Origin of the sequence: Chryseobacterium carnipullorum (genome assembly GCF_003815695.1) — a bacterium.
GTDB classification, from domain to species: Bacteria; Bacteroidota; Bacteroidia; order Flavobacteriales; family Weeksellaceae; genus Chryseobacterium; species Chryseobacterium carnipullorum.
This window is the reverse complement of the sequence record NZ_CP033920.1, coordinates 2,563,332-2,621,002: the sequence shown is the minus strand read 5'-3', so window position 1 is coordinate 2,621,002 and position 57,671 is coordinate 2,563,332. Positions and strand designations below refer to the sequence as shown.

The following is a 57,671-nucleotide window of genomic DNA, read 5'->3' as shown; positions in this document are numbered from 1 at the left end:
GCTGATCTCCTTCATCTTTAAAGGCCGAATATTTTTTATAAATAATATCATTGGGAAGCTGGTCGGGTTTATCAGATATTTCTTTTGAATTTCTAAGATCAATCACCTCTTTTATTCCCAGATTTTCCAATTCCCTGAATGATTTTCTCTTGAGTTGATGAAGATGTCCGCTTCTGTAGAATATCCCTTCTTTTAAGGTCCGGCCCTCAGAATTTTTGATATTTCCTACCGTCCGAAAATTATTTACTTTTTTGATTTCAATAGGATTTCCGGTTTCACTTTTTCCATATTCAGGTTTCATAAAATCCTGTGTTTTACAGGAAGAAACACAAAATATTGCGATGAGCAGGACTGGTATTTTTATGAATTGTTTCAATATATTGAGGGATATTCTATTTCATTAATTCCTACAAAAAACAACAGATCACCTGATTCATATTGAATGGAAACCTCATCTTCAACCGCAAAATTCCTGGTTCCGATTCTTGAAGTGATGCTTAGACTTGCATGGGTTAATGGCCAGTTTAATCCTGTTGTGGTCATATTTCCGACAGAGGGAAAAGGATACAGTGAAATCATTTTATTTTTAACGCCTTTCAGCTTAAAATTGTTCGGAACAAAATAATATTCTGAAAATTCGTCATAGAATTTAAGATTCATTTTATCTTTAAAAGCATAAGCAACCGTTAGATTTCCTAAAAAATGATCCTGTTCACCTCCGCTTCCTCCAAAAACATCAACATTGGTAAAGCCTTTTTCCATGATAATTTCCAGGGCCTTATGAAAGTCTGTTTTATCCTGATCCAAAGTCAAAATAAATTTATCCTGATAAACACTTTCATCCGATCCCGAATGGGAATCAAAATCACCGGAAATAAAGTCCAGTTTGTCTAAAGGAAAACCTAACTGCTTTAAATAATGAAAAGCACCGTCAGTACAGGCAATCAAACCATATTGACCGGGATCCGGAAGGTTTTTTGGATGATCTCCATTGATGAAAAGTAATACTTTATCTCTCATTCGGATTCCAGTATTCTTCAGGTTCGTTATTGATTTTTGAAATATATCTTGCCAAAACAAAAAGGTAATCAGATAGTCTGTTCAGGTATTTGATCAGTTCAGGACGTACTTCTTCAGATTCGTTTAAGAACACCAGGGAACGTTCTGCTCTTCTGCAGATGGTTCTTGCCGCATGTAAAAATGTTGCCGGTTTTCCACCGCCTGGAAGAATAAAATATTGAAGAGGCTCCAGCTTATCTTCAAAAGCATCCATCCAATTTTCCAGTTCTTCAATCTCCGTATCTGAAATAATCAATGGAAGACGGGATTTCCCGTTGGCCAGCATTAATTTATCAACCGGTGTGGCAGCTTCTGAACCTACGGTAAACAGATCAAACTGGATTTTTTTCAACTGCTTCAAAACGTCTTCATCCTCAATATGACTTTTAGAAATACCAATGAATGAATTAAGCTCATCTATATTTCCGTAGCTGTCAACTCTGGCACTGGCTTTGGAAACTCTTGTACCACCATATAAAGCGGTCTGTCCTTTATCTCCTGTTTTAGTATAAATTTTCATCGTACTAAAATACTTTATTTTGTACAATGTAAAAAGTAAAATGTAGGAATGATTTATAGTTTTATCTCCGTACAGTTATAGCCCTATTATTGATTGAATGAGAGAATCCTTCGACTGCGCTCAGGATGACATAGCTAATACTATCTGTTTTTATTACACGTTGTCATTTCAGGTGTCAACTGAAGATTTACAAATGCAGTTCACGAAGGATATTTTTAATTTCATTTCACTACGGATTGCACAGATGTAAATTTTTAGATGTTACGACTAGGTTTTGGCCGGAGCCGAATTGATGTGACTATTTTTCTAAACGGGATTTATCCCATTCGTATTGAATTTACATAGATTTAATCAAAAAAAATGACCGGATAAATCCGGCCACTCACAAATTATTTATTTACCTCTACGTATTGTATGATGGTCTGGTTTTTGGGGTTATAGATTATCGTACTGTTGTTGGGAAACCTTTTCAGTTTATAATATTCTATATCTTTATCATTTTTAATATCTTCCACAAAGCTGGTGTCAAAAGTATTTTCAGGAAGAAATTTGGAGACAAAACTTATTTTGTCAATGATGCTTTGTCCGTCTATTTTACGGGCGGTTTTATCTGATCGGTTTTCATCGGTAGTGGGTTGCTTCTCAAGAAAAGGAAGCAATATGGCGATGTCTGATTTGTATTTAAAAATATATCCTTCGGAACCGTTCGGAAATTTAAATTTCTTTCCGGTCTCTTCTGCAACGACAGATTTTCCTCCATCAGGGAATACCTGATTAAATTTCACGTCCTGAGAATTGGTTAAAGAATTAATGGATTCACTCACCGTTTTCTTCACGGTCTCTTCCACTGCCTGTTGAGCTTTCTGCTGCACCGTTTCTGTGGTTTTCTGAACAGTCTGATCTATTTTCTCTTCAATCTTACTGCATGACATTAATAGAAAAACAGGAATAACAGGCAAAATATACTTCTTCATTTTGAGATTTTAATAACGTTGCATTCTTTTTACTGATGCAATTTAACATTTAAACGAGAAACACAGGTTTATATTTTAGCAAAGAAAAAATTTTTTTTTCACCTTCAAAAATCCTACTGACAAACTGTTGTCATCATCCCATCTTACCTTTGTATCAACAATAACCCACTAAAACAATACCATTATGACAACGACAACAACAGCCACAAAACAGTTTATGACTTCTGACCAATTATTAGAGCACTGGCAAGGGCACAGAAACCTGACAAGAAGAGTAATAGAAGCTTTCCCTGAAAAAGAATTATTTGAGTTTTCTATAGGCGGAATGAGACCTTTCGCAAAACTGGCAGGAGAACTGATCGGCATCGGAGGACCCGCTTTAAAAGGAATTGTTGAAAAGAATATGGAAGCTTACAATGAAGATGGTTTCAGCCCGAAAACAAAAGAAGATATTTTGAAAAAATGGGATGAAGAAACTGAAGTGATCAACCATTATTTCAACCAGATCACTGAAGAGCGTATGCAGGAAACTTTCAATCTATTCGGACAGTACGAATTTCCGGTGTATCAGAACATCCTTTATTTTGTAGATAATGAAATTCACCACAGAGGCCAGGGATATACCTATCTGAGAGCTTTAGGAATTGAACCGCCTTTTTTTTGGGAGAGATTTTAGGATCATTAATGCCTTTACTCAGACTGAAAATGATGATTCAATTCAGACAAAAATTGGGAACGACAGAATTACAGAACACATCATTTCCATTTTCCATTTATTAAATAGAGATACCCGGATTTTGCTGTTTTATTTTTTTTGCTAATTAGTTGAATTAAAATTTTCTTTATTCAAATGATATCAATTTCCAAAACTCCGGCTTCACATTCGTGAAGCCGGAGTTTTATTTTCTATTCCATCTTTTTGGAAATTTCTGAGGCCAGATTTCTGAGTTTCGTTTTTAAGGATTCCGGTTCTAAAACGGTTGCATAATCTGCAAAAGTAATCACCCAGCGCGGAAAACCTTCGTCTATCCATTCTGTATCAAAGATCATTTCGATCCCGTTTTCGGTTTCAGTTTCTTCAATAAACCCGTAGTATCTTCTGGAATTCACAATATGCCCTATTATTTTTTTGTCAACTAAAAGCCTTACTCTTGTTTTCTCTCCGTTGGAATATCTTCTGTAATCATTAATTTGTCCGTATTCCTGTGAAAATAAGGTCTGAGTTTTGAAGATCTGCAGTATTCTGTCGACCCGGAACTGTCTGAAATCTTTTCTCAGCGTACAGAAAGCCATGATATACCAGTAATTGAATTCAAAGAAAACACCCACTGCTTCCACTGTTCTGTTCGTTACGGTAGAATCAACGGTTTTATATTCAATAACCAGCTGCGTTTTATCGGCAATACTTTCCAGAATTGTGGGAATCACATTTTTAACCGTGTCACCAGGCTGAGTGTGATCATTAAAAACATGAATCTGTTTTTCAATATTCTGAATCAGATTTTTATCTGAATGCCGAAGTACCGACCGTACTTTTTCCATCGCGGTCTGATAATGATTTCCAAGACTTTGGTGGGAAAATTTCTGCATCAGTTTTTCGGCCGTGATAAAGCTCAGTACTTCTTCTTTTGTAAACATAATGGGTGGAAGTTTGTATCCATCCATCAGGGAATAACCGCTGCCCGCTTCGCCTATGATGGGAATTCCGGCATTTTCAAGAGTTTTCACATCACGATAGATCGTCCGGATGCTGACATCAAACTTGGCGGCAAGATCCTGTGCTCTTACGATCGGTTTTGATTGTAATTGAGTGAGAATTGCCGTTACTCTGTCCAGTTTTTTTAGATAGTGATCGTTCATATTGCCAGGACAAATCTATCAATCTTTTTTGATCTGTAAAATATAAATTTTTCTGCTTTTATGATATATACGGCTCACCATACAAAGAATAACAAAATCTCATCTTTACCTTGCTGAAAACCTTTGATTTTCTTCTCTTAAAACAGTTTAATATTTAAATCTGTGCGTCCTGGCTTCTAAAACCTTGCAAAAACAGAAAAACTAAAATTAATTATCTTTAAAAGAATTCACCAGTTTGTCAAGATTTAAACTTCTCGCAGATGCATCAAAAATCTCCCGGTAGGTGCCATTCATCTGAACTAATTCATCATGGGTTCCGTTTTCCACTACCCTTCCTTTTTTCATCACATAAATGGTGTCGGAATCCAGAATCTGGGAAAGGGAATGAGAAATAATGACTACAGTACGGCCTTCTTTAATGGCATCAAGGGAGTTTTTGATCTGTTCTGTAGCAATAGCATCCAGACTGGCTGTTGGCTCATCCAGGAAAATGATCGGTGGATTTTTAAGGAATAGCCTCGCAATGGCAATTCTTTGCTGCTGCCCTCCGGAAAGCTGGGTAGCATCATGCTGATAGCCATCCGCGAGATCCATGATCTGCTCATGGAGATAGGCTTTTCTGGACGCTTCCTGAATTTCCTCAAAACTCGCATTCATATCACCGTAACGGATATTATCTTCTATGCTTCCCTGAAAAATATGGTTTCTCTGAAGCACGAGACCAAGGTCATTTCTAAGAAAAGTATTATCAAAATCATTTAAATGAACTCCGTCCAGAAGAATTTCTCCGGAATCAGGAAGATAAAATTTGCAAAGAAGATTGATTACCGTAGATTTTCCAGCCCCACTTAATCCTACCAATGCTGTGGTTTTCCCATTTTCTATTTTCATAGAAATATCATGAAGAGCATGGGTTCCGTTCGGATAGCTAAAGTTGACATTTTTCAGTTCAAAATTACCTTTGATCTGTTTTTCCACATAGGTTCCGTTCTGCTCTTTTTCGTCATCTGCATTCAGGATTTCAAAGTATCCTTCAGCATAAATCATCGCGTCATTCATATCATCATAGATTCTGTGCAACTGACGGATAGGAGCCGAAATATTGTTGAAAAGCATAATGTGAAGCATGATTGCCCCTATGGTCATCTTCTGATCCAATACAAGGTAAACGGTCAAAAGAATAATTAAAACCACTCCAAACTGCTCAATAAATGTTTTTAAACCGTCATAAATAAAGTTGGTTTTTCTTGTGAACATCTGGCTTTCCATCAGCTCCATCTGTAGATCATACTGCTTTTTACCTTCAAATTTTTCCCGTACAAAACTCTTGATCACCATGATGGAATTGATCAGATTCAGCAATCCCGAAGTTTTTCGTTCCCTCTGATTTCTGAGCTGGCGACGAACTCCTCCCAATTTTTTTGCCTGAAGAGAACTGATATAAAAATAAATCGGAACAATGATCGTAGAAACCAATCCCACATATACATTCTGCATGTACATAATGATCAGAGCAATAATCGCATTGGAAAAAAGAGGCAAAATATCAATAAAAAAGTTTTGTACCAGCTTCGTTAAACTTTCAATACCCCGATCTATCCGGATCTGCAATTTTCCGGATTCGTGATTCTCATCATTGAAATAGGCGACTCTATACGACAGAATCTTGTCGATGGCAGACTGTGCCAGAACAGAACTTACATTGATCCTTATTTTTTCACCATAAAATTTCTGTCCGAAGTTGATGAAAATATTGAGCAGCTCTTTTCCCAGTAAAATAATCGAGATCACCACCAAAATATGAATACCTTCCGACATCGGATGCGGAAGATGGGTAAGATTGGTTACCTCATCTACCGTATATTTTAATACAAGAGGGTTAACCTGTGCTGCAAGAGCTCCTAAAAAAGTAAGAAACAACGTCCAGTAGATCATGGGACGGTAAGGTCTGATAAATGGAACCAGCTGTTTATACACTCCAAATAAAGTGACTGTTCTGTTAAAAGGTTTTGCCATAGAAGTTATTTAAACTAAAAAACGTACCGTTTCTGAGAGAAAAGGTACGCTTAATTCTATTTTTCAGCAAATACTTTTAGAGTATCTGTGGTTTTTATCCTTCGTAAAAATAAGTGGTAAGATAATGCAGTTCAGGTTGGCTTACCGCTTTAGATTCTGCTTCAGCCTGTTCCAGAGTATACTGAGAGGTCAGTTCTTTTCTTTGGAAAACAAAAGAATTATTAGCATTCTTGTCTACCACTTCATTGAAAATATGTTCAATTTCAGAATTGGCAAGTGATGCGAAACTGGAATCCTCGATACCGTACATCAGTCTAAGATCGTCAAACTGCCCGAAGTTTTCATCTACAAATCCCTGAAGCTGTGCTTTTGAGTCAAAATTACCTGCCCAGATATTATAAATATATTTCTTCTTTTTCGGTTTGTCTAAAATACTCTGATAAACAAAGTTTTCTCCAAGATAGGCCTCTCTTACCTGAGGATCGTTGGCGAGATCTTCCGGAAGTCCTTCTTTCAGGATATTCCCTTCAAACATGATGTAGGTTTTATTGGTAATAGCTAACGTCTGCTGAACGTTGTGGTCGGTGATCAGGATCCCGATATTTTTGTCGACCAGACTTCTTACAATCTTCTGAATATCCTCTACCGCAATCGGGTCTACCCCTGCGAAAGGTTCATCCAGGAGAATAAAGTTCGGGCTGGTAGCCAGACAGCGTGCAATTTCCGTTCTACGTCTTTCCCCACCGGAAAGAAGATCACCACGGTTTTTACGCACGTGCTGCAATGAAAATTCTTCGATCAGCTCATCACATTTGATCTGCTGTTCACGTCTCGAAAGTTTGGTGAGCTGTAAAACACCCATGATATTTTCTTCTACCGACAACTTTCTGAAAATAGAAGCTTCCTGCGCCAGATAACCGATTCCCTTTTGAGCACGACGATACATCGCATCGGTAGTGATTTCCTGTTTATCAAGAAAGATTTTCCCTGAAGTAGGCTTAACCAATCCCACAATCATATAAAAGGAAGTAGTCTTTCCTGCTCCGTTTGGACCAAGCAAACCAACAATTTCTCCCTGTTCAACCTGTACAGAAACTCCTTTTACTACTTTTTTAGGACCGTATTCTTTGATTAAGTTTTCTCCTCGTAAAATCATAGGAGCAAAGATAAAGTTTTTTTGAATTCAAATTTTAGATTATACATTCTATCCAATGTTTTTTGAATGAATGACTTTTATTTTTAGTATTGATTGATAAAACAGGCTTCGCAATGTTGAAAACGGATCAACCTCTTTTCACTGAAAAAAGCCGAAAATTTAGACCTCTATTCTGTAACTCCCATTCATTTTTTACGACCTATCAGAAAATTATTTTACTCATCACAAACAAATTAGCAATGGAAAATTACGGGTATACCAAAACAGAAAATGGCCAGAATCAGCAAAACAATGGTCCTTACCGTTCAGAAAAGAGAATTCCAGCCGCTTTATTAGGAATTCTTGTGGGTTGGCTGGCTTTAAATAAATTTTATCTCGGGTATAAAAAGGAGGCTCTTATTCAGCTGGGTCTGAATATTATTACTTGTGGTGCCGCTTCTGTTATTCCTTTTATTGAGGGTATTTTATATCTTTTTATGAGTGACAAGCAGTTTGATGATACGTATGTGTACGGAAAAAAAGGATGGTTGTAAACCTTTATTATTTTATTTCCTACTTTTATTCCATCAAATCAAGAATTAAGTTATTATGGAAAATAATCAAGACCTGACCGATCTTCTTGCACTGGACCTGAGTGTCAATATTGTGAACAGAAGGCCTTATGCCAAGGAAGTTTTCAAATGGCAGGATATGGATCTTCTTCCCCACTCATCCGCAGACACCTTGCTCTGTGAGATTTTTGAATGGAACGGACGAAACTGGAGAACTACCGAAAACAACCTCATCGGATTTCTGTTTTCCGGAGATCTCCTCAATACCGTAAAGCAGCAGCTGATGAATACCCCAAAACATCCTGCTCTCATCCCGGATTTTGAATTTACAAAAGACAGCATGGAGGAATACGGCCTGTCGCTTCCTTCTTTATTCAACATTGGAGTGAATGGGAATATCAACAATGCAAAAAGCTTTTCTGTACGGGTTAACGGCGTTACAAAATCGCGGGTGACGAACATTGACTCTCCGGGAATTGAAATTCTGAGAAGCTATTCTCAGTTTACTCAGGACCAATCTAAACCGTACCGAAAGAATATCAAGTTCAATTATCTGAGTACTTCGCTGTTTTATGCAGAAAGTGTAGAAATCTTTCTTGAAAAAGAATCAGGTGTAGGACTGGATGTCAGTTTCCAAACGACCAATGTGGAGGTGGATGCCAAAATAGATACGGATACGAAGAAACATTTTGTATTAAAATATTCTGGAAATCAGGCTCCTTTTGCTGCGAAATTTACGAAAGGAAAAGATTTCAACATCATGTAATCCATATTTATTATCCTTTTATTAATAAAATATTTTGCCAAAAAAAACACCTCAATTACAATGAGGTGCTTTATGTTTTATGATGGTATGATCTTTATTTATTTAAAATCATGGCTGCTTCCTTGGCAAAATAGGTAAAGATCAGATCTGCTCCGGCTCTCTTGAAGCAGGTAAGACTTTCAATAATGGTTTTATCATTATCCAGCCAACCGTTCTGTGCAGCTGCTTTTACCATGGCATATTCTCCGCTTACGTTGTAAACTGCTATCGGAAGATCAATCGCTTCACGGATCTTGGAAACAATATCCAGATAAGGAAGTCCCGGTTTGATCATAATAATATCAGCACCTTCATCAATATCTTTATACACTTCATTTAAAGCTTCACGGGAATTGTGGAAATCCATCTGATACGTTTTTTTATCTTTAGGAATTTCCATATTGTCTTTCGGTGCACTGTCCAGAGCACTTCTGAACGGACCGTAGAAAGAACTCGCATATTTTGCGGAATAGCTCAAAATTCCCACGTCTGTAAATCCGCTTTCTTCCAACGCTTCACGGATCGCCAATACTCTTCCGTCCATCATATCACTGGGTGCCACAATGTCAGCTCCTGCTTCGGCATGGGATACAGACATTCTTGCCAAAGCATCATTGGTCGCATCATTCATGATTTTTCCGTTTTCGATGATTCCGTCGTGTCCGTAAATGGAATAAGGGTCTAAAGCGACATCAGGCATGACAATCATTGCCGGAACTGCATCCTTGATTGCTTTGATGGTCTGCTGCATCAATCCGTCTTTGTTCCAGGCTTCTTTTCCGGTATTGTCTTTCAAATGTTCTGACACTTTCATGTACAGATTGACCGATTTTACTCCTAAAGAAAATAATTCTTTACATTCCTTCACCGTCAGATCTATACTCCTCCTGAAGATCCCCGGCATAGACGGGATTGCTTCCTGTTGGTTTTCGCCCTCCATTACGAAGATCGGCATTACAAAATCATCAGTTGTAAGGATATTTTCTCTTACTAAACTTCTGATAGATTCATTAACTCTAAGCCTTCTATTTCTTGAATGTATCATTTTGGAATACTTTTTGAATAAGTTTCCACAAATTTACTACAACTTATATAAAAAACTATTGTATAGAATTGTAGAATTGTTTATTTTTGTTTTAATACATTCGAGAAATTATAATTTGATGAAAAAACTTTTACTTTTATTTCTATTTACAGGCGCTTTCGTTGGGTTTTCCAACAATATTCAAGCACAGCTGAGAGAGCCGGGTTCCATCACACAGAAGTCTGATGACGGTGTATTGGTGGCTTATCCAAATCCAGCAAAAGATTTCCTTCTGATCAAGGCCAAAGATGCTGCTTTAAAGATCAAAAGTGTAACCTTTTATTCAATTCTGGGAACACAGGTAGCCAATTATTCTGTCAACATGAATTCCGGAGAGATTAATATTGAAAAATTAAAACCCGGGAAATATCTGATTCGCTATATTTTAAGCGATAATACCCAAAAGGTGACTCAAATTGTAAAACAATAAATATTTAATCCTGATAATCATCAGGATTTTTTCTTTTACAGCAGTTCTACCCTATTATTTATGTAACTTTAAGGACTTTTTTATACTCATTGTAAAAACAATTTAATGCTTAAAGCTGAACATATCAGAAAGACCTATAGTGCCGGGAATAAAGTAGCATTGGATGATTTCAGCATCCATGTACCTCAAGGCAGTATTTATGGTCTTCTTGGCCCGAACGGAGCCGGAAAAACTTCTTTTATCCGTATCATCAACCAAATTACACAGGCTGATTCCGGAGATGTCTTCATCAATGGGAACAAGCTGAATCCAAGCCACATCAGAGATATAGGTTATATGCCTGAAGAAAGGGGTTTATACAAAAATATGACCGTGGGGGATCAGATCCTTTATTTCGGGGAACTGAAAGGAATGACCAAAAGCGATGCTTTACAGGAAGCCAAAAAATGGTTTGAAAAGCTGAATATCGATCAATGGTGGAAAAAGAAACTTTCAGAGCTTTCAAAAGGGATGGCACAAAAGATCCAGTTTGTAGTTACTGTCCTTCACCGTCCGCATCTTCTGATTCTTGATGAGCCTTTTTCAGGTTTTGACCCTGTGAATGCGAACTTAATTAAAGATCAGATTATCGATCTTAAAAATAACGGAACCACCATCATCCTTTCTACTCACCGAATGGAAAGTGTAGAAGAAATGTGTGACTATGTGGCGCTGATTAACCATTCTAAAAAAATCATCGACGGAAGGGTTTTTGACGTAAGAGAAAAATTCAAGAAAAATATTTTCGGCGTTACTCTTTCTGAGGTAGATGAAGCTCAGTTTAACAGTTTCAAAAGCAGGTATGATATTTTTAATTTTTCTAATGAAAATAATCTGGTTTCTTTTGATCTCAAAAATGAAAGCGGACAAAATGAAATCCTTCTGGATCTTGTCAACATAGGAAAAGTGAGATCATTCGACGAGAGAATTCCGAGCATGAATGAAGTGTTTATTAATGCCGTAAGTAATCATTCTTAATTTTATGAACAATATTTTTTTAATCACAAAAAGGGAATTTCTTACTCAGGTTAAGAAAAAATCCTTCATTATATTAACGCTGCTCGCTCCTCTGTTACTTGTTGGATTTGGAGCTGTCATTGGATTGATGTTTAAAGCTAATGAATCACACAGCATCATTGAGGTTGTTGATAAAAGCGGGCTTTTTAAAGACCATCTGAAATCTAATGACAAACTGAACTATGTATTTGTTTCGGCTGCGGATGAGAAATCAAAGATCAATAATCTGAAAGACAATGAGTCACTGGATGGCATTCTGATCCTTCCAGAACTTAAGGATCATGATTACACCGGATTGGAAAACAGCACAAGACTGATTGTCAATGCAAAGATGGGCTTTGATACGAAGCAGAAGATTGTTTCAGATATTACGGAAGTCATCAAGAAAGAAAAAATCAAACAACTTGGAATCCAGGAAGCACAGCTGAACAGTCTTGATAAAAGCTTTACTTTAAAAACGATTAATGTTTCCAATAACAATAAAGAAGATTCGGACCTTGCTTTTGGAGTAAAAAGCGGCTTGAGTATTCTTTTAATGTATGTGACCTTTATGTTCATCATTATTTACGGAGTAAGGGTGATGAGAAGTGTTCTGGAGGAGAAGAATAACCGTGTGGTAGAAATCATTATTTCTTCTGTTAAACCTTTTGAGCTGATGATGGGGAAAATATTAGGGGTAACTCTGGTAGCTTTGACGCAGTTTCTGATCTGGATCTCGATGTCGGTGGTAGGAGCATTGGTTTTAAATACGGGGTTTTCATCTTTTCAGAAGAATATTCCGGGAGGTAATGAAGAACTTGCCAGTAAGCTGGACGTCGCACAGATCGCAACTCAGATCTCGCACAGTTTATTAGAACTGAATTTTCCGTTGATTATCTTTGTTTTCATTGTATTTTTCCTTTTAGGATATATTTTCTACAGTTCAATATATGCAGCCATCGGTTCTGCGGTTGATAATGAAACAGAGACCCAGCAGTTCACTTTATTTGCGATTTTACCGCTTACTCTGGGGATGTACGGGAGTTTTTCATTAATGAACAATCCTGACGGTCCTTTGGGCTTCTGGCTGTCTATTATTCCATTTACATCACCGGTTGCCATGATTGCCAGAATACCTTTCGGTGTTCCTGCGTGGCAGATTGCTCTATCTATTGTACTGCTATTGGCTACTACTATTTTCATGATCTTCTTAGCTGGAAAAATTTACCGTGTAGGCATTCTAATGTATGGTAATAAAGCGACTTTAAAAGAGATCTGGAAGTGGATCAGAGGATAAGTCTAAAAGTTCTTTTGTCTTGAAACAAAATGAACCAAAAGTTCAAGGCTGGAATCTTCCGCTAAAAATTAAAACTTGCTCCTAAAATTCCCAAAACTCGTGCGGATTTACTGGTGCTTCTTCCACTCAATATTCTACCCGCGCTCAAACAGTGGTAATTTTTTAAAGGATCAAGATTTAATTTTTTTTAACGCTACAGCTTCCTAGGACACTATAGATAGATTTACTGACAAATTTTAGTCATATAAAACAAAAATCCCGGAAAATTCAATTTCCGGGATTTTTTATCGTTGAATAACGAGTTATTCTATTTGAAAATATAGCTTAAGCTCAAGCTCATTACCTGCTCAGACTTGCCTTTAGTGGTACCACCTTTTTCTTTAGCAAGATCAGGATAGGTATCTGAAAGACCAAGATCATATTTAAGAGCGAGTTCCAGTTGTCTCTTATAACTATAGCCTACTCCTAATCCAAGGGCGAAATTAAAGCTTGCTGCTTTACCGCTTACTGAAGGATATAAAGGATCGGTAACATCCGGATCATAATAGGGTCTTCCTACCGGTGCGTTTTTAACATTCTGATTCATCAGAAAGTTAAATCTAGGACCGATCATTCCAAAGAATTCTGATTCAGCTTCAGAAAAATATCCTTTAAAATAGACAGGTACGCTCAGATAATTGTTACCATATACAGCATCATAACCATCTTTTCCTTTAGCATCTTTATCTTTTCCGGTTTCTCCTGCACCGTAATACACGACTTCCGGTTGTATATAGAACTGGTTTGCTTTTCCTACCGGGATAAGAGCTAAAGCTCCACCCTGAAAGGCGTATCTGGGACCAGAAGGGTTATGGGCATTTCTTACTCTGGAATAGTTACCTCCTGCCGTGACACCGAATCTTGTATTAGAAAAGTCGATTTGGGCAAACGACAGAGTTGAAAGGGCCAATGCTGAGGTTAATAAAAGTTTTTTCATATGTTTTGTTTTTGTATAGCTATTATCCTAGAACTTTTGCAACAGTAACACCGATATCAGCTGGAGAATCTACAACGTTGATTCCGTTTTCTCTCATGATCTCCATTTTTGCCTGAGCTGTATCTTCATCACCTCCTACGATAGCCCCTGCGTGTCCCATTGTTCTACCTTTAGGAGCAGTTTGTCCAGCAATAAATCCTACGACTGGCTTAGTAGATCCACTAGCTTTGTACCATCTTGCCGCTTCAGCTTCCAGTCCACCACCAATTTCACCAATCATTACTACCGCTTCAGTTTCAGGGTCATTGATAAATAATTCAAGAGCTTCTCTTGTAGTTGTTCCAATGATTGGGTCACCACCGATACCGATTGCTGTAGAAACACCGTAACCGGCTTTTACTACCTGATCAGCAGCTTCGTAAGTAAGAGTACCTGATTTTGAAACGATACCTACTTTACCTTTTTTGAAAACGAATCCTGGCATAATACCAATTTTAGCTTCTTCAGAAGTAATGATTCCCGGACAGTTTGGACCGATTAGTCTGCAGTCTCTGTCAGCGATGTAAGATTTTACTTTCACCATATCCGCTACAGGAATACCTTCAGTAATACATACAATCACTTTGATCCCAGCTTCAGCAGCTTCCATGATCGCATCTGCAGCAAATGCAGGTGGTACGAAAATGATACTTACGTTTGCTCCAGCTTTTTCAACAGCGTCAGCTACTGTATTAAATACAGGCTTTCCTAAGTGCTCAGTTCCTCCTTTTCCTGGAGTTACCCCTCCTACTACGTTGGTTCCGTATTCAATCATCTGACCAGCGTGGAAAGTACCTTCGTTCCCTGTAAATCCTTGTACAATTACTTTAGAATCTTTGTTTACTAAAATTGACATTTTATTGATGTTTTAATTTATTTAAATATTTTATTAATGCTCACAAATTTACTTATTTTTCTTTGATTTTGGACAAAACCAAGAGAATAGTTTATTTGAGATTTCTCAGCTTTACTTCTTTTTTCAGATAGCCTTTAAAATCCTCTGCAAACATACCGATATAGGTCCCTTTTTTAAGATCTCTGTTCACTCCGGTTTTACCAAGAAGAACAGATCCACCCTCAATTGTATTACCGGAAGCGATGCCGACTTGTCCCCAAAGAGTCACTTCGTCACCGATGATACAGCAGCCAGCAATTCCTACCTGAGAGGCAATTAAACATTTTTTTCCGATCACCGTATCGTGTCCGATCTGAATCTGATTATCTAAAACCGACCCTTCTCCAATGACGGTAGAATCTGTAACCCCTCTATCGATGGTACAGTTATTTCCGATCTCTACATTGTTTTCAACAACCACATTTCCCACAGAAATCAGACGGTCAAAATTTCCGTTCAGTTTTCTGTAATAGAAAGCATCACCTCCCAAAACAGTTCCTGACTGAATGATGACATTATCGCCGATTTCGGTTCTGTCGCCGATCACCACATTAGGAAAGATAAGGCTGTTTTTTCCAATCTTCACATTATTTCCAATGACTGCAGAAGAGTGGATCTTGGTCCCTTCTCCTATTTCAACATCATGGAGTTCTTCCGTGAAATTATATATTCTCGTAAAGTGAGTATTGATCTTATTGAAGTCTCTGAAAGGATCATCAGAAACCAAAAGAGCTTTTCCTTCCGGACAATCTACCTTTTTGTCGATCAAAATAATGGTAGCGGCAGAATTCAGTGCTTTATCGTAATACTTCGGATGGTTGACAAAAACAATATCACCTGGTTTTACCATGTGAATCTCATTGGTTCCCAATACTTCAAAGTCTTCCGGACCAACAAATTCCGAGCTTATTAGATCGGCAATCGATTTGAGCTTTTGCGGAGAATGGAATCTCATAACAATGGATTTTTCTTATAAAAACAAAATTCGGACTGCTAATGCAAACCGAATTTATGTAAATTTTAATTATTATTTTACTCTTTCCAAGTAGCTACCGTCTTCAGTATTTACTTTGATCTTATCTCCCGGCTCGATGAACAAAGGAACATTTACTCTTGCTCCTGTTTCAACGATGGCATTTTTAAGAGCATTCGTTGCTGTATTTCCTTTGATACCCGGATCAGCTTCAATTACTTCAAGATATACAGACTGAGGAAGTTCAGCAGAAAGTGGAGTTTCGTCAACTTCTTTCAGAATGATCGTTACTTCTTCACCAGCTTTCATAAACTGAGCGTTTTCGATCATTTCTTTATCTAAGTATAGCTGAGAGAAATCATCATTATTCATGAAGTGGAACCCATTCTCATCATCATAAAGATACTGGAATTTTCTGGTGATTACTTTTACTTCATCAATTTTGTGTCCAGCAGAGAAGGTATTATCAAGTACTTTTCCGTTGGTTACTGATTTTAGTTTTGTTCTTACGAAAGCTGGTCCTTTCCCAGGCTTTACGTGCATAAATTCAACTACTTTGAAAATATCATTGCTAAATTCGATGCAAAGTCCTTTTCTTATATCGTTACTTGTTGCCATTAATTTATGTTATCTTTTTATTTTTAGTTTTTATGAGGGCGTATTTAATTTGCCTCTTTTTTTAATTGCTTTCCTTACTGGTTCCGTATCCTTTTACAATACCTCTCGGAGAGTTTTGGATAAACTGAAGGATTTCGTCTCTTTCAGCCGTTGGAAGCATCTCTTTTTCAATAAATGCCAAGGCCTGTGAAACGTTCATCTTCATCTGGAAAATAGCTCTGTATATTTTTTGAATTTCAAAGATTTTCTCGTTGGAGTATCCTCTTCTTCGTAATCCTACGGAATTGATCCCCGCATAAGAAATCGGGTCTCTAGCTACTTTTACGTAAGGTGGAATATCTTTTCTGATCAGAGATCCTCCGGAGATCATGGTATGCTTTCCGATTTTGCCAAACTGCTGTACTGCGGATAATCCTCCCATTACGGTAAAATCACCTATTTCTACATGTCCTGCAATACCACATCCGTTAGCAATGATGACATTATCTCCAATGATACAGTCATGTGCAATGTGAGAAGTTGCCATAATAAGGCAATTGCTGCCGACTCTGGTAAATCCTAACGCTTTGGTTCCTCTGTTGACCGTGACACATTCTCTCAAAGTGGTATTATCACCAATAATAGTTTGTGTGTCTTCCCCGTCAAATTTCAGATCCTGAGGGATGGCAGAGATTACGGTTCCCGGAAAAATTTTACAATCTTTTCCTATTCTTGCTCCATCCATGATGGTAACATTCGGTCCGATCCAGGTTCCTTCTCCTATTTCCACGTCCCCTGCAATTGTAGTAAAAGGTTCTACAATAACATTTTTGCTGATTTTTGCGCGTTTATCTACGGCGGCTAATTGATGAATCATTTAATCAACTTTATTTTTTGCAACTTGAGCCATTAACTCTGCTTCTACCACCACGGTACCTCCTACATATCCATAACCCTGCATATGTACAATCCCTCTTCTGATTGGTTCTATCAATTCAATTTTGAAAATAATAGTATCTCCCGGAACTACTTTTTTCTTGAATTTCACTTTATCTATTTTGATAAAATACGTAGAATAGTTTTCCGGATCCGGAACACTTGCCAATACAAGAATTCCTCCCGTCTGTGCCAAAGCTTCTACCTGAAGTACTCCAGGCATTACTGGCTCCTTAGGGAAATGTCCTACAAAGAAAGGCTCATTCATCGTTACATTTTTCAAACCTACCACATGAGAATCTGAAAGTTCAAGAATTTTGTCAATCAATAGGAACGGTGGTCTATGAGGCATAAGACGCATGATCCCGTTGATATCAAAAACAGGTTCTTTGGTAAGGTCAAAATCTGGCACGTTTTTCTTTTTCTGAAGTTTCCACTGGCGGTTCAGTTTTTTCGCAAACTGGGTATTTACATAATGCCCTGGCTTGTTTGCAATGACTTTACCTTTTATTTTTACACCAGCCAAAGCCAGATCCCCCACTACATCAAGTAGTTTATGTCTTGCAGCTTCGTTTGGATAGTTTAAGGTAAGATTGTCAAGAATACCGTTCGGTCTGATAGAAACATTATCTTTTCCGAAGGCTTTCTTTAATTTCTCAGTGGTTTCCGGAGTAAGATCCTTATCCACATATACGATTGCATTAGAGATATCTCCTCCTCTGATCAATCCGTGATCCAACAACATTTCAAGCTCATGTAAAAAGCTGAATGTTCTTGCAGAAGAAATTTCGTCCTTGAATTCTGAAATATTTTTAAGAGTGGCATTTTGGGTGCCTAAAACTTTGGTTCCAAAGTCTACCATCGTAGTCACTTCGTAAGTATCGGAAGGAATAATGGTAATCTCTGATCCTGATGCAGGATCTGAATAGCTCAACACTTCTTTGATCACCAAATATTCTCTGGCTATATTCTGCTCTACGATCCCTACACTTTCAATAGCCTCAACAAAGAATTTTGATGATCCATCTAAAATTGGAGGTTCTGAAGCATCCATTTCAAGAACAGCATTATCTACATCACAGCCTACTAATGCAGCCAACAGGTGCTCACAGGTAGTAATTTTAACGCCCAGTTTCTCTAATGTTGTTCCTCTTTCTGTTGCTACTACATAATTAACATCAGCTTCTACCTGAGGACTTCCCTCTAGATCTGTTCTTACGAACACAAAACCTGTATTTTCTTTAGCAGGTTTAATGGTAAGTTTTACTTCTTTACCTGTATGAAGGCCAATTCCGGAAAGCGTTACTTCTTTCTGGAGTGTTTTTTGCATATCACTCATTAGTTTTATCTTTTGAGGTATCCTCAAGATTATTTATTCTTCGTACGATTTCAGTAAAGTTTCTGAAATGTACATAGTTTCTAAGATAGTCGTTATAATTTATTGCCGGAGATCCGTAAAGTGTATCTCTGTCACTTACGTTTGAATTCACACCGCTCTGCGCCTGAATTTTAACCTGGTTACCAATTTTGATATGGCCTACCACGCCAACCTGACCTCCGATCTGATTCCAGTCTCCAATAGTAGTAGATCCTGCAATTCCGGCCTGAGCAGCAATAACGTTGTTTTGCCCTATTTTTACATTATGGGCAATCTGGATCAGATTATCGATCTTCGTTCCTTTTCCGATGATGGTAGAGCCAATTGTGGCTCTGTCAATGCTGCAATTTGAGCCGATTTCTACGTCGTCTTCGATAATCACGTTACCAAGCTGAGGAATTTTTTTGAACCCTTCTGCGGTATGCTGAAAACCAAATCCGTCGCCTCCCACCACCGTATTGGAGTGGATCACACAGTTGTCACCAATAATGCAGTAATCATAAATCCTTGCGCCACTGTCTATTTTACAGTTTTTACCAATTTTTACTCCTTTACCGATATACACATGTGGATAAATCTGTGATCCTTCTCCAATCTTAGCCTTCTCCGAAACATAAGTAAATGCCCCTATATAGACTTTTTCTCCGATCACCGCAGTATCATGAATAGAAGAACCGGTCTCGATTCCCTCTTTTCTGCCCTGCATTTCCTGATACAGATTCATTAAGATCTGGAAAGAAAGGTATGCATCCTTTACAACAATTAAGGTAGGATTGTAATTATCTTTATCAATAAGTTTTTCCGAAACAATAATAACGGAGCATTTAGAGGTATCTAAAAAATGAGAAAATCGATCCTGTGCTATAAAAGAAAGATGCCCTGATTCACCATTCTCAATTGGTGAAACCCCTGTAATAACCGTGCTTTCGTCGCCTATTATTTGTCCGTCAATAAAACTTGCAATTTGCGAAGCTGTAAATTCCATATTCTGCAAAGATAAGAAATTCTATAATTCGCAAACATTTTTTGCTTTTCGGAACGTGAATTTTAATATTATTTAAGAAATTATCTGGGAAATATCTCTTGGAAAGGTAAGAATATACCTGGCTGTCTTATGCACCATAAGCCCCGATAAAAGCTGGTCCTGGGACTCTTCAAGCCTGATCTTCTGACCATCTTTCTGAAGAAGATAAATGGGTTGCTTTTCGGTATCGTAAGGCAGTAATTTTCTTTTAATCTCGTGTACAAGCTCCTTTCCATTATCAATTCCGAAAAATTCGTTAGTTTTTTTTATTTTTTCTTCAACAAATTCCGGATCAAAAGGACGCGTTGAAATAACGGTTTTCGGAAGATTTCTCTGAATTACAGATTTGCACCAATAAGAAAGAATAAAGTCTTCTGAATTCTGCCAGGATTTCATCGCATGAATTATATCATTATCATCAAGCTGGTTAAACCGATAAATATCCTCATCGGTGGCTGAACTTTTGGCCCGGTGCAGAAAATACTTCAGATTCTCCCCTGCAGGCAGATCCATCCCCTGGGAAACCAGATATTTAGCTCGTTCGAGAATTTTAACCAAAAGAAATTCCGCCAATGCCGAGGTCTTATGATAATACACCTGCCAGTACATAAACATTCTTGCAGTCAGGAAATTTTCAATAGAATATACTCCTTTCGCATCAATCACAAGTTCGCCTTCACCACAAACATTCATCATCGAAATAATTCTCTGGGTATTAATATTTCCTTCGGAAACACCAGTGAAAAAGCTATCTCTGTTCAGGTAATCAAGCCTGTCCACATCCAGTTGAGATGAAATCAGCTGATTAAAGAACTTCCGGTGGTATTTACCCTGAAACATTTCGATCGCTACTGAGAGCTGGCCATCAAATTCTTCATTTAATTTATTCATCAACAAAAGAGAAAGTTTTTCGTGATGCCAGTCGTCCATGAGCATATTTTCCAGTGCGTGGGAAAACGGCCCGTGCCCGATATCGTGCATCAGAATAGCAAGCATGGCTCCTTTTTCTTCTTCTTCAGTGATCTTAATTCCTTTCTGCCGCAGAGTTTCCAATGCGGTAAACATCAGATGCATTGCTCCCAGTGCGTGGTGAAATCTCGTATGTGTGGCACCAGGAAAGATCAGATTCAGAAGCCCGGTCTGCCCGATTCTTCTGAGCCTTTGAAAATAGGGATGCTCAATAACGTCAAATAAAATTTCGTGTGGGATTCTGATGAAACCATGAACAGGGTCGTTGATGATTTTTAGCTTGTTCTGCATTTGAAAGGTAGATATTGGTAAACAAAGTTAGGGATTTTAAATTTTAGCATTATTTAATTTTCGTTCATAATCCTCTCTAAACTCAATTGAAAGAAGAAAAAACACAGAATTACACCGATTATCTCATTTAATTTGATTATATTCAATTTCACAAACCGCACAGTAATTATTGATCAATACACACCTTAATTACTTCTTGCAACCCATTAAACTATGAGTGACAAAAAATTTAATATCGCTATTCTTATTGATGGTGATAATGCCCAAGCTAAATTATTAAAAGAAACCATTGAAGAGGTTTCAAAATATGGTAAGGCTACAATCAGAAGGATTTATGGAGACTGGACCTCTCAAAGTATGAATTCGTGGAAAGATCTTGTCAATCTTTACTCTATCAATCCCATTCAGAAATTCTCTTATACCAGTGGAAAAAACTCAACGGATGGAGCCATGATTATTGATGCCATGGATATTTTGCACGGAAAAAGTGTTGAAGGTTTCTGTATTGTTTCAAGTGACAGCGATTACACCGGTTTAGCCAAAAGAATCCGTGAGGAAGGACTTTTCGTGATGGGTATAGGAGAGAAAAAAACACCAGAAGCTTTTGTAAAATCCTGCGACATCTTTACTTATACTGAAAACATCACTCCTAAAGTTAAAAAAGAATCAAAAGCTGAAAGCCACAAAATAAAGGAAAATAAAACTGAAGAAACGGTAAAAAAAGAGGCTGTAAGTCCTAAAGTTCATGAGTTTCAAAACTTCTTATCCCGGAAAGATGAAGAAACGATTTCAAAAGCATTTGAAATCTCTGCTAACGAGAACGACATGGCTTTTATCTCAACACTCGGTACCAATATCAGAAAGATCGATCCGAGTTTTGATTCAAGAACCTACGGATATTCTACTTTATCCAAATTATTTGATGATCTGCCATATTTTGAAGTAGTGAGAAATGAGACCAATCATCCGCTGCTGAAAAGAAAATAAGTTCATCAGAATTAAGACAAAATACAAAAGTGCATTTTTCTTAAAAAATAATAGGTATTCATCTTTTATGGTATTTTTTATACCCGTAATCTGAATTAAGCTTTGCGTGATATGGGTTTTACATTTACCTTTGATCGCTTTAATCAACTAGTATCCTTAATGAAAAGTTTATTCATTATCATCCTATCCTTTTTAAGTTTCAACTTTTCCGCTCAGGCTTTATCTGAAACTCAGAAACTCGAATCGCTTTGTAAAGTCTGGGGATTTTTAAAATATTACCATCCTCATGTGGCAAAAGGGGATTTTGACTGGGACAGACAACTTATCCAAAAAATTGACGAGCTTGATCAGATTGATGATAAAGTTCAACTGAATGAATTGTATTCTAAATGGATCAGCAGTCTTGGGAAAGTTGATGATTGTAAGAAATGCTTAATACCAAGCAGAGAGAAAGTCTATTTTTTGAGAAACTTTGATCTCACATGGATCAACGACAGGCGTCTATTCGATGAGAAGGTAAGCCGTGAGCTCCTTTTTATTCAAAACAACAGAAATCTTGGGAGTAATCACTACTTTGGAATTGGCGGAAAAAAGGTTTATTTCAAAAATGAAAATTCTTACGGTTCAAAATTCACATCCAAACAAACGAGTCTTCTGGAGCTTTTCAGATACTGGAATCTGGTAGAGTATTTTTTTCCATACAAATATCAGACTGATCAGAACTGGAATGATGTTTTAAAAGAAATGATCCCGAAATTCACAGAGATTGCCAATGATGAAGATTATCATCTGACTCTTGCGGAGCTGGTGACAAAAGTGGATGACTCCCATGCCTTTTTATATTCTCCTATCATTAATACCTATCAGCATGGAAGAAGAAAAGTTCCGGTGGAATATATTTATGCGGAGGGAAAACTGGTCGTAACTAAAATCATTCATCATAAATTGAATGAAGAAAGGGCCTTAAAGACCGGAGACGTAATTTATGATATCAATGGCAGGACGATTCCTCAAATGGTCAATAGTTTAGGGAAATATATTCCCGCCTCTAATTCATGGGGAAAAATCAACAAGGTAAAAAATCTTTTCCTTTTCAGTAATAATGATTCTATTGCATTAAAAATAGAGCGCGACGGGCAGAACCTGAGTATGACCGTTCCAACTTATCTTCTCAAGGATATCATCCCTGAAAAGCCGTCAGTTCGAAAAAAATGGGAGTTTCTGGATTCTGACCATAAGATAGGTTACGTCAATATGGGCATCATTGAAAGAAGTGATCTGGATGATATGTATAAAGATTTAAAATCGACCACCTCCATTATTTTTGATCTGAGAAATTACCCTAAACTGACTATTTTCCCCCTAAGCAAAATGATTCTTCCTGAAAAATCAATTTATTATCAATTTAATTTCCCGGAGACGGATTATTTGAGTAAATTTTATAGCGCTAAAAATAGTATCGGCAGAAAGAATCCGGATTACTATAAGGGAAATGTAGTAGTTTTGGTGGACGAGAATACGCAAAGTCAGGCAGAAACTACAACAATAATGTTTAAACAGCATCCTAAAGCGAAAGTCATCGGAAGTAATACTTCAGGAGCAAATGGTGATATCATCCGGTTTAAGATTGCAGATCTGGACACTTGCTTTACGGGACTTGGAGCGTACTATCCTGATGGAAGAGAAACGCAAAGGATTGGAATTATCCCTGATATTGTTATAAAGCCTACAGTAAAGGGCGTACAGAAAGGAAAAGACGAAGTTCTGGAAAGAGCTTTAGATTATATAAAGACCGGTTTTTAAAGAAATTAAATATCTGCTGTGATGAAGTGAATTTTCATTTAACTAATATTTAACTTTTATTGTCTCTAATTTGTGAGAATTTAAAAGGAATTGGTCAACATTTTGATGCTATAACCATGTAAAAAAATAAATTATGTCGGAAAAGATATTATGGATAGATGATGAAATAGATTTACTCAAACCCCATATCGTATTTTTAGAAAAAAAAGGTTACCACGTAACCCCTGTCAATAACGTCAACGAGGCTCTGGAACTAATGGATTCGGAGAAATTTGCATTGACGCTTATTGATGAAAATATGCCCGGCATTTCGGGATTGGAAGCCATTCCCATGATCAAAGAGAAAGATAATGCTCTTAAAATTGTTATGGTCACAAAAAGTGAGGAGGAACATATTATGGAAGAAGCGATCGGATCACAGATTGCTGACTACATTCTTAAACCTGTAAATCCTAACCAGATCTTATTGTCATTAAAAAAGAATCTGCAGGAGGACAATCTTGTAGAACAGAAAACAATTCTTCAGTACCAGCAGGAATTCAGAAACCTGTCTATGGAACTTTCCTATATCAGAACCTATCAGGAATGGGCAGAATATTATAAGAAAATTCTGAGCTGGGAAATTAAATTTGATAAAGTAGCGGATAATGAATTTTCGGATCTTTTGCAGTCGCAGAAAGAGGAAGCAAATATTCAGTTTGCGAAGTTCATAGAAAAAAATTACGAAGGCTGGTTGACAGATTCTGAGAAGCCTTTAATGAGCCATACTCTATTTAAAGAAAAAGTAAAACCGGAAGTAGAAAAAGAAAAAGTTCTTCTCCTTATGGTCGATAATCTTCGTTTTGATCAGTGGAAAGTCATAGAACCATTATTCACAAAATATTACAATAAGATTTCAGAGGATTATTACTACAGTATTCTTCCGACGGCTACACAGTATGCAAGAAACTCATTTTTCGCTGGTCTGATGCCATCTGAGATTGAAAAACGTTTCCCTGATAAGTGGTTCAATGATAATGAAGAAGGAAATAAAAATGAATTTGAGCGTGATTTTCTGGAAGATCAGATGAAAAGAATTGGTCTTGGATCTAAATCGATGAAGTATCTTAAGGTATTAAATGCTGATTTTGAAAGAAAAATCTACGATGATTTTAACCAGCATAAAAACAATGATCTTCTGGTAATCGTTTATAACTTCATTGATATCCTTTCGCATGCTAAAACGGATAATCATATTGTAGATCAGCTGATCCGTGATGATAAAACTTTCAGATCCCTTACTCTTAACTGGTTTGAAAATTCATCATTATTGAAAATTATCAAAGCTGCGGCAGAAAGTGGTTATAAACTTGTAATCACTACAGACCATGGAACGGTGTATGTAAAAAAGCCGAGCAAAGTTGTGGGGGATCGCGAGACCTCCACAAACATCCGATATAAAACAGGGAAAAGTTTAACCTACGACAGCGGTGATGTATGGGCTATTACGAATCCCGAGAAACTTTTTCTACCAAAAGGGAATTTAAGCTCGAAGTATATTTTTGCAAAAAACAATATTTTTCTGGCTTATCCTAAAAATTATAATCACTTTGTGAATTATTACAAAGAAACCTACCAGCACGGTGGCATCTCATTGGAGGAATGCATCATTCCTTTCAGTATTTTAGAACCCAAGTAGTTTTTCTCATAGTTTATTTAAATTTTGGGTTCAGGGGCGGCAAAAATCAAATGATTTTTGCCGCTTCTTTTTTCCCGCCTCTTTTAATAATCTCAAAGACTTCATATCTTAGCAAAAAAACAATGTTTATTATTTCTCTTACGTATAAAACTTCTCTGGAAAATGTGGAACACTTTATCCGGGAACACAATGATTTTCTTGAAAAATATTACAGCTCCGGACACCTGATCACTTCTGGCAGAAAAGAACCCAGAACTGGAGGAATTATTCTTGCTGATGCACATTCCAAAGAAGAAATTCAGGATATCATTAAAGAAGATCCTTTCTATAGTAATGACATAGCGGATTATGAAATCACTGAATTTATTCCATCAAAATATAACGAACATTTTAAATCTTTTATCAAAAACTCATGAAGTTAATCACCTATAATGTCAACGGAATCAGGGCAGCTTTCACAAAAGATTTTTTAGGCTGGCTGAAGACTGCTGATCCTGATATTGTCTGCATTCAGGAAAGCAAAGCAGGAAACGATCAGATCGATATTGAAAGTCTTGAAAAAATCGGTTATCATAGTTACTGGCACTCTGCGGTAAGAAAAGGCTACAGCGGGGTCGGAATCGCGTCTAAAATCAAGCCGAGTCATGTTGAATACGGATGTGGTATTGAAAGTTACGATAATGAAGGCAGGATTATCCGTGCAGATTTTGACGGCTACTCAGTAATTTCTGTTTATGTGCCTTCTGCGAGTAATATCGAAAGACTTGAATTTAAGATGCAGTTTTGCCATGATTTCCTAATCTATATAAAGGAACTCAGAAAAACGATTCCTAACCTTATTATTTCGGGAGATTTCAATATTTGCCATCAGGCTATCGATATTCATGATCCGGTGCGTTTAAAGAATGTTTCCGGCTTCCTGCCGATGGAACGGGAATGGATGACCAGCTTTATCGAAGAATGTGAACTGATTGACAGTTTCCGCTTTTTTAACAATGAACCGGACAATTACACCTGGTGGAGCTACCGACAGAATTCCAGAGCTAAAAATAAAGGCTGGAGACTTGATTATAACTTTGCCACATATACTTTAAAAGACAAGCTTTCAAGGGCCGTTATATTAAAGGAGGCCGTACATTCGGACCACTGCCCTGCGTTGCTAGAATTAAACGTCTAAATAAAAAAAGACTGACTAGTCCTGAAAATCTGATACAGATTAAAGGACAAAAATAATAATTAAACCAGAGCAAATTTGTTTTTGCTTTGGTTTTTGTTTTTATAAGTTTTCATTTTGATTTTCTTTTGTTGATGCATTTGATTTGGGGTTAAATAATGATTCGAAAAATGAGGTCGTAATTCATTATAAATTCCAATAGCTTCATTTACTATTTTTCTTCTGAGCGAAGTTTCAATATCATATTTATCGATATCAAATTCTTGTTTTAAAATACCATTCACTCTCTCTGCTACAGCATTTTCATAAGGATCGGAATTCTGCGTCATACTGCATTTTAATTGATATTTTTTCAAAATCCTTTGATACTCATTTGAGCAATATTGTAAGCCTCTATCAGAATGATGAATCAGTGGTTCTTTTTCAATGTTATTGTTTTTTAATGCCTTTCTCAATGCTACGAGACTGCTTTCTGTATTAAGGTTGTCTGCAACATGATACCCAACGATTTTCTTTGAATAGGCATCGGTTATCAAACTTAAATAACTCGGCTTTTTTCTGTTCCCGATATAAGTAATATCTGCCACCCAAACCTGGTTGGATTTGTTTATACTATAATCCAGAATCAGGTTTTTATGCTTTCTGAATCGATGATGAGAATTCGTTGTGATATGATAGCTCCTCTTGGGTATTATGAGCAAATTATTGGCTCTCAAAATATCAAAAAACTTATCCCTGCCTATTTTCAGGGATCTTAAAGTTCCCTTTAATAGAAAATACAGCTTCCTGCCTCCTAATTTTGGCATTTTTACGCGAATATCTTCTACGAGTTTTATCACTTTTGAAGCTTTGGTTTGTGAGTTTTCATACCGCTTGATACTTCTGTAATAGACTTGTCTATCCAATCCGAACAATTCGCAGGTAAAGATTAAGGTTTCTTTCTCTTCACTGCGGAAGCTGGTGATTGTCCGGGTGATAAGTTTTTTCTGATATCAATATCATATTCTTTCTCAGCAAGATTAATCATCATATCGAAAAATATCACCTTTTTATCCGCGATATAAGCCTGTCTCTCTAAAAATGCTTTCTGCTTTTCCAGCAGTTTAACTTCAGCTTCCAATTCCATAATACGCTGTTCCGGAGTCTTTTTCATGGTAAATGAATTTTGATTTTCCCAATCAAAGTTACCATATTTTCTAAGCCAACTAACAATCGTAGAGCGTGCTTGTATACCGTATTTTTTTCGACAGTCGGTAATTCCTGATTTTCCCGCTTCTATTTCTCTTACTATTTGAAGCTTCAAACTCAAATTGTAATCTCGCTGGGTACGCTTGACGTACTGGGTTTCTAAATGTTCTTCCATAACGATGCTTTTTTTGTGTATCGATATTTCAGGACTAGACAGACTACAAAATAAAAAGCCAGCTGAATCCAGCTGGCTTTTTTAAATTTAAATCATAAATTTAGTCGACAATTTCATATTCCACCGGAATTGTACCATGATTGATATCTCCGATTTCGTCGAACGCAGCTTTAGAAATATCTAATGCTCTTGATGCATGGAAAGGTCCTCTATCATTAATCTTCACTATCACCTGTTTTCCATTGTTCAGATTGGTAACTTTAATATTAGTTCCAAACGGAAGCGTTCTGTTGGCAGCGGTAAACTTTGAATTACTAAAGATCTCCCCGCTAGCTGTTTTTCTACCGTTAAATTTATCGTGGTAGTACGATGCATAACTTGTTTTCTTCGCATCTAAGGCATTATTTGTAAAAGAATAAATACCTAAGGTTGAAATCATCATTATGATTACGAGAATGAATCTTTTCATCATCTTGAATTTTATTGGTTTTGACGGAGCAAAAGTATAAGGAATGTTGTAAAGTCCCTACTCCGTATGTTAAAAACCGTTAACGAAAACAAAATTATATGTTAACGAAGCTTGTAAGTCCCTATTAACAGGGGTTTTAAACCACACTGTTAAAAAATGTTAAAAAAACAAGCTAAAAGTTAACATAATTAACTTATTACCGAAAAAATGCAAAAACCGAATTGTAAAACTCATTGAAAATCAATAATTTACATAAATCATAAAAATCTTATAATGCAGATGAAATGATTTAAAAAATTAAAATTTTTAAGATGCTTAAGGTAGAGAACAGGCTTGGTAAAAGTTATTTAAGGCCGTTTATATCATCACTCGTAATTATTTTAACATCACTATTTAACATTAAATTCAAATACTACCTGATATTCTTTATTTACAACTACAATAATTGATCTCTATTTCAAAAGCTATCTTCTTCATTATAATCAAATTGAATACCAAATCGATTCTGTAACCGCTAAAATATTATCCTAATTTAGCCCTGTTCTTACTTTCGGATTTGATTCCACATATTATCAAAAAAAAACCAATGATTGCTCATTGGTTTAAATTATATAAATAAGTATTGATCTTATTTTAAGTATTCAATTACATAGTCATAAGTCCCTGAAGGATATACGACTGACATGCTTGGTGAACCAGTAATAGCATTTCCTGCAGTGGTTGCTAATGTATAAGAATATAAACTTCTGTCATAAACAGTGTTTGTACCAGCCTTATAAATAGTGATACCATACAATGCAGTCATCCCTGTAGGAGCAGGAATATCAACAGCTGTAGAGCTTCCTGTAGCAGTAAACTGCCCTTTGATTGCGTATACCTGAGCATTGTTTACTAAGGTATTCGTTGCTACTTCAGAATTCGTAAAGTTTACTTTAGGGTTTCCTGCAATTGGCAACCAACGACCACCAGCCGTAGTATAATTACCAGGACCTGCGGTAGGATTAGAGAAATAGTAGAATCCAGGAGTTACCGCCTGAGCTCCGACACCAGATCCTGTACCAGGAGTATTACCAGTACCTGAATTATAAACGATCATACCGTCATATCCTGTAGGAAAGTTAAGTGCTCCTGTAGTTGGAGTTACAAATGTAAAAGTTGTAAGATTTGTTCTTGGAAATGCAAGACCTTTACCTGAATTGGTACTTCCTGAAAATCCATTAGCAGAAGCGTCAAGAAAAACTGACTGTCCTCCAACTGTTGAACTAACTGCGTTGTTAGATCTGATTTGAGCGAATGTGCTACTTGTACCTGAAACGATTGCAAGTAAAATTGTTGTTATATAGAGTTTCATAACTTTGTTCTTAAATTATTAATCTGATAATTGAAATTCACTTATTAGAAACCGTTGAAACTATACCAGTTAGTACCATCACATATATAAGTCAATGTACCTCCTTGCTGGATTGGTGAAACGGTCGCAGACGAATGTGCTCCTGTCACACTAAAACCAGTTCCATTTGGAGTAGTATCGATAAAAGAGATAGTTTTTCCGTTAGTTTTGGTTAAAATACTTAAATCAAAAGTAGTACTTGAAGTAACAAGTATAGCGTTGCCTAAATCTGCATCGGAAATAGTACCAGCAGTCTGAGCTCTAACCGTCATACCAACTGGAGCAGCGCCCCCACCAAAAGGCTTCCATTCAGGAACTACATTATCAAAATAATAAAATCCTGCACCAGTAATTTTAGCCTTTCTAGGGCCAGTACCGGTACCTGAAGTAATGTACACTATAGCACCATTTTGTGGAGCACCATAGGTACCTGACGTGTTGTCTTTAGCAGATAGCTCTGCAGCTGTCATACGAGGGACTAATAAGGCATCAGGTCTGGCATTATCAGTAGTATTGGCTACTACGTCTAACGTTGCGGAAGGTGTAGTCGTGTTAATACCTACACGTCCCTGCTGAGCCTTGGAAACTGCCGAAAGGCCAACGAGCATTGTCGCTGTTAATAAAAATTTTTTCATAAGTTTTTAAAGATTTAAATTACATTATTTCCCATCAATATTTTCCAAAATGGAAAATGCATCTCAACTTGTGCTTCTTTTTTAAACTGAACATTTTCCAGTCTAATGGATAGGCAACTGATTGAAGCATTTGATTTTAAAACATTGCTTATTGCGCAAATTTAAGACATAATTTTCGAATTTATTCATTTTATGTAAAAAAAATAATAGACTTTTATCTACAAAAACAATAAAGCATTGTAAATCAGAATTATCGATAATTTAACAACTGAACTAATTGTGTTAAATTTTATTAATATTTTTAATTATCTGCGGAAAGTATGCAAATAATACAATTTTGATAAGAGGCACATTATCAGACTAATTCCCCATATAAGTCGAACTCTTCAGCAGAAGTTATTTTCACCTCTGCAAACTCTCCGATAGAGATATAGGTTTCTTCAGCAGATACAAGAACTGTGTTGTCAACATCCGGCGAATCGTACTCTGTTCTTCCGATAAAATAATTGCCCTCTTTTCTGTCAAATACACACTTGAACGTTTTACCAATCTTCTCCTGATTCTTCTCCCAGGAAATCTGTGACTGAAGCTCCATGATTTCTTCCACTCTTGCTTCTTTCACTTCCTGTGGTACATCATCTTCCAAAACATAAGCACCGGTATTCTCTTCGTGAGAATAGGTAAAGCATCCCAATCTGTCAAACTTCTGTTCTTTTACCCAGTCTTTCAACTCCTGGAATCTCTCCTGAGTTTCTCCCGGATAACCTACGATCAAAGTAGTTCTAATTGCCATGTCCGGAACTTTTTCTCTAAACTTGGCTAATAATGCATCGGTTTTTTCATGGGTTGTTCCTCTTTTCATAGATTTCAACAAATCGGAGTTGATATGCTGAAGGGGAATGTCTATATAGTTACATACTTTGGGTTCTTCACGGATGATATCAAGAACATCTTCCGGAAAACCACTTGGGAAAGCATAATGAAGACGGATCCATTCAATACCGTCAACTTTCACCAGCTCTTTTAAAAGCTCTCCAAGGGCACGCTTTTTATAAATATCAAGACCGTAGTACGTAAGATCTTGTGCTATAAGAATAATTTCTTTAGTTCCTTTCTTGGCCAATTTTTGAGTTTCCAGGACCAATTTTTCGATAGGTGTAGAAACATGTCCTCCTCTCATTAAAGGGATTGCACAGAAAGAACAAGGTCTGTCACAGCCTTCTGAAATTTTCAGGTATGCATAATGTTTAGGAGTTGTTGTCAATCTCTCTCCTACCAGTTCGTGTTTGTAATCTGCACCAAGATGCTTCAACAGAATAGGAAGATCTCTAGTTCCAAAATACTGATCTACATCCGGTATTTCTCTGATAAGATCCGGCTTATATCTTTCTGAAAGGCAACCTGTAACAAAAACCTTCTCGACTTCACCTCTGTTTTTAGCTTCTACATAATCAAGGATGGTATTAATGGACTCTTCTTTTGCATTGTCAATAAAACCGCATGTATTGATCACTACAATATCTCCACGGTCTTCATGAACCACCTCTTTACCATTGGCTTTCAGCTGACTCATTAATACTTCAGAATCGTATACATTCTTGGAACATCCAAGTGTAACCACATTGATTTTCTTCTTCCCTACAGATTTTGTGCGCATCGTTTTGATTTTGAGTGTGCAAAGATACAAAATTATAAAAGAGTAAGGCTTAAAAAAAGAAAACCACTTTATAAAAGTGGTTTTCAATGTTTTATTTAAAAATTACGTTCAGAAAATTTTGGAAGAGATTCGTCTTTTTCGGAAAGCTTGATAACTTCTTGTGGTAATTTCCAATCAATATTAAGATCCGTATCATTCCATATAACACTTCCTTCAGAATCTTTATGATAAAAATTATCACATTTATATGAAAAAATGGCTGTCTCGCTCAAAACAGAAAAGCCATGTCCAAATCCTCGTGGAACATACAACTGGAATTTATTTTCGGGAGTAAGTTCAATTCCAAACCATTTTCCGAATGTTGGAGAATCTTCTCTAAGGTCTACTGCCACATCCCAAACTTTGCCTTCCAAACATGAAACTAATTTCGCCTGTGCATGTTCACCCTTCTGAAGATGAACACCACGCAGAACGCCGTAGAAGGATTTAGAAATATTATCTTGAACAAAGTGGCCATTCATGCCTGTTAATTCCTCAAACTTCTTTTCATTAAATTTTTCAAAGAAGTATCCTCTTTCATCTTCAATAATGTTGGGTTCTATGATATAACAATCTTTAAGTGGGGTCTCTTTTATTTTCATAGTTATGTTTTTATAAATTATATTCTTTTTTTAAACTCCATTTTAATCCTAAATAAATTCCACCTGTAGGAATAAATATAATCAAAATAACAACCCAAAGAGGAAGTTGTGAATGAATTAAAAATATATTAACTAATAATTGACAAAAAGCGAATACAGAACTTACAATCAGGTGTGAAACTTTTTTCTCATTGGCAAAAAGCTGGTACAAATGTCTTCTATGAGCCTCAAAAATATTTTCTTTTAAAAGTATTCTTTCAGTAATCGTAAGAACGACTTCCATTCCGTAAATTGAAAGTAAAAGGATATATTTGTATTCTTCTGTTCTCATGATAAGAAGCGTAATAAGCCCGATCACCCAAAACCCTATTCCCATGCTTCCAACATCCCCGGCAAAACATTTCGCTTTTTTTCTAAAATTAAAAAAGAGAAATACCATACACGCCAAAATCGGATATAAGATAAAATTTTCGTTGGTAAACTGAATGATATCTTTATTGATATATGCCAGCGAACCTAAAGTAACAAGGCTATAGACTCCCGTCATGCCATTAATACCATCCATAAAGTTATATGCATTCAATGTCCCGATAATGATCACAAAAAGGATTGGCCATACCCAGAAAGGCATTAGAGTAAAAGCGCCTGTAAAGTATAAAAGAAGAACTACGGAAATCAAGTGAACGGAAAGCCTGATCTTGTTCGATAAAGTCCGGACATCATCAACAAAGCTGATAGTACATATCGCCAAAAGTCCTAAACCGAAAGACCAATAATCCTGTATGGCTTCATTTAGATTAAACAGACAGAAAATAATAAAAGCAATAGGAAAAATAATTCCTCCTCCTCTTAAGGTAATCTGTGAATGCGCGCTTCTATGGTTCGGTTTATCGATAATATTATATTTGTCAGCTATTTTAAAATAAACCAACAACGACACAGAAAGTAAAATTATAACAATTGCAAATTCCATAAATTATAGTTGAAATTTTTCCATTACATTGGAAGGATTAAAATCTAATTCTTTTTTGATTTTTTCGTTGGAGAAAGTGAGAGACTCTGTTATTTTTTTTAGTCTTAAAGAATTAATCGGCGCTTTTTCACCTAGCAAATCTCCGATCTTAGCTAATAGAAGTGCGACAAAATAAGGGATACTTGCAGCTGGTTTTTTATTTAACATTTTTGAGATTTTATCGGAGATATCTTTAAAGCTGGGATTATGATTGTCACAAACATTATAAATCCCTCCATCTTTATTAATAATGCTTGCAGTAAGTTCTGCAAAATCTTCTACCCAAAAAATACTTTTTCTTGCTGTTCCTCCAGCAATATTAAAATATTTCCTTCTTTTTATAGCATTGATCATATCCCTTAAATTACCCGGTGGATTTGGGCCAGCAATAAGTGAGGGTCTTAAAATAAACAACTTTACATTATTTGCCTTGCACCAGTCGGCAAGAAATTTTTCAGCCAAAATTTTACTTTTAGCATATGGTGTATTCCCCTCTAATGGAAAATTTTCACTTATATTTTGTCCAAAATCTTTCCCATATACAGCTACTGTACTTATAAAAATAAAAATTTTCGGAAGATTTTTTTCTAAGGATAGACAAAGATTTTTTGTTCCTTGATAATTTACGTCATAAAATATTATTTCTTCTTCTTTTGACTTTGGAATAGAATGAGCTTTACCTGCCGCATGGAAAATCATATCAAATCTTTCTTCAAATAATGGAATCTCGTCAGTAATATTATTAACAAAATCAGCACTATGTGTTCCTAAAGTTTTAACATCAAAGGATTTCCTCCGAAGTACAGGAATAACATTTTTTCCGAGAAAACCATTTGCTCCAGTAAATAAAATCTTCATAACAATTCTTTTTTAATCATTTTCCATATTTTGGTCTGTTCAAAATTTTCAACGACAAAATCCCTTCCTCTTTGGCCAAATTCTTTACGCCTTTCAGCATTCTCCATGAAAAACTCTAAACATTTACTTATGTCTTCAGCAGTAATAGTCTTGGTAATAATTCCTGTTTCATTTTCTATAACTGCTTCATTACATCCAGTAGCATTTGTGGTTATAACAGGTAATCTCATTGATGATGCCTCTAAAACAACAGTTGGAAATCCTTCTCTGTAAGACGGCAGGACGAAAACATCCATTAAAGAATAAAATACAGACGTATCTTCCACTTCACCAACATGAATAATAGTTTTTGTATTTCGAATAATGTTGAGAGATTGATCCGATATAGCATCTCTTTTTTCTAAAGGTCCCACAAGAAGCAGTTTTGCGTTAGTATTATTTTTAGAAAATAATAACCATGCTTCAAGCAATTCATTAATTCCTTTATCAGTTACGAGTCTTCCTACAAAACCAAACACCACATTGTTTTCATCTATACTATATTGCTGTTTTAGTTTTGCAACAATGGTTTTATCGATATTATCTGGATTATATTTATTATAGCAATCCACACCGTTACATGTTCCTTTACCCAGAATAATGTTCTTGCTTTTATTATTAAGTCTATCTGTGATACTTTTTTGTTTGATTCCGTTACTGACGCATATTACTTTATTTGCTAAATTTCCAGATAATCTTTCTATATTTGTGAGTAAGATCTTCTTTATACCCTTGCTTGTTTCATAAACTAAACCATGTCTAAAATAAATTTTAGATTCCACTCCGGCCAAAGTAGCCGCTAACATTGCAATCATTCCTCCTTTTGGAGTATGGCCAACAACAGTCGTTATATTGTTTTCGATAATAAATTTACGTAATTTATAAATTGCTTTTAAATCTTCAATAGGAGTAATTGCTCTATTAATATCTAATTCGTAACTCTTAAAACCATATTTATCAGATAATTCACTTACATTACGTGCCGGAGAACAAGCAACAAAAAAATTATATTTCAGATCATTAGCATTAAAATAATTAAATTGTTCTCCAACAAAAAATGATATTGAAAATGAAACTGAAACTACATGTAAAATATTTTTATTCATTGTATTTTTTTTAATTTAAACCTGAAAGTATTTTTCAGTTTTAATTACACATTAGATAAAATCATACAAACCTTCTATATAAAGAAACACCTGAAAGAAAAATAGGATTAAAAAATATATAAAAATTCTCTTTTTTATTTTAAAACTAATCATGTTTTCCTGAAGTAAACAAATCACAAACAGAATCTTAACAAAAAAAGAAACCCGTTCGAAAAAAGTCAAATAAATAAATGTGAAGTTCATAAGTGCAGAAAGAATGAACAATATTTTCAACCAAACATCATCCTTTTTATTTTTCCATTGAAAGAATAAAAAAGCCAAAGTAAATAAATACCAGCTAAATTTATAGACGCTCACTAAAATAATCTTTATGTTATTCAACGTCAGCTTGAAATAATAATCCTTCTGAAAAGTGTAGAACTGTAGTTTGCCAATTATAGGTATTGAACTAAAGTTTGTAAATGTTTCGTTCTGAAATGGGAGATAAATAACCGGAAGAATAAATCCTACAAATGAAATCAACCATAGTAAATGGATTTTCTTTAATTTCAGTTTCAACAAAGCCAAGCAAGGCAAATAAAATATGGAACTAAAATGCACAAGCATAGAGCCTAAAAATATAAAGCCTGATTTGAAATACTTATGATTGACTAATAAATATATTGCTCCATATAATAAAGCAATACTGTGAAGATTTCTAACTCCTGATAAAAGTCCGGATACACTTATAGCGGAAGCAATAAATATTGGAACTATTATCATATTCTTACAAGTTCTATCTAATATAAGATAACTCACTTTAAGGATTATAAAAACGGTTGAATAAGTAATAGCTCCTAATAAAAAATTAACTGGAATACCTACTTTAGAAAAAACGTAAATATATATCTGTATTATGTAATCTGAAAGGTTTTTGAGGAAGTTCCAAAATTCAATAATTGTCATTCCCTGAAACTTATTATAAAAATAATAAAAACGATATAAATCATCAAAAATCGGGGGAGGATTTACGATCACAACAGAAGCCAAAGCGAAAAGCCCAGGAATGAGATACAATAATATATTATATATTTTCTTTGATTTTATATTTTCCATTTCAAATTATAAATCTGAATAAAGTTTTATCGTACTATCGACCAATTTCTTAATGTCAAATTCTCTTGATTTAGAAAGACATTTCTCTGAAATTTCTTTATAGTACTCAATATTTTCCAAAGAAATAATTTTCATCTTCAAATTTTCCTCACTTCCTTTTTTAAATAGTATTCCTCCTCCATTTACAACCTGCGCCAAACCATCTACATCTGAAGCTATTAATGGAACACCGCATGCCATTGCTTCAACTGCTGCCAAACCGAAACCTTCTATGTGAGAGCTTAAAACTGCAATATCACACATTTTTAGCAAGGAATAAACATCTGATCTTATCCCCAAAAAATTAACTCTATTTTCAACTCCAATTTCTTTCACTAAATTCTTAAGGATATCTTTTCTTTCACCATCGCCAATGAGTAACAGTTTATATTTTTCTGGTAATAAAGATAATGTTCTAATAAGGGTATCCTGATCTTTTTGTTCACGAAAGCCTGCAACCATAACCAACAATCTTTCATTTTCAAAATATCCAAAATTTGATCTATCAGCTTTCGGAGCATTTTTAATATCCTGTATCTTGATACCATTTTGTATTACTATCAGCTTTTCTTGAGGAAGATCAAGCTTTTCAACTAATTTATTTTTCACTTCCTGAGTAATGCAAATAACCTTATCATAGAAGCTATAGATAAATTTTTCAATCCTTTTGAATTTATTATTTTCTATACGCTTATTTGATGTACTGTGCTCGGTAAAAACAAGCTTAACATTTTTATTTCCAATCATTTTAGCAATAGCTGCAAAATATTGAGCTGGAAATAAGTGCACATGTACTATATTATATTTTGAGAGGTATGGAATGATTTTTACAATGTATAGTGGATTATAAAATGTCTTTCCTAAAGAGTATATATTGCCATATTTACCTGCTGCCAATTGTTTGTAAAAGGGTGTTTTGTCTCCATTCAGCAATAAAACATCAACCTGACAGCCCTCTTGTACGAGAGCTGGAACCATTTCAGTTAATAGCTTTTCTGCACCTCCAGTACCCAATCCATCAATAATATGTAAAACTTTCATTAAGATTCTTTTATAAAAAAGTATAAACTAACAGGAAACCCTATTAAGGAGAGTAATGGATTAACTTCTTTCCATTTATTTAAAAAAGTTCTCTTCGAAAATCTGGCAAACCTCCAATAATTAATATTGGCTTTTATTTTTTGAAGAAGAGGAATAGGCATTCTTGAAAAATCCGAATAAAAAAGCAATGTATATTCGGGCGAATTCTTTCTTATTTTAAAATTATTATATGTAAGTCCCCCTTCCAGATATTCCGCAATATAAATAATATCTGAAAACCAGAGAAATTTATATTTTAATGCTACATTATACCAAAGCACACCTTCTGTACAGAATCTTTCTCCATCAATACTGGGAAAAGGATATTCTCTTAATATATCTGTCCTTATAATTTCTGCCATATCCCCTTGTATCTTCATTCTGAATCTAAAATCCAGGGCATTGGCGTGAATATCCTCATAAGTGTTTTGTGATCCTATATATTGGGTTTTAGAATATCCAATTCTGCCGGATAATCCTGCATAAGATTCATTATTTTCAATAAGTTTATACTTATCGGCTATTATCGCAGTAGCATCTTCTGTTAAATAATCATCGCTATCAACAATAAAAAATAATTTACCTTCAGCGATTAGAGCTCCCTGATTAATGGCAATATGTTTTCCTGCATTGGCTTGCTTATGATAATGCATTGGAATATTTCCATGTTTCTGAAATTCTTCCACAATATTTTGGGTATCATCTGAAGAGCCGTCATCAACAATCACCCATTCAAAATTCTGTACTTTCTGCTGGCATAAACTTTCATATAAGCGTTGAAGCAAATATCCTCTATTATATGTTGGAGTAAAGATTGTTAATAGCATTATATGACAAATTTATTTTTAATGTATTCTCCTGGATTTTTGTAGTTTAAAACCTTTGCATAATTTCCTACTGCAGTTGCATTTTCAGGAATATCTTTTGTGACTACGCTTCCTGCCCCTATCGTTGAGTTTTTACCAATTTTAACATTTTCTATAATACAAACATTAGGACCAATATATACGTTGTCTCCAATTACAGCTGCATTTCCATTATTGGCTCCTATACTTGTGTATTGAGAGAGATTTACGTTATTTCCTATGATTGTGGTTGGATTTATAACTAATGGTCCCGAATGTCCCAAATAAAAACCATATCCAATTTTAGTTTTATGGCTGATATCAATTCTATACTTTATTCTTTTGACATTCAAAACAATAAAACAAATTTTATGAAAAAAGCGGTTATGGTGTTGAGATAATCTAAGCCATACACAATAATTAAATCCTCGATTAATCATATACTGTACAATAAAAGATTTTAGAGAATAGCTTGCTGTATAACGATAAAGGTCAGATTTTATATATTCAATAATTTGCTTTAGCTTCATCTTATTTTATGTATCTACCGAATATTTTCACATTCTTGTTTAAACTCTCCTTAGAAAAAGTATTTTTCCTATAGATATTTGTTGAATTATCAAATGATAATACGATTTCGCTCAGATCAAGATTATTATTAGAAATATCTATATCACTTGCGTCGTAAACATCAAGTCGTTTTCCAGACACTCTATTTGAAGTAAATATTATTCTTTTAACCCTTTGATTAGTTCCCCTGCCTTGTGCTACTGACAAAGAGAGACTTTTTGAAAGATCTGAAAAAATATTATTGGCCACATTAACATCACTGCTCGTAATTTGTAACAGGTTGTTAGGGATAAAATAATCTTTTTCTACGGTTATCTCATTATTTTTAATAATTGTTCCTGTATTTGTTTCAAAACCAAGCATTAATATTCCGGCTGAAGTATAAAGAATGGATTTGCTTTGCTTTCCAAGTCCCCTATTGGTTATAATATTAGAATCAACTATTTGCTTATTTCCGTTATTATTCCACAAAACAACACCAGAAGAATTACCTATTAAATAATTTTTGTAAATCGTTGCAGTACCATCAATAAGTTCTACATGAATAGCTCTATCGTATCCCGTAACAGTATTATTGAATATTGTCCCGTTGCCTGATCTGCTGCCTTCAATACAAATTCCAACAGTTCCAAGTCTTTGTGTTTTTAAAACATTATTGATAACTTTATTATTTTCTATTAAATAGCTGTTAACACCATTTAAATATATTCCATTCCCATGATTATCAACATAATCATACGGATTTCCGGTAACATTCTCGAAGGTATTGTTTGAGATTTCTGTAAAGGTATTAGAGTATGCTCCGATCCCCGATGTACCATATATATTTCTAATGGTCATATTAGTCACCTTAAATCCACTTAATGTCTCCGCTACAAAAGCCCAGATATCAGGGTTATTTTTAACTTTTGTTTTATAATTTTCTGCAGCGTCCACAATTCCACCATCAATTTCTACGTTGAACTTATTTATTGTTTTATCTGTAGGGTCCTGTGTTGATCTGAATCTAAAACCTTTGAAATCGTTGGTATAATGTAATACCGCTTCCTTATCCAATCTGATTTTAAAACTTTGGTTTATAATAAATATATAACTATTCTCATATACACCCTTTCTCATTCTTTTCTTATTGTCCAGGTAATAGTTTCCTTTGGGAATATACAAAATCCCTCCATTTTTGCTGATATATTCTATGGCTTTATCAAAACCTCCAGTATCGTCATTCTGATCATCCCCTTTTACATTAAATGTATTAATATTAACCATTTTTTCCTGAGCACATGACAGCAGAAAACAATTAAACAGGAAAGAAAATAAAAAAAATTGTCTATATATCATTTTAAAAATCTTTGAACAAATATGATTTATATGGAAGGTAGCCTTCCCCATTGTCAAACACTAATAATTCTCTTGTATATACAGCAAAACAATAAAATATCAAAATCAACAATATGCCTATTCCTACTGATTTTTTATTAGGAATAAATAATAGTGAGGAAAGAATAACAATATATCCTATTATAAAATATCCTTTTAAACGAGCAATGAATGCAAAATCATAGAACGCAAAAGTAATCATCATAAAGATAACATATAAATTAAAGAACAGATTAAAATATTTTATTTTGTTCTCTATTCTGTATCTATTCATTAATATTACAAACAAAATCGGAACCATTTCTATAAAATTAAGAACATTGGCACCAGCTCCTTCCTCTTCGAGGTAACCAGTAAGCTTTTCTCCACCAAAAGGTAAAAAACTGGAAATTTGCATACCTATTAAAGAACCAATTTTTAGTACCCCCATACCAATTGATATAAATAATAAAACAACTGTCCTTTTGTTACTGATTTTTACTCTATATAAAAAATAAACAACTATAAACAATATAGCACTTGTATGAAAAAATGAGGCCAGAAGGACCATTAAAAAAAATTTAAAAAACTTTCTTTCTATTACAAATTGAATGGCAAGCCAACAAATTATCATCGCAATAATCTGTCTCTGTGCGGTAAAAAAATAATATAAAAACCCCTTTGCAAAGAAAATGGTTAGTAATACTCCATATACATTAGAATAACGGGTAAATACAAAATAGAGTCCAATACTACAACAGATTCCCAAGAAAAGTAAAAAAGTATTAAAATCAACTCCTAAATAATTAAAAGCAGACATTAAAATAATGTACCCTTTCTCTGTACCTAATAATAAAAAATAATCAGGTGAAAAAACATCTGAAAAATCCTTATCGGTATTTTCGTACATTAATTCATAAACAAGGTAATCAGAGCCTCCAATATTAAATCTCGAGCCTGCAAAGATTCCAAGGATTATAAAAAAAATAAAAAAGGGAATTTTATTTGCGTTTTCTTTAAAATAAGTATAAAATGACAGGAAAATTGAAAATATGTATAGTATGATATATGCCGCCATTATTCAAGTATTTTAGAAAATTGTAAAGAATTGAAATTTTCTAATTATAGTAATATTAAAATTATTTATTTTTTAATTTGCCCATAAGCAAGGAGACTCCTTCCTGAACATATTTTTCTTTTACAATTAACAAACAAACAAATATAGATAAAAAAAACATAATAGATTCTCCTATAAATTTCCAAAAGTTAAATTCCAAATTAAAATACTTTTTGAATCCTAATAACAATAAAAATACTATTATTGAACTCGCTAAAATTTTAAACACGTTTTTATTAAAGAATAACCCTTTTGGAAGTTGTTTTCTAATAAAAGCCAACATAAATAATATAGCAACTATTTCAGCTAAAATTTGTGTAACAGCTGCACCGTTCTGCTGCCAGTGCTTTATAGCATACAGATTAACAACTACACTAAAAGCTGCTGTTAATATAACTGCGTAGGTGTAGATTTTTTCTTTCTTCTGAATAAACAGGACCAGATATCCTAAAAAATATACAATGCCTGCTATTAAACAAATAGGAGATAACAATTTCATGGTTAGCACTGAAGGATAGAAATCATCTCCAGCCATCACATTAATTATTTCTTCTGAAAATAAGAAAAAAAATAATGAAATAGGAACAGAAAAAATCAAAATTAAATTAAACGATTTGACTAATGTGTCACTATACAATTCTGTCTCACTTTCCCAGTAAGTAGATAACCTTGGGATTAAAACCAGACCAATAACTGAAATAAATGTGGTAGTAAGTCTTATTAGTTTATTGGACGCAGCATAATACCCTAAATATTTATCTCCGGCTAAATGACTGATCAGAAAACTATCTAATTGAAGATAAATATTTACAGAAATTGCCGCTACAAAAATTGTCATTATTGGTTTGAGATGTCTTTTAAAGTCTAATGTCTTAAATGAAATTTCATGAAACTGGATGTTTTTATATAAAAAATAGAAATTAAAAACATTTGACCCACATACATATAAAATTGTAATAAATACATATATAAGATAATCATCCTTGGTATGAATACATAAGTACAGAATAGCCAATGCAATTAATCGGACAAAAACAAATCTGACAGTGATGTAAAGCTGATCTTCCATACCCATAAAAAACCAATCTGCACCGGCATTATTAAGTAAGATGACAATACTGAAAAGTAAAATTAAGGTCTTATAATCAGAGAAAAAGTTGAAACCATATATTAATGTAAAAAGAGCAATGTACGAAATTAAAGTAGTAACGAAAAGTATCGACAAAAGCTCCACTAGGGTTTGAGATAGTTTTCTCTTATTGTTTCGTTGTTTAGCTATTTCACGTACTCCATACATTGGAATTCCAAGAACAGAGAACATGATAAAGTAATTAATAATTGTATTAGCATACTCTACCTTACCTATTATTTCAGCACCCAATGTTTTATTTGCATGAGACATAATAAGCAAGCCAACGATAGCCGAAGTCATAATCCTAAGTGCACTTAAAACATAGTTTAAGCCTAAGCTTTTTTTTTCCATCAATAGTATTGTGCTTTTCAAATGTAATAATGCAGTATTTGAGACACTATTTATAGTCTTGCATCTACTAAATCTCTGTTCAGACAGGCTTTTGTATCAAAAATTACGGCATTTTCTCTTTTCAATTTTCGAAGATCTATTTCAAGAAACTCATTATGAGCGACAGCAATAATAATAAAATCATATTGTCTGTCTTCTTTAAGCTGATTCAGAATTTCTACACCATATTCCTGCTTTACTTTTTCTATGCTTGCCCAAGGATCAAATATGTCAACATTAATTCCATATTCAAGTAACTCCGTATAAATATCCAAAACCTTACTATTTCTGATATCTGGACAATTTTCTTTAAAAGTAACTCCCAGAATTAATGCTTCTGAGCCTTTAATTATACCACCTTTTGCAATACGAAGTTTAATAACTTTTGATGCTATAAATTTAGCAATAGAATCATTTACACGACGCCCTGACAAAATAACATCTGGATGATACCCTAGTTGTTCTGCTTTGTGAGCCAGATAATATGGATCTACAGAAATACAATGTCCTCCAACCAGACCTGGTTTATATTTTAAAAAATTATATTTTGTGCCTGCAGCTTCCAGAACATCATTTGTGTCTATGCCTATTCTGTCAAATATTAATGCGAGTTCATTTATAAATGAAATATTAATATCTCGTTGGGCATTTTCTATGGCTTTTGACGCTTCAGCTACTTTAATACTAGGGGCTTTATGCGTTCCTGCTGTAATGATTTTACTATATAAATCGTCTATTTTGTGTGCAATTTCAGGCGTTGATCCTGAAGTAACTTTTATGACACTTGTCAGAGTATTGATCTTGTCACCGGGATTAATCCTTTCTGGAGAATAGCCAACAAAAAAATCCTTATTAAACTGAAGTTGTGAATATTTCTCCAATACAGGAACACATTCTTCTTCTGTACAACCAGGAAAAACGGTTGATTCGTAGATTACAATATCTCCTTTTTTAAGGATTTCCCCCAACATTTTTGAGGCTGATATTAATGGACTTAAATCTGGAGCATTATACTTATCGATGGGGGTAGGAACTGTCACAATGAATATATTACTTTCTGAAATCTCAGATACTTTATCCGTTGCTTTATATCCCTTTTGGCCTTTAGATTCTGTAAATTGTTCTAGACCTTCTTTCAATTTATCAACATCGGCTTCAAGAGTAATATCCTGTCCATTGTTTAACTGATCTACTCTATCCAAATTTATATCAAATCCAAGAACAGAATAATGAGAAGCAAATTCAAGTGCCAAAGGTAGTCCAACATACCCCTGCCCAATGATGGCAATCTTATAGAAATCCATTTAACTAAATATTTTTTTTATTTTTTGCACCCAGGTTTTTTCCTCTACCTTCATGTATCCGTAACCATATTTGTTACTATATCCTAAGTTTTCACTACTCACATCATTTAATACAAAAGCTACATTTTTAATTTTATCCTGGTCAATATTACTATTAGCAAATTCAATCAACGCCTTTTCAGTATAGTTAGATCTTGAAACATAAATTATTATATCTGACAATTCTGCAATTAAGAATGAATCGGTTACCAATAATAATGGTGCTGTATCAAGAATAATGTAGTCATATTTAGCCTTAAGCTGGTTCAGAAGCAACTCATATCTACCGTTTGATAATAATTCTGTAGGATTTGGAGGTATCATTCCTGAATAAATAACATCCAAATAAGGGTTAAAAGTGGATACGTGAATTATTTCTTCCAACTTTGTTTGATCTGAATAAAGGTATTCAGTAAGTCCGATTAACCCCTTTCTAGCAGGGTTATAACGTTGCAGCTGAGGATTTCTAATGTCCGAACCAATAATGATTACTTTCTTCTTTGGCCCGGCCATTGTTAAAGCTAAATTTACAGAGGCAAATGTCTTCCCTTCTCCTTTAACAGTAGACGTAACAAAAATTACTTTTGCATCATTATTCTTAGGAAGCATGAAATTCATATTTGTAATAAGAATTCTAAACGCTTCAGCCATTGGAGTGATATCGTTCATTCGTACAATATCTGATTCCCCTTTTTCTTTACTTGGCAATTCTGCAATCACAGGAGCATGCACAAGTTTCTCCAGATCGTGCTTAGTCTGCAATTTATTATTAAACAATTCTTTCAAATAGATAATTGCCAACGGTATTAGCAATCCTATAATAAGAGCTGCCATTAAAATAATTCCACTTTTCGGAGATACTGGAGCTCCGTAAGCATACGCAGCATCTATTACTCTGGCTTTAGGAGCAAAAACAGATTGTGTTATTGCAGTTTCTTCTCTTTTTTGAAGTAATAATAGATAGAGATTTTCTTTTATTTGTTGTTGCCTTTCAATACCTCTAAATATTTTTTCTATCGTTGGTAATTTGGAAATCTTACCAGATATTTTATTTTGCTCACCTAAATATTGATTCTTTGCTAGCTCTAAGCCCGTTCTATTCTTTTGTAGACTTTGTGTTATGGATGTACGCATAGAATTAATCTGCTTTGTAACATCAACAACTACAGGATTTTCAGGAGTAGCAGATTCTAATAATCTATTTCTTTGTAAAACCAACTGATTATATACTGAAATTCCTGCGATAGCATCAGGATTATTTAGTCCTACATTAGCTGGTAAAACCTGATATGCCCCTTGGTGTGATATAAAGTTCATCAATGAAGAGGTCAATTCTAACTGCGCATCAATTTCCAACTGTTTTGCTCTTGCTTCAGCAGAACTTTGCAAATCTATCTTTGCCTCAGCTTCCAGGTCCGTTAAATTATTTTGGGATTTAAAATTTTCTTTCTGATTTTCTACCTGTCCCAATTCAATAGAAAGCCTTTTAATCCTATCTTCAATAAAGTTTAATGTCTTTTGAGATTCTTGATTTTTATCTAATATTGCATCATTGTTATATGCAACAATAAGTGCATTAAGAATATCTTTAGCTTTATTAATTTCTGGATATCTTATATTTAATTTGATGATGGTGGTCTCTTTATTAATTAGCCCTGCATTAACCATCCCTTGTAAGCTATTTACCTTTGCATCAATTGATCCAATATTAAGCTCAAGATTATTATAGTCTATTTTTTTTACTAAATTTTTATTAAATTTAGTATTCTTTACGATAATAATATTAGCAAAAGGTAACGATATTGTCCTTCCAAATCCAGTGACAATATTTTTTTTAAGCTTTTCTGAGGATATAAAAAGTTGGTCACCTTTAATTTGAAGTTTTATAATATTATTTGCATTAATATCTTGTTTTTGACTAACAATCTTAACCTCAATAGGAGAAGTTTCCTTGTATAATTCGGTACTTCTAATTCTACCTTTAGCTATAATATTTGTTTGAAGATTTTGACTGTTTACTACACTATTCATTAATCTTTTAGACTTGAATATCTCAATTTCATTGGTAATACTGTTAGTCTTAAGTCCTCCAAAACCTGAAAAATCAGGCAAAATACCTAGATTACTTGCAGTAGGAGATGATGTATTTTTGGCATCTTTAATAAGTACTGTAGCTTGCGTATTATATACAGGAGTCATAAATTTAAGGGATATATACCCTAGAATAATACATAATACCGCACTTACAATAAACCATGGCCATCTTCTGATATATGGCTTAATGATTTCATTAATATCAACATTAAAATTATTTTTTACTTCAGAATTTTGTGAAGACTGTTTATCCATCAATTTTTTATTTCTTATTAAATAAACTTACGACTACTGCCACTGCCGTTACTGCAATAGAAATTCCCGTTAAGATAAGTCCTGTATTAGGGTTTTGCTTTGCCGTAATATCTTTGGTATTGTTGGAAGAAACTATAATAGCATCACCTTGTTTTAGATTATAATACGGAGAATTAATTAGGTTGGCATCGTGCAAATTTATTTTACCATGGGTAATCTGACCATTCTCGGTTCTTATAACTAAAACATCTTCTCTCTTCCCATACATAGTAAGATCACCTGCCATACCAAGTGCATTTAATATAGTCGCTCGTCCGTTCGATATTGTATAGTCTCCCTGTCTGTTTACTTCACCTAAAACTGTTACCTTAAAATTAGCCAATCTGATATTCACAGTAGGATTAACAACAAATTGAGTCATTCTGTCTCTTATCTCTTCTTTAAGGCTTGTTAAATCTTTATCCGTTGTATTTATCTTTCCTAATAACGGAAAATCTATATCTCCATTGGTATCTACGATATATGTAGGTCCTGAAATACTGATAACTCCCTGGTTGGGTGTATTTCCTCCGGCAATATTGTTTGTTTGAATAACCTCTGAGGAAGAATAATTCTGATTAAATGGTTTTACAACATCCATATCCTTTGCAGTTATCAGAATTACCAATTGATCTCCATGCTGTATTGTGGAACCAGAATTTTTAGCAGATGATTCTATAGCAACTTTTTCTATATTCTGCATATAATTCAAGTCATTTTTAACATTTTTATTGACCTTGCACGAAACAAGCAATAATGCAAAAAACACCCCTACTATTTTACTTTTCATATTTTAAAATTGTACAAATATACATTTATATTTTTCTATTTATCTAATACTTCGTAGATCGAATTGTTACTCTTAAATTCCGGAACAATGGTCTTTAAAATTTTCACTACGTCTACTTTTTCTTCCATTACAGAAGCGTTCGTAATCAAATTGATCAGGCTTTCAATTTCTGAGAATGTCATTGCTGGATCCTTAGAAATCATGATCTTTTCATTATGAGTAGGAAGTGTTTTAGCATTATCGCTCAACAGTTCTTCATACAGTTTTTCACCTGGTCTTAAACCCGTGTAGATAATTTTTATATCAATATTCGGTTCAAAGCCGGATAATTTAATCATTCTTCTTGCAAGATCGAGAATCTTCACAGGTTCTCCCATATCAAAAACAAAGATCTCTCCTCCCTTACCCATAGTTCCGGCATGAAGAACAAGTTCGCATGCCTCAGGAATTGTCATAAAATATCTTACGATATCAGGGTGAGTAATGGTCACCGGCCCTCCAGCTTCAATCTGTTTTTTAAAATGTGGAATAACGGAACCATTTGATCCTAGCACATTCCCAAACCTTGTCGTAATAAACTTGGTGGTATTTCCTTCTACATCCTGTAAAGACTGAACAAACAGCTCTGCTGCTCTTTTAGATGCCCCCATCACATTAGTAGGGTTTACAGCTTTGTCCGTAGAGATCATTACAAATCTATTTACTTTGTAACGGCTCGACAGAACAGCAATATTTTTTGATCCCAAAACATTGACACGAATGGCTTCATTAGGATTCTCTTCAACTAACGGAACGTGCTTATAGGCAGCAGCGTGATATACCATTGAGAAATTATACGTCTGAAACAGAGGCTCAACTCTATGAATATTGGAAACATCAGCTAAAACAAACTTAAATCTGATATGAGGAAATTTATCTTTTACCTCAAGTTCAATATCATATAGAGGCGTTTCAGCCTGATCTAAAACAACAATCAAAGATGGATTGAATTGTGCCACCTGTCTTACAATTTCACTACCAATAGACCCGGCACCTCCTGTTACCAGAATATTTTTATTGAAGTGTCTGCTTCTGACCTCTTCACTTTCAATTTTGATTGGTTTTCTATTCAGTAAGTCCTCAATTTGAAGATTTCTGATCGCCCCCCCTAAATCACTGTCTCTGAGTTTTTGTACGGATGGAGCTTTGAATATATTTAAATCTTTTTCAAGGAATAAATTCACCCACGAATTCATTTCATCTTTAGACATCATTTCCTTGACGATAATAACACCATCAATAATAAGATCTTCTTTTGTGGCTTCCTCTATTCTTCTCTTTTCATAAATAGGCTTTCCTAATAAAGAAGCTCTTTTGGAATCGGTTCGTTGCGTCAAAAAACCGACAACCTGATAAGGCAGGCTTGGATTATCTAAAATAGCACGTGCTATAGCAATGGACTGTTCATCAATACCCAATACTAAGATCCTCTTTTTCAAAGTACTTCTTCTATATTCTCTGACAATATGAAAAAATTCCTTCACATAGAGTCTGAAAAGAAACAGCCCCATGAAAGAAATAATAAAGTACAATATGAGAAATGCAGTGAGTATAAATTTCCCACCTGTAGACCAGAAATAAATAAGATTGACTACTCCTACTACCGTCATCGTACAAAAACATGATATCAGAAGCTTGAAAAGGTCAATAAAGGTGGAATGCCTTATAATGCCGGCATATGTTTTGAAAAAATACATAAACAATGTATTTATCAGAATAATAAAAGCAAAAACAACGCTTTTATGCTCATGATAAACAAATTCTTTTTGGGTAATTTTCTCGATAGTATAGGTAGAAAGAAATAAAGACATAGCCAAAATGATAATATCTATTACAAGTATTATCCATCTCGGAAGATATCTTACATCTGAGAGATTTACAACATTATCACCTCCGAATATCTTTTTTCTAAGAGAGCTGTACATTGTTTGTATTTGTGTTCATTTTTTAAATGGGTTGAAACCCTACTTTTATTAATACTAATTCCTAAAGTGTGGATACAAAATTAAAATAAAATCTGATCTACACTTAAATTTAAAAAAACAAATTTAGTGAATTTCATTTTGTAAAACCTCAGAAATTCTAGCTCTGCAATTATCTGTTAAATTAGTTCCGGACGGTAGGCACAGTCCTCCTTCAAAAAGTGTACCAGACAGATTATTTCCAAAAAACTTATAGTCTTTGTACAGTGGCTGCAGGTGCATAGGCTTCCATAGATATCTGGTTTCTATATTATTCTGTGAAAATTCAGCCTTTAATTTTTCTTTTAGAAGAGTATCTTTGAGAATGATCGTACTAAGCCAATAATTCGAATAAAAGTCACTGTTGGGTGCAGAAAACAGTTTAATATTACCATTATTCTTCACGGTCTGTTGATAAAAGTCATGATTTTTTCTGCGCTGACTTATTTTTTCTTCCAGTGTTTCCAACTGTCCCCTTCCTATACCTGCTGCAATATTATCCATTCTGTAATTATATCCTATTTCAGAATGACTGTAAAATTCTTCATTATCTTTAGCTTGGGTAGCCAGGAAAAGCGCTCTTCTTTTAGCATCACTATTTCTTGAAATTAAAATTCCGCCTCCTGCAGTGGTAATTATTTTGTTACCATTAAAACTTATGATAGAAAGATCACCAAACGTTCCGCACGGGCGGCCCTTATATTTACTTCCCAATGCTTCTGCACTGTCTTCTATAACCGGGATTTCATATTTTCTGGAAATCTGAAGTATATCATCCACATTAAAAGGCATTCCGTATAAAGAGACTGTAATTATAGCTTTAGGTTTTTTTCCTTGCTGAATACAATATTTTATGGCCTCTTCCAGTGCATCAGGACACATATTCCACGTCTGATTTTCACTATCTACGAATACGGGAACAGCTTTAAGATAAAGAATAGGATTAGCAGTCGCCACAAAGGTAAAAGACTGACAGATGACAAAATCTCCTTCTTCAACATTTAATAACCGCAATGCAAGATGAATAGCTGCAGTGCCGGAAGATAAGGCAGTAACATGAGAGCTGTTGCCTAAATATTCTTCAAGACTGTTCTCAAATTCATCGATATTGGAGCCATATTGGGAAATCCAGTTGGTATAAAATGCATCCTTTATATATTTAAGCTCATTTCCTCCCATATGTGGAGGCGAGAGCCAAATTTTTTCATTTTTCAATTATCTACTTATGTTTCGTCAAAAGTATCATTTATTTTCTCATATTCAAAACCTCTGCTCATCAAATATTTTATCGTTTTAGATTTTTTTTGATATTCCTGCAATCCTTTTTGCCTGGAGGAATAATCTTCAAATATCTTTTTGATCATTTTTTCATAATCACCCTCATCTATTTCATCAAAGCACTTGCTGATAAGCTTTTCAGAGATCTGTTTCATCTTCAGATGCATTTTTATTTTATTTCTGCCCCAGTGTTTGATATAAAATTTCCCTCTGATATAACTCCGTGTAAATCTTTCTTCATTAAGATAATTTTCTTTTAAAAGGTATAAAATGATTTCATCTTTAGCTTCATCAATCAGCAGAAATTCACGCATTTTCTGTTCAACTTCTGCATGGCAACGGTCCTGATAAACACAATAATTGACCAGTTTTAGTTTTATTTCATCAAAAGTGAAAGATTTTTTCTCCATAATAGATATGAAAAAGAATGGACAAGTGCCCATTCTTTATATAATGTTTTAAGTCAAATTAATAGTTGAACAGGGCTCTTCCTTCCATCAGTTCATTCACTTTCTTTCTTACAGAAGAGATTACTTCTTCATTTTTGATATTATCCACTACTTCGGAAATAAATCCGGCAATGGTATCCATATCATTTTCTTTAAGACCTCTTGTCGTGATCGCTGCAGTTCCCAGTCTGATCCCGGAAGTCGTGAATGGCGACTTGTCATCAAAAGGAACCATATTCTTGTTGCAGGTAATATCTGCCAATACCAATGCCTTTTCAGTTTCTTTTCCGTTAACATTTTTATTTCTAAGGTCTACCAGCATCAGGTGATTATCTGTTCCTCCGCTTACGATATCAAAACCTCTGCTGATCATCGCTTTGGACAATGCCTGTGCGTTGGATTTCACCTGCTTGGCATAAGTTTCAAACTGAGTATCTAAGGCTTCTGCGAACGCCACTGCTTTACCGGCAATAACGTGCTCCAGCGGACCACCTTGAATTCCAGGGAAAACGGCTCCGTCCAATACCTGGCTCATCATTTTCGTTTCTCCTTTTGGTGTTTTGTGACCGTACGTATTTTCGAAATCTTTGCCCATCATGATCATTCCGCCTCTTGGACCTCTTAAAGTCTTATGAGTAGTAGTGGTTACCACATGACAGTGTTCGAATGGTGAGTTTAATAATCCTTTAGCTACCAGACCAGCCGGGTGGGCTATATCTGCCCAAAGAGTTGCTCCGATCTCGTCTGCAACCTCTCTGAATTTAGCATAATCCAAATCTCTTGAATACGCAGAGAAACCTGCGATCAGCATTTTAGGTCTTTCTCTTAAAGCCACTTCTCTCATCTGATCGTAGTCGATAAGTCCGGTTTCTTTCTGAACACCATAAGAAACTACCTGATACTGAATTCCTGAAAAATTCACTCCTGAACCATGCGTAAGGTGCCCTCCCATTGAAAGGTCCATTCCCATAATTTTATCTCCTGCTTTCAAAACGGCAAGATAAATGGCAGCATTAGCCTGAGATCCGGAATGCGGCTGTACATTGACATAGTCAACACCGAAAAGTTCTTTTGCTCTGTTGATGGCTAATGTTTCAACCTCATCTACTACTTCACAGCCTCCGTAATATCTTTTTCCAGGATATCCTTCAGCATATTTGTTGGTCAGTACACTTCCCATTGCTTTCATCACGTTCTCAGAAACAAAGTTTTCTGACGCAATAAGCTCTAATCCATGGGCTTGTCTTTGTCTTTCTTTTTCAATCAGGTCGAAAATAATGTCCATTTTACTTTTAGTTTTTGAAATTTTTCACCCCAAATATACGGAATTTCCCGTTAGATTTCGGTATCGCCAAATATGATTTTAACCCCAAAACTAATCAGAATTTTAAAATTCTTCCTCTGCAAGTTCCTTATTGACAACAGCTCCGGTAAAATTCCCCTGAGCAATAGCATTGGCAACAGACCTCATCATAGTGACATTATCTCCGCAGGCAAAAATACCCGGGACGTTTGTTTTCTGCATACAATCAACTTTGATAAATCCCTGTTCGGTAAGTTCACAGCCAAGATCTTCAGAAGCATTGATATTCTGTTTAAAAGGTACTTTGGCATAGAGTACCTTCAATGAGATTTCTTTTCCGGTTTTAAAAATAATTTTCCGGATTTTCCCATTTTCATGCTCAATCTTTTCAACTTCATCTTCCACTAAGGTGATATTATTCTGAGCCAGTTTATCTTTCTGATCTTTGGAAAGAACTGATTTTCCATTGGTAAATAAAAAAAGATCTTTTGTCAAGTTATACACCAGTTTTGAAAAGTCAAAAGCCATATCACCATCTGAAAGGATTCCCGTCACTTCATTTTTTACTTCATAACCGTGGCAGTACGGACAATGCAGCACTGAAACTCCCCAACATTCCGCAAATCCGGGAATATCAGGCATACGATCTTTTACTCCGGATGCCAGAATGAGTTTTTTAGCGCTGAATTTGTCACCTTCCGTTGTTTCCGCCTCGAATCCTTTTTCTGTTTTTCGTAATTGAATGACAGACCCATCATGAAATTTCACGGTATCGTATGCTGCTACCTGCTTCCGGGCAAGTTCAGAGATTTCCTTTGGGGCTTTTCCATCATGGGTAATAAAGTTATGGGAATACGGAGTCTGTCTATTGCAGGGCTTCCCATTATCGATAATCAAGGTATTTCTTAATGATCTTCCCAAAGACATTCCAGCCGATAATCCCGCATAGCTTCCTCCTATAATAATAACGTCGTAGTTTTTCATTTTAACTGATGGTTTAAATAATTGATGTTTGATCAATGATGATTAATCGTAAAATGATTGGTTAAATCATCAATCCTTTGTTGAAACAAAGTTAAAACAAAAACCAATTAAAGACACAATGTTGCATTAATATTTTCTATGACTCTTAATCCTAATAAGGATATAAAAGAGAAACAGCTGATTTTAAATTTTAAAATCAGCTGTCAGTTAATCTATTTTGAGAATCTATTAGTAGATAGGATCAGTTATTTTTAAACAACCTGATCGTATAGTCCAGAAGTTCTTTTCCGCCTACCTCTCCATGTCCCGGCATTACTATTTTAACATCCGGGTACTGACCTTTGACTTTCTCAACGGTTTGAGACCAGGCATGGACATTAGCATCCCCAAGATACCCTTTCGTTGCCTCCATCTCTTTGATAAGACACCCCCCGAACATGGCCTTCTCGTCAGGAACATAAGCAACGACATTGTCTTTTGTATGTCCTTCTCCGAAGTATTTTACTAAAATTTTATGTTTTCCTGCATTGAGGGTAATCGTATCATTAAAACCGTGCCCCGGAACATTGGCACCGGCTTTTTTTGCCAATTCTATGGTTTTATTATTGGCGTAAGAAGGAATATTGTTTTTGTCGAATTCTTTCAATCCTCCCAGACAATCATCGTGAAAATGCGTTGCAACAACGGCGTTCACTTTTGAATGAAGGTTATTTTGGATCCATGAAATCAATTCTTCTGTGCTTTTGTCATTGGTAGGAGTATCCAGAATGACGGTTTCATTTCCGTCTTTTACGATCATTCCGTTGCATTCTACTTTTCCAAAGGAATCTGTACTTAAATAAGATACATGCTGATAGATATCATCAGACAGCTGAATGACGGACAGGTTATCTGTCTTGTACACTACTTTAGCTTTCTGACCTTTTTTCTGAGAGGTACAGCTAAAAAACAATAGCGCTGAGGATAAAAATAAAATTTTAGATAGTGATTTCATAGGTTCATTACATTGCAGCGAAATTAAAAAATATTTCACGCTCCTAAATAATCCCATGGAGTTAATTAACTGTTAATATCACCACTTCCTTTCATCGATTTCATTTTGAATTCTTTTTTTAATATCAATTTTCGCACCTTCAAAACTAAAGATGGTCGTTCCTTTTTCGCGGGCAAACTTATTGACAATGGAATCAGCTGCTTTAGAGTTTTCAAAATAAGGACCTGTTTCTTTCAGTTCATCCTCCTCTCTGGAAAATTCTTTGACGCGAATCAGATGGTCATATTTTTTATTAAGATCGAACCAGTTGATATAATCTGCATTGAAAGAAACTGCCTGTACTCCTTTCTTTGAATAATAATTGATCGCACCTGCCTGTCCATAATTATCACAAAGCACCAAGGTTTCTCCTGATTTAGACAATCTTGAATATTCTCTATCTACTTTTTGAGCAAGCTCTTCCCAGCCCTGCATATCAGCAAAATCCTGAGGCAGCGCATGATCTTTACCATCTTCCCAACGAAGCATTCCCATTTTTTTGTAAAATTCAGGATGATTTATAATATATTCCGGACTTTTATTGGGAAAAGCAACCTGATACAAAGGCAGAAACAGTAAAACAGGAATTAAAATAAAGACCGGTTTAAGAAACTTTTTCCAGCCATTTTCAAAAATATGAGCGAGAAAAACAGCTCCAAATGCTATAAAAACAGGATATAAACCAATGGTATAATAATCTTTAGCCTTAAAAAAAACAAACAAGGCAATAGTCAGAACATACATCCAGAAGAAAGATTTGAATTTTTCAAAGGGTTTATAAAAGAGCACCGCATACCATCCGGCGATGATCACTAAAAAAGAGCCTATAAAAAACAGAATCTGGGATTTAAAGAAATCAATCCGGTTGACATGGACTAGCTGATTTTCTTCAAGTTCTTTCATATGGTGTACAACCGGAAAATGATGATTGTATTGCCATAACAAGTTGGGAAGCATGATCAGTAATGCAACTGCTGCCGCTCCGTACAAATGGGGCTGGAGAAATATTTTTCTTTGTTTTGTCAATAGAACAGCAGGGATAATCCCCAACACTGAAAAGACAATATTATATTTATTCAGAAAACCTATTCCAAAGATTACAGCCGCTGCATAGAGCCATTTTGCTTTTTCGGAATTGAAATAGCGAATCAGGGTATAATAAATAAGCGCCCATAATAACACTTCCAAGGAAGTGGGCTGAAAAAGCATATTGAGTCGCAGAAGAATTGATAGGAGAATGCCTGTTGAAGCCAGAATTTTAGCATACAAGCTCCCCTGAAGTTCTTCAATGATCTTCCATACAACAACGATCGTCAGTGCTCCGAAGAGTGCCGGAAAAAACTTCACCCAGAAGACGGAATTTCCTGCGATTCTAATGAGCCAGGCCAACCATGAATTCACGGGAGGCACAGAAAGATATCCCCAGGCAAGATGATTGCCCTGATCAAGATGCAGATATTCATCCCGGTGTAATTCATATTCAGGGCTGATCAGGGAATACTGGAGGATGAATTTTGCAATGATAAAGAAAAAGAGAATCAGGTAGTTTTTCTTCATAACGGTTGATATTAAATGATTTCAAATTTTTGCCGGATCATTTCGGCTTTAACACCGGAAATCTTTTCTGCCCAAAAATTAATATACTCCATTCTTTCAGGAAATTCTTCGTGTGTTTTATTTTGTCCACTCACTACATAGCTTTCGTACTCGTTCAAAGCATTTCTCAAATACTGTTCATAATCTTTAGGTTTCCTGGGGATATATCCAATTCCATCACAACCACAGCTATGAAAACATTTTCCTATTTGAAAGAGTCCTTCTACAATTTTCCATTCTTTAACAGCGGTTTTCTTAGGTGCTTTAAAATCCAACCCAAGGTCTGCCATCAGATTTCCACATTCGGGACATTTGATCTGCCTTGCGTTGATTTCCTCTGTCAATGCATCCAGTTCTTCTTTTTTAGTTTTTGTAAAAACATCGCTCACATTCCTTATGGTTCCATCCCGCTGGTGATAGATTTTATCTTTTTTGATTCTTAAAAGAATATCATCCGTATCTGTCTGTTTAAATGATTTTCGGCATTTAAAACAGGTGTAATGGGATTTATATGTTTTCCGGGCATACCTGCACATGTCTTTATTTTAATCTCAAATTTAACAATTCCATTTTAGAGACGAACAGACCTTATTAATAAAAAAAGATCCTGAGAAACAATTCCTCAGGATCTTACCGTTTAAATATATAGCGATGGTTTACTATTTTTTCTTTTCTTTAAGTTCTTCTTTATCTTTATCGGAAGGGTTCCACACTTTCACTTCAGAGTCTTTGGTAATTCCTGAAAGGATTTGTACGTTTATCCCGTCGCTGGCTCCTAATTTCACATAGACTTTCTTGAATTTTCCGTCCGGCTGCTTCACTTCTACAAAAGGCGTGTCTTTACCGTTTTTCTTTTCATACTGAACCAATGATTCATCCAATAGCAAAGCATTCTTCTCAGATTTAAGAACGATTTCTCCGTTGGCAGAGAAACCTGCTCTGATGTATTCGTTATTAGGATTGGTCACATCCCCTTCTACCGGGAATTTTATAGTCCCTAAATTGTCTTTTCCTTTAGGCGCGATCATTGTCAGTTTTCCCGGGAACGTTTTGTTCTGAAGGGCACCGATCACGATTTTCATATCCATTCCCTGTTTTAGTTTTCCTGCCTGAGCTTCATCAATTTCTCCCTGGAAGATCAAAGAATTAAGGTCTGCAATAGAACAGATGGTTGTCCCAGCATTGAAAGAGTTGGCCTCGATCACC

General features: G+C 35.1%; 55 protein-coding genes and 1 pseudogene (2 of these 56 cut by a window edge). 11 read left to right on the top strand and 45 right to left on the bottom strand.

Features of this window, described 5'->3' with window-relative positions; all coding sequences use genetic code 11:
• The 4 genes from EG346_RS11990 to EG346_RS11975 all read right to left on the bottom strand — a co-directional run.
• Positions 1–301 carry the 5' end (the start) of a tyrosine-protein phosphatase gene (locus EG346_RS11990; RefSeq protein WP_228425835.1) on the bottom strand. Its footprint begins 503 nt before the window's first position, so 301 of the gene's 804 nt are visible here — the first part of the coding sequence; it begins with the start codon at positions 299–301; its stop codon lies beyond the left edge, outside the window.
• Between the two features lie 71 nt (positions 302–372).
• Entirely contained in the window at positions 373–1,020 is a 648-nt protein-coding gene (locus tag EG346_RS11985) for a thiamine diphosphokinase (protein ID WP_123878864.1), read from the bottom strand.
• Complete coding sequence (locus tag EG346_RS11980) at positions 1,010–1,579, bottom strand: cob(I)yrinic acid a,c-diamide adenosyltransferase (protein WP_123878862.1); 570 nt, start codon at positions 1,577–1,579, stop codon at positions 1,010–1,012. Before EG346_RS11980 ends, EG346_RS11985 begins: the two co-directional genes overlap by 11 nt.
• Before the next feature lie 389 nt (positions 1,580–1,968).
• Positions 1,969–2,553: a hypothetical protein gene (locus tag EG346_RS11975; RefSeq protein ID WP_123878860.1), complete on the bottom strand. Its 585-nt coding sequence runs from the start codon at positions 2,551–2,553 to the stop codon at positions 1,969–1,971.
• A gap of 184 nt (positions 2,554–2,737) precedes the next feature.
• Here EG346_RS11975 and EG346_RS11970 point away from each other — a divergent pair, with 184 nt between their 5' ends.
• Positions 2,738–3,229, top strand: a complete 492-nt coding sequence (locus EG346_RS11970) for a DinB family protein (protein WP_123878858.1) — start codon at positions 2,738–2,740, stop codon at positions 3,227–3,229.
• A gap of 230 nt (positions 3,230–3,459) precedes the next feature.
• Here the strand turns inward: EG346_RS11970 and EG346_RS11965 are convergent, their stop codons facing one another.
• The 3 genes and pseudogenes from EG346_RS11965 to lptB all read right to left on the bottom strand — a co-directional run.
• The gene (locus EG346_RS11965) at positions 3,460–4,413 is read right to left on the bottom strand and encodes a helix-turn-helix transcriptional regulator (protein WP_123878856.1); all 954 of its coding nucleotides are present in this window, start codon (positions 4,411–4,413) and stop codon (positions 3,460–3,462) included.
• Between the two features lie 207 nt (positions 4,414–4,620).
• Positions 4,621–6,348, bottom strand: coding sequence for an ABC transporter ATP-binding protein (locus tag EG346_RS11960; protein WP_123882658.1), 1,728 nt, complete (start codon positions 6,346–6,348; stop codon positions 4,621–4,623).
• A 511-nt stretch (positions 6,349–6,859) separates the two neighbouring features.
• Positions 6,860–7,585, bottom strand: a pseudogene (gene lptB / locus EG346_RS11955) (LPS export ABC transporter ATP-binding protein); the annotation flags it as partial.
• 239 nt (positions 7,586–7,824) lie between these two features.
• Between lptB and EG346_RS11950 the strand changes: the two are divergent.
• Both EG346_RS11950 and EG346_RS11945 read left to right on the top strand, forming a co-directional pair.
• Complete coding sequence (locus EG346_RS11950) at positions 7,825–8,118, top strand: TM2 domain-containing protein (protein WP_073336598.1); 294 nt, start codon at positions 7,825–7,827, stop codon at positions 8,116–8,118.
• 55 nt (positions 8,119–8,173) lie between these two features.
• Positions 8,174–8,902: a hypothetical protein gene (locus EG346_RS11945; protein ID WP_123878854.1), complete on the top strand. Its 729-nt coding sequence runs from the start codon at positions 8,174–8,176 to the stop codon at positions 8,900–8,902.
• 94 nt (positions 8,903–8,996) lie between these two features.
• Here the strand turns inward: EG346_RS11945 and hemB are convergent, their stop codons facing one another.
• Positions 8,997–9,986, bottom strand: a complete 990-nt coding sequence (gene hemB / locus EG346_RS11940; protein ID WP_073336570.1) for a porphobilinogen synthase — start codon at positions 9,984–9,986, stop codon at positions 8,997–8,999.
• Positions 9,987–10,104: 118 nt separating this feature from the next.
• Here hemB and EG346_RS11935 point away from each other — a divergent pair, with 118 nt between their 5' ends.
• From EG346_RS11935 to EG346_RS11925, 3 genes are all read left to right on the top strand, one after another.
• Positions 10,105–10,455, top strand: a complete 351-nt coding sequence (locus tag EG346_RS11935; RefSeq protein WP_123878852.1) for a T9SS type A sorting domain-containing protein — start codon at positions 10,105–10,107, stop codon at positions 10,453–10,455.
• A gap of 105 nt (positions 10,456–10,560) precedes the next feature.
• Complete coding sequence (locus EG346_RS11930; protein WP_073336566.1) at positions 10,561–11,472, top strand: ABC transporter ATP-binding protein; 912 nt, start codon at positions 10,561–10,563, stop codon at positions 11,470–11,472.
• Between the two features lie 4 nt (positions 11,473–11,476).
• Complete coding sequence (locus EG346_RS11925) at positions 11,477–12,787, top strand: ABC transporter permease (RefSeq protein ID WP_123878850.1); 1,311 nt, start codon at positions 11,477–11,479, stop codon at positions 12,785–12,787.
• A 307-nt stretch (positions 12,788–13,094) separates the two neighbouring features.
• On the opposite strand, the gene EG346_RS11920 is transcribed toward EG346_RS11925, so the two are convergent.
• The 8 genes from EG346_RS11920 to EG346_RS11885 all read right to left on the bottom strand — a co-directional run bounded on the left by EG346_RS11920 (position 13,095) and on the right by EG346_RS11885 (position 20,865).
• Entirely contained in the window at positions 13,095–13,763 is a 669-nt protein-coding gene (locus EG346_RS11920; RefSeq protein ID WP_123878848.1) for a porin family protein, read from the bottom strand.
• A gap of 22 nt (positions 13,764–13,785) precedes the next feature.
• Positions 13,786–14,658, bottom strand: coding sequence for a succinate--CoA ligase subunit alpha (gene sucD, locus EG346_RS11915; protein ID WP_073336560.1), 873 nt, complete (start codon positions 14,656–14,658; stop codon positions 13,786–13,788).
• Between the two features lie 91 nt (positions 14,659–14,749).
• Positions 14,750–15,652 carry an LpxD N-terminal domain-containing protein gene (locus EG346_RS11910; RefSeq protein ID WP_123878846.1) on the bottom strand — a complete coding sequence of 301 codons (903 nt, stop codon included), beginning with the start codon at positions 15,650–15,652 and terminating at the stop codon, positions 14,750–14,752.
• 72 nt (positions 15,653–15,724) lie between these two features.
• Positions 15,725–16,288, bottom strand: a complete 564-nt coding sequence (efp, locus tag EG346_RS11905) for an elongation factor P (protein ID WP_073336557.1) — start codon at positions 16,286–16,288, stop codon at positions 15,725–15,727.
• Positions 16,289–16,349: 61 nt separating this feature from the next.
• Positions 16,350–17,144 carry an acyl-ACP--UDP-N-acetylglucosamine O-acyltransferase gene (gene lpxA, locus EG346_RS11900; RefSeq protein ID WP_073336555.1) on the bottom strand — a complete coding sequence of 265 codons (795 nt, stop codon included), beginning with the start codon at positions 17,142–17,144 and terminating at the stop codon, positions 16,350–16,352.
• Positions 17,145–18,542: a bifunctional UDP-3-O-[3-hydroxymyristoyl] N-acetylglucosamine deacetylase/3-hydroxyacyl-ACP dehydratase gene (locus tag EG346_RS11895; RefSeq protein ID WP_073336553.1), complete on the bottom strand. Its 1,398-nt coding sequence runs from the start codon at positions 18,540–18,542 to the stop codon at positions 17,145–17,147.
• Complete coding sequence (gene lpxD, locus EG346_RS11890) at positions 18,535–19,566, bottom strand: UDP-3-O-(3-hydroxymyristoyl)glucosamine N-acyltransferase (RefSeq protein ID WP_073336551.1); 1,032 nt, start codon at positions 19,564–19,566, stop codon at positions 18,535–18,537. Before lpxD ends, EG346_RS11895 begins: the two co-directional genes overlap by 8 nt.
• 72 nt (positions 19,567–19,638) lie before the next feature.
• Positions 19,639–20,865 (bottom strand): HD domain-containing protein, encoded by a 1,227-nt coding sequence (locus EG346_RS11885; protein ID WP_123878844.1) that lies wholly within the window; start codon positions 20,863–20,865, stop codon positions 19,639–19,641.
• Positions 20,866–21,078: 213 nt separating this feature from the next.
• Here EG346_RS11885 and EG346_RS11880 point away from each other — a divergent pair, with 213 nt between their 5' ends.
• The 5 genes from EG346_RS11880 to EG346_RS11860 all read left to right on the top strand — a co-directional run bounded on the left by EG346_RS11880 (position 21,079) and on the right by EG346_RS11860 (position 26,510).
• Positions 21,079–21,852 carry an NYN domain-containing protein gene (locus EG346_RS11880; protein ID WP_073336547.1) on the top strand — a complete coding sequence of 258 codons (774 nt, stop codon included), beginning with the start codon at positions 21,079–21,081 and terminating at the stop codon, positions 21,850–21,852.
• A gap of 159 nt (positions 21,853–22,011) precedes the next feature.
• Positions 22,012–23,655, top strand: a complete 1,644-nt coding sequence (locus tag EG346_RS11875; RefSeq protein ID WP_164466115.1) for a S41 family peptidase — start codon at positions 22,012–22,014, stop codon at positions 23,653–23,655.
• Positions 23,656–23,788: 133 nt separating this feature from the next.
• Entirely contained in the window at positions 23,789–25,333 is a 1,545-nt protein-coding gene (gene porX / locus EG346_RS11870; RefSeq protein WP_123878840.1) for a T9SS response regulator signal transducer PorX, read from the top strand.
• A 122-nt stretch (positions 25,334–25,455) separates the two neighbouring features.
• Entirely contained in the window at positions 25,456–25,749 is a 294-nt protein-coding gene (locus EG346_RS11865) for a YciI family protein (RefSeq protein WP_123878838.1), read from the top strand.
• A complete protein-coding gene (locus tag EG346_RS11860) occupies positions 25,746–26,510 on the top strand; it encodes an exodeoxyribonuclease III (protein WP_123878836.1) in 765 nt (254 codons plus the stop codon). The genes EG346_RS11865 and EG346_RS11860 overlap by 4 nt, the downstream gene beginning before the upstream one ends.
• 59 nt (positions 26,511–26,569) lie before the next feature.
• Here EG346_RS11860 and EG346_RS11855 read toward each other — a convergent pair whose 3' ends face one another.
• The 29 genes from EG346_RS11855 to EG346_RS11720 form a co-directional block, all read right to left on the bottom strand.
• Complete coding sequence (locus EG346_RS11855) at positions 26,570–27,412, bottom strand: IS3 family transposase (RefSeq protein WP_262706607.1); 843 nt, start codon at positions 27,410–27,412, stop codon at positions 26,570–26,572.
• Between the two features lie 23 nt (positions 27,413–27,435).
• The gene (locus tag EG346_RS25105; protein ID WP_228425833.1) at positions 27,436–27,870 is read right to left on the bottom strand and encodes a hypothetical protein; all 435 of its coding nucleotides are present in this window, start codon (positions 27,868–27,870) and stop codon (positions 27,436–27,438) included.
• Between the two features lie 100 nt (positions 27,871–27,970).
• Entirely contained in the window at positions 27,971–28,342 is a 372-nt protein-coding gene (locus EG346_RS11850; protein ID WP_073336540.1) for a septal ring lytic transglycosylase RlpA family protein, read from the bottom strand.
• 625 nt (positions 28,343–28,967) lie between these two features.
• Positions 28,968–29,690 (bottom strand): hypothetical protein, encoded by a 723-nt coding sequence (locus tag EG346_RS11845; RefSeq protein ID WP_123878834.1) that lies wholly within the window; start codon positions 29,688–29,690, stop codon positions 28,968–28,970.
• Between the two features lie 44 nt (positions 29,691–29,734).
• Entirely contained in the window at positions 29,735–30,364 is a 630-nt protein-coding gene (locus EG346_RS11840) for a phage tail-like protein (RefSeq protein ID WP_123878832.1), read from the bottom strand.
• 355 nt (positions 30,365–30,719) lie between these two features.
• Positions 30,720–32,021: a 30S ribosomal protein S12 methylthiotransferase RimO gene (rimO, locus tag EG346_RS11835; RefSeq protein WP_073336535.1), complete on the bottom strand. Its 1,302-nt coding sequence runs from the start codon at positions 32,019–32,021 to the stop codon at positions 30,720–30,722.
• Between the two features lie 95 nt (positions 32,022–32,116).
• Positions 32,117–32,662 carry a dTDP-4-dehydrorhamnose 3,5-epimerase gene (gene rfbC, locus EG346_RS11830; protein WP_123878830.1) on the bottom strand — a complete coding sequence of 182 codons (546 nt, stop codon included), beginning with the start codon at positions 32,660–32,662 and terminating at the stop codon, positions 32,117–32,119.
• A 10-nt stretch (positions 32,663–32,672) separates the two neighbouring features.
• Positions 32,673–33,635, bottom strand: a complete 963-nt coding sequence (locus tag EG346_RS11825) for an MraY family glycosyltransferase (RefSeq protein WP_123878828.1) — start codon at positions 33,633–33,635, stop codon at positions 32,673–32,675.
• A 3-nt stretch (positions 33,636–33,638) separates the two neighbouring features.
• The gene (locus tag EG346_RS11820; RefSeq protein WP_123878826.1) at positions 33,639–34,532 is read right to left on the bottom strand and encodes an NAD-dependent epimerase/dehydratase family protein; all 894 of its coding nucleotides are present in this window, start codon (positions 34,530–34,532) and stop codon (positions 33,639–33,641) included.
• On the bottom strand, positions 34,529–35,677 hold the full coding sequence (locus EG346_RS11815; protein WP_123878825.1) for a glycosyltransferase family 4 protein: 1,149 nt from the start codon (positions 35,675–35,677) through the stop codon (positions 34,529–34,531). The genes EG346_RS11820 and EG346_RS11815 overlap by 4 nt, the downstream gene beginning before the upstream one ends.
• 51 nt (positions 35,678–35,728) lie before the next feature.
• Positions 35,729–36,772: an EpsG family protein gene (locus EG346_RS11810; RefSeq protein ID WP_123878823.1), complete on the bottom strand. Its 1,044-nt coding sequence runs from the start codon at positions 36,770–36,772 to the stop codon at positions 35,729–35,731.
• A gap of 6 nt (positions 36,773–36,778) precedes the next feature.
• Positions 36,779–37,852 (bottom strand): glycosyltransferase, encoded by a 1,074-nt coding sequence (locus EG346_RS11805; protein ID WP_123878821.1) that lies wholly within the window; start codon positions 37,850–37,852, stop codon positions 36,779–36,781.
• Complete coding sequence (locus EG346_RS11800) at positions 37,852–38,718, bottom strand: glycosyltransferase family A protein (protein ID WP_123878819.1); 867 nt, start codon at positions 38,716–38,718, stop codon at positions 37,852–37,854. Before EG346_RS11800 ends, EG346_RS11805 begins: the two co-directional genes overlap by 1 nt.
• Positions 38,718–39,266 (bottom strand): serine O-acetyltransferase, encoded by a 549-nt coding sequence (locus EG346_RS11795; RefSeq protein WP_228425831.1) that lies wholly within the window; start codon positions 39,264–39,266, stop codon positions 38,718–38,720. The genes EG346_RS11800 and EG346_RS11795 overlap by 1 nt, the downstream gene beginning before the upstream one ends.
• Position 39,267: 1 nt before the next feature.
• Entirely contained in the window at positions 39,268–40,572 is a 1,305-nt protein-coding gene (locus tag EG346_RS11790) for a right-handed parallel beta-helix repeat-containing protein (protein WP_123897665.1), read from the bottom strand.
• Positions 40,573–40,645: 73 nt separating this feature from the next.
• Positions 40,646–41,740, bottom strand: a complete 1,095-nt coding sequence (locus tag EG346_RS11785; protein ID WP_123878815.1) for an EpsG family protein — start codon at positions 41,738–41,740, stop codon at positions 40,646–40,648.
• A 61-nt stretch (positions 41,741–41,801) separates the two neighbouring features.
• Positions 41,802–43,262: a flippase gene (locus EG346_RS11780; RefSeq protein ID WP_123878813.1), complete on the bottom strand. Its 1,461-nt coding sequence runs from the start codon at positions 43,260–43,262 to the stop codon at positions 41,802–41,804.
• A 50-nt stretch (positions 43,263–43,312) separates the two neighbouring features.
• The gene (locus EG346_RS11775) at positions 43,313–44,605 is read right to left on the bottom strand and encodes a nucleotide sugar dehydrogenase (RefSeq protein ID WP_123878811.1); all 1,293 of its coding nucleotides are present in this window, start codon (positions 44,603–44,605) and stop codon (positions 43,313–43,315) included.
• Complete coding sequence (locus EG346_RS11770; protein ID WP_123878809.1) at positions 44,606–46,993, bottom strand: GumC family protein; 2,388 nt, start codon at positions 46,991–46,993, stop codon at positions 44,606–44,608.
• Positions 46,994–47,000: 7 nt separating this feature from the next.
• Entirely contained in the window at positions 47,001–47,822 is an 822-nt protein-coding gene (locus tag EG346_RS11765) for a polysaccharide biosynthesis/export family protein (RefSeq protein ID WP_123878808.1), read from the bottom strand.
• A gap of 35 nt (positions 47,823–47,857) precedes the next feature.
• Positions 47,858–49,786, bottom strand: coding sequence for a polysaccharide biosynthesis protein (locus tag EG346_RS11760; RefSeq protein WP_073335101.1), 1,929 nt, complete (start codon positions 49,784–49,786; stop codon positions 47,858–47,860).
• Positions 49,787–49,909: 123 nt separating this feature from the next.
• A complete protein-coding gene (locus EG346_RS11755; RefSeq protein WP_228425829.1) occupies positions 49,910–51,037 on the bottom strand; it encodes a DegT/DnrJ/EryC1/StrS family aminotransferase in 1,128 nt (375 codons plus the stop codon).
• An 8-nt stretch (positions 51,038–51,045) separates the two neighbouring features.
• On the bottom strand, positions 51,046–51,510 hold the full coding sequence (locus EG346_RS11750) for a regulatory protein RecX (RefSeq protein WP_123878806.1): 465 nt from the start codon (positions 51,508–51,510) through the stop codon (positions 51,046–51,048).
• A gap of 58 nt (positions 51,511–51,568) precedes the next feature.
• Positions 51,569–52,834 carry a serine hydroxymethyltransferase gene (gene glyA, locus EG346_RS11745; protein WP_073335104.1) on the bottom strand — a complete coding sequence of 422 codons (1,266 nt, stop codon included), beginning with the start codon at positions 52,832–52,834 and terminating at the stop codon, positions 51,569–51,571.
• A 102-nt stretch (positions 52,835–52,936) separates the two neighbouring features.
• Positions 52,937–53,836: an NAD(P)/FAD-dependent oxidoreductase gene (locus EG346_RS11740; RefSeq protein ID WP_123878804.1), complete on the bottom strand. Its 900-nt coding sequence runs from the start codon at positions 53,834–53,836 to the stop codon at positions 52,937–52,939.
• A gap of 241 nt (positions 53,837–54,077) precedes the next feature.
• The gene (gene bla / locus EG346_RS11735) at positions 54,078–54,830 is read right to left on the bottom strand and encodes a subclass B1 metallo-beta-lactamase (protein ID WP_073335106.1); all 753 of its coding nucleotides are present in this window, start codon (positions 54,828–54,830) and stop codon (positions 54,078–54,080) included.
• A gap of 78 nt (positions 54,831–54,908) precedes the next feature.
• Positions 54,909–56,426: a glycosyltransferase family 39 protein gene (locus EG346_RS11730; protein ID WP_123878802.1), complete on the bottom strand. Its 1,518-nt coding sequence runs from the start codon at positions 56,424–56,426 to the stop codon at positions 54,909–54,911.
• A gap of 11 nt (positions 56,427–56,437) precedes the next feature.
• Complete coding sequence (locus EG346_RS11725; protein WP_181876044.1) at positions 56,438–57,001, bottom strand: hypothetical protein; 564 nt, start codon at positions 56,999–57,001, stop codon at positions 56,438–56,440.
• A 123-nt stretch (positions 57,002–57,124) separates the two neighbouring features.
• On the bottom strand, positions 57,125–57,671 hold the end of the coding sequence (locus EG346_RS11720) for an efflux RND transporter periplasmic adaptor subunit (RefSeq protein WP_073335108.1). It continues 647 nt past the right edge of the window; only the last 547 of its 1,194 coding nucleotides appear in the window; the start codon falls outside the window, past its right edge; it ends in the stop codon at positions 57,125–57,127.

Coding starts and splice junctions, on each gene's coding strand:
- bla (WP_073335106.1), bottom strand. CDS start 54,830: ATGAAATCACTATCTAAAATTTTATTTTTATCCTCAGCGCTATTGTTT.
- EG346_RS11730 (WP_123878802.1), bottom strand. CDS start 56,426: ATGAAGAAAAACTACCTGATTCTCTTTTTCTTTATCATTGCAAAATTC.
- EG346_RS11840 (WP_123878832.1), bottom strand. CDS start 30,364: ATGAAAAAATTTTTATTAACAGCGACAATGCTCGTTGGCCTTTCGGCA.
- EG346_RS11780 (WP_123878813.1), bottom strand. CDS start 43,262: ATGGAAAAAAAAAGCTTAGGCTTAAACTATGTTTTAAGTGCACTTAGG.
- EG346_RS11805 (WP_123878821.1), bottom strand. CDS start 37,852: ATGAAAGTTTTACATATTATTGATGGATTGGGTACTGGAGGTGCAGAA.
- glyA (WP_073335104.1), bottom strand. CDS start 52,834: ATGGACATTATTTTCGACCTGATTGAAAAAGAAAGACAAAGACAAGCC.
- EG346_RS11875 (WP_164466115.1), top strand. CDS start 22,012: ATGAAAAGTTTATTCATTATCATCCTATCCTTTTTAAGTTTCAACTTT.
- EG346_RS11795 (WP_228425831.1), bottom strand. CDS start 39,266: ATGAAGCTAAAGCAAATTATTGAATATATAAAATCTGACCTTTATCGT.
- porX (WP_123878840.1), top strand. CDS start 23,789: ATGTCGGAAAAGATATTATGGATAGATGATGAAATAGATTTACTCAAA.
- EG346_RS11950 (WP_073336598.1), top strand. CDS start 7,825: ATGGAAAATTACGGGTATACCAAAACAGAAAATGGCCAGAATCAGCAA.
- EG346_RS11925 (WP_123878850.1), top strand. CDS start 11,477: ATGAACAATATTTTTTTAATCACAAAAAGGGAATTTCTTACTCAGGTT.
- EG346_RS11935 (WP_123878852.1), top strand. CDS start 10,105: ATGAAAAAACTTTTACTTTTATTTCTATTTACAGGCGCTTTCGTTGGG.
- EG346_RS11930 (WP_073336566.1), top strand. CDS start 10,561: ATGCTTAAAGCTGAACATATCAGAAAGACCTATAGTGCCGGGAATAAA.
- EG346_RS11965 (WP_123878856.1), bottom strand. CDS start 4,413: ATGAACGATCACTATCTAAAAAAACTGGACAGAGTAACGGCAATTCTC.
- efp (WP_073336557.1), bottom strand. CDS start 16,288: ATGGCAACAAGTAACGATATAAGAAAAGGACTTTGCATCGAATTTAGC.
- EG346_RS11820 (WP_123878826.1), bottom strand. CDS start 34,532: ATGAAGATTTTATTTACTGGAGCAAATGGTTTTCTCGGAAAAAATGTT.
- EG346_RS11865 (WP_123878838.1), top strand. CDS start 25,456: ATGTTTATTATTTCTCTTACGTATAAAACTTCTCTGGAAAATGTGGAA.
- EG346_RS11740 (WP_123878804.1), bottom strand. CDS start 53,836: ATGAAAAACTACGACGTTATTATTATAGGAGGAAGCTATGCGGGATTA.
- EG346_RS11770 (WP_123878809.1), bottom strand. CDS start 46,993: ATGGATAAACAGTCTTCACAAAATTCTGAAGTAAAAAATAATTTTAAT.
- EG346_RS11920 (WP_123878848.1), bottom strand. CDS start 13,763: ATGAAAAAACTTTTATTAACCTCAGCATTGGCCCTTTCAACTCTGTCG.
- EG346_RS11885 (WP_123878844.1), bottom strand. CDS start 20,865: ATGCAGAACAAGCTAAAAATCATCAACGACCCTGTTCATGGTTTCATC.
- EG346_RS11845 (WP_123878834.1), bottom strand. CDS start 29,690: ATGAAACTCTATATAACAACAATTTTACTTGCAATCGTTTCAGGTACA.
- rfbC (WP_123878830.1), bottom strand. CDS start 32,662: ATGAAAATAAAAGAGACCCCACTTAAAGATTGTTATATCATAGAACCC.
- EG346_RS11750 (WP_123878806.1), bottom strand. CDS start 51,510: ATGGAGAAAAAATCTTTCACTTTTGATGAAATAAAACTAAAACTGGTC.
- EG346_RS11860 (WP_123878836.1), top strand. CDS start 25,746: ATGAAGTTAATCACCTATAATGTCAACGGAATCAGGGCAGCTTTCACA.
- EG346_RS11725 (WP_181876044.1), bottom strand. CDS start 57,001: ATGTGCAGGTATGCCCGGAAAACATATAAATCCCATTACACCTGTTTT.
- EG346_RS11910 (WP_123878846.1), bottom strand. CDS start 15,652: ATGAGATTCCATTCTCCGCAAAAGCTCAAATCGATTGCCGATCTAATA.
- lpxD (WP_073336551.1), bottom strand. CDS start 19,566: ATGGAATTTACAGCTTCGCAAATTGCAAGTTTTATTGACGGACAAATA.
- EG346_RS11970 (WP_123878858.1), top strand. CDS start 2,738: ATGACAACGACAACAACAGCCACAAAACAGTTTATGACTTCTGACCAA.
- lpxA (WP_073336555.1), bottom strand. CDS start 17,144: ATGATTCATCAATTAGCCGCCGTAGATAAACGCGCAAAAATCAGCAAA.
- sucD (WP_073336560.1), bottom strand. CDS start 14,658: ATGTCAATTTTAGTAAACAAAGATTCTAAAGTAATTGTACAAGGATTT.
- EG346_RS11775 (WP_123878811.1), bottom strand. CDS start 44,605: ATGGATTTCTATAAGATTGCCATCATTGGGCAGGGGTATGTTGGACTA.
- EG346_RS11880 (WP_073336547.1), top strand. CDS start 21,079: ATGAGTGACAAAAAATTTAATATCGCTATTCTTATTGATGGTGATAAT.
- EG346_RS11800 (WP_123878819.1), bottom strand. CDS start 38,718: ATGCTATTAACAATCTTTACTCCAACATATAATAGAGGATATTTGCTT.
- rimO (WP_073336535.1), bottom strand. CDS start 32,021: ATGCGCACAAAATCTGTAGGGAAGAAGAAAATCAATGTGGTTACACTT.
- hemB (WP_073336570.1), bottom strand. CDS start 9,986: ATGATACATTCAAGAAATAGAAGGCTTAGAGTTAATGAATCTATCAGA.
- EG346_RS11895 (WP_073336553.1), bottom strand. CDS start 18,542: ATGAGTGATATGCAAAAAACACTCCAGAAAGAAGTAACGCTTTCCGGA.
- EG346_RS25105 (WP_228425833.1), bottom strand. CDS start 27,870: ATGGAAGAACATTTAGAAACCCAGTACGTCAAGCGTACCCAGCGAGAT.
- EG346_RS11960 (WP_123882658.1), bottom strand. CDS start 6,348: ATGATCTACTGGACGTTGTTTCTTACTTTTTTAGGAGCTCTTGCAGCA.
- EG346_RS11985 (WP_123878864.1), bottom strand. CDS start 1,020: ATGAGAGATAAAGTATTACTTTTCATCAATGGAGATCATCCAAAAAAC.
- EG346_RS11975 (WP_123878860.1), bottom strand. CDS start 2,553: ATGAAGAAGTATATTTTGCCTGTTATTCCTGTTTTTCTATTAATGTCA.
- EG346_RS11790 (WP_123897665.1), bottom strand. CDS start 40,572: ATGGTTAATATTAATACATTTAATGTAAAAGGGGATGATCAGAATGAC.
- EG346_RS11945 (WP_123878854.1), top strand. CDS start 8,174: ATGGAAAATAATCAAGACCTGACCGATCTTCTTGCACTGGACCTGAGT.
- EG346_RS11825 (WP_123878828.1), bottom strand. CDS start 33,635: ATGGAATTTGCAATTGTTATAATTTTACTTTCTGTGTCGTTGTTGGTT.
- EG346_RS11815 (WP_123878825.1), bottom strand. CDS start 35,677: ATGAATAAAAATATTTTACATGTAGTTTCAGTTTCATTTTCAATATCA.
- EG346_RS11810 (WP_123878823.1), bottom strand. CDS start 36,772: ATGGAAAATATAAAATCAAAGAAAATATATAATATATTATTGTATCTC.
- EG346_RS11850 (WP_073336540.1), bottom strand. CDS start 28,342: ATGATGAAAAGATTCATTCTCGTAATCATAATGATGATTTCAACCTTA.
- EG346_RS11785 (WP_123878815.1), bottom strand. CDS start 41,740: ATGGCGGCATATATCATACTATACATATTTTCAATTTTCCTGTCATTT.
- EG346_RS11765 (WP_123878808.1), bottom strand. CDS start 47,822: ATGAAAAGTAAAATAGTAGGGGTGTTTTTTGCATTATTGCTTGTTTCG.
- EG346_RS11980 (WP_123878862.1), bottom strand. CDS start 1,579: ATGAAAATTTATACTAAAACAGGAGATAAAGGACAGACCGCTTTATAT.
- EG346_RS11760 (WP_073335101.1), bottom strand. CDS start 49,786: ATGTACAGCTCTCTTAGAAAAAAGATATTCGGAGGTGATAATGTTGTA.